General features: G+C 28.8%; 47 protein-coding genes and 1 riboswitch (1 of these 48 running past the window's edge). Of the genes, 19 read left to right on the top strand and 28 right to left on the bottom strand.

All coding sequences use genetic code 11. The features are described 5' to 3' along the window. The 9 genes from pflB to ACQZHJ_RS08790 form a co-directional block, all read left to right on the top strand. Positions 1–1,458: the 3' portion of a formate C-acetyltransferase gene (pflB, locus tag ACQZHJ_RS08830; RefSeq protein WP_430485187.1), read on the top strand. Its footprint begins 777 nt before the window's first position; the window shows 1,458 of its 2,235 coding nt (coding positions 778–2,235); its start codon lies off the left edge, out of view; it ends in the stop codon at positions 1,456–1,458. A 351-nt stretch (positions 1,459–1,809) separates the two neighbouring features. Further along, complete coding sequence (pflA, locus tag ACQZHJ_RS08825; protein ID WP_430485186.1) at positions 1,810–2,517, top strand: pyruvate formate-lyase-activating protein; 708 nt, start codon at positions 1,810–1,812, stop codon at positions 2,515–2,517. Positions 2,518–3,003: 486 nt separating this feature from the next. Then, positions 3,004–5,742 carry a DNA mismatch repair protein MutS gene (gene mutS / locus ACQZHJ_RS08820; RefSeq protein WP_430486879.1) on the top strand — a complete coding sequence of 913 codons (2,739 nt, stop codon included), beginning with the start codon at positions 3,004–3,006 and terminating at the stop codon, positions 5,740–5,742. A gap of 362 nt (positions 5,743–6,104) precedes the next feature. Further along, the gene (mutL, locus tag ACQZHJ_RS08815) at positions 6,105–8,276 is read left to right on the top strand and encodes a DNA mismatch repair endonuclease MutL (RefSeq protein ID WP_430485185.1); all 2,172 of its coding nucleotides are present in this window, start codon (positions 6,105–6,107) and stop codon (positions 8,274–8,276) included. A 15-nt stretch (positions 8,277–8,291) separates the two neighbouring features. Next, positions 8,292–9,224, top strand: a complete 933-nt coding sequence (miaA, locus tag ACQZHJ_RS08810) for a tRNA (adenosine(37)-N6)-dimethylallyltransferase MiaA (protein WP_430485184.1) — start codon at positions 8,292–8,294, stop codon at positions 9,222–9,224. A gap of 42 nt (positions 9,225–9,266) precedes the next feature. After that, positions 9,267–9,509: an RNA chaperone Hfq gene (gene hfq / locus ACQZHJ_RS08805; protein WP_430486878.1), complete on the top strand. Its 243-nt coding sequence runs from the start codon at positions 9,267–9,269 to the stop codon at positions 9,507–9,509. A gap of 102 nt (positions 9,510–9,611) precedes the next feature. Continuing rightward, a complete protein-coding gene (locus ACQZHJ_RS08800; protein WP_430485183.1) occupies positions 9,612–10,892 on the top strand; it encodes an aminotransferase class I/II-fold pyridoxal phosphate-dependent enzyme in 1,281 nt (426 codons plus the stop codon). A gap of 244 nt (positions 10,893–11,136) precedes the next feature. Further along, positions 11,137–12,042, top strand: a complete 906-nt coding sequence (locus ACQZHJ_RS08795; protein WP_430485181.1) for a hypothetical protein — start codon at positions 11,137–11,139, stop codon at positions 12,040–12,042. Positions 12,043–12,191: 149 nt separating this feature from the next. Further along, complete coding sequence (locus ACQZHJ_RS08790; RefSeq protein WP_430485180.1) at positions 12,192–12,380, top strand: hypothetical protein; 189 nt, start codon at positions 12,192–12,194, stop codon at positions 12,378–12,380. 75 nt (positions 12,381–12,455) lie between these two features. On the opposite strand, the gene lexA is transcribed toward ACQZHJ_RS08790, so the two are convergent. Further along, the gene (lexA, locus tag ACQZHJ_RS08785) at positions 12,456–13,064 is read right to left on the bottom strand and encodes a transcriptional repressor LexA (protein ID WP_430485179.1); all 609 of its coding nucleotides are present in this window, start codon (positions 13,062–13,064) and stop codon (positions 12,456–12,458) included. Between the two features lie 167 nt (positions 13,065–13,231). Here lexA and ACQZHJ_RS08780 point away from each other — a divergent pair, with 167 nt between their 5' ends. Continuing rightward, entirely contained in the window at positions 13,232–13,624 is a 393-nt protein-coding gene (locus ACQZHJ_RS08780) for a hypothetical protein (protein ID WP_430485178.1), read from the top strand. 83 nt (positions 13,625–13,707) lie between these two features. Here ACQZHJ_RS08780 and ACQZHJ_RS08775 read toward each other — a convergent pair whose 3' ends face one another. Beyond that, positions 13,708–14,652 (bottom strand): tyrosine recombinase XerC, encoded by a 945-nt coding sequence (locus ACQZHJ_RS08775; RefSeq protein ID WP_430486877.1) that lies wholly within the window; start codon positions 14,650–14,652, stop codon positions 13,708–13,710. A gap of 1,023 nt (positions 14,653–15,675) precedes the next feature. Then, positions 15,676–15,894 carry a DUF3892 domain-containing protein gene (locus ACQZHJ_RS08770; protein WP_430485177.1) on the bottom strand — a complete coding sequence of 73 codons (219 nt, stop codon included), beginning with the start codon at positions 15,892–15,894 and terminating at the stop codon, positions 15,676–15,678. A gap of 129 nt (positions 15,895–16,023) precedes the next feature. Between ACQZHJ_RS08770 and ilvA the strand changes: the two genes are divergently transcribed. Further along, positions 16,024–17,223: a threonine ammonia-lyase gene (ilvA, locus tag ACQZHJ_RS08765; RefSeq protein WP_430485176.1), complete on the top strand. Its 1,200-nt coding sequence runs from the start codon at positions 16,024–16,026 to the stop codon at positions 17,221–17,223. Positions 17,224–17,444: 221 nt separating this feature from the next. Further along, entirely contained in the window at positions 17,445–18,827 is a 1,383-nt protein-coding gene (locus ACQZHJ_RS08760; RefSeq protein ID WP_430485175.1) for a DUF4832 domain-containing protein, read from the top strand. Positions 18,828–18,857: 30 nt separating this feature from the next. On the opposite strand, the gene pelG is transcribed toward ACQZHJ_RS08760, so the two are convergent. From pelG to ACQZHJ_RS08730, 6 genes are all read right to left on the bottom strand, one after another. Then, the gene (gene pelG / locus ACQZHJ_RS08755; protein ID WP_430485174.1) at positions 18,858–20,318 is read right to left on the bottom strand and encodes an exopolysaccharide Pel transporter PelG; all 1,461 of its coding nucleotides are present in this window, start codon (positions 20,316–20,318) and stop codon (positions 18,858–18,860) included. A gap of 2 nt (positions 20,319–20,320) precedes the next feature. Next, positions 20,321–21,730, bottom strand: coding sequence for a GT4 family glycosyltransferase PelF (pelF, locus tag ACQZHJ_RS08750; RefSeq protein ID WP_430485173.1), 1,410 nt, complete (start codon positions 21,728–21,730; stop codon positions 20,321–20,323). A gap of 3 nt (positions 21,731–21,733) precedes the next feature. Further along, positions 21,734–23,557 (bottom strand): DUF2194 domain-containing protein, encoded by a 1,824-nt coding sequence (locus tag ACQZHJ_RS08745; RefSeq protein ID WP_430485172.1) that lies wholly within the window; start codon positions 23,555–23,557, stop codon positions 21,734–21,736. Then, on the bottom strand, positions 23,550–24,446 hold the full coding sequence (locus ACQZHJ_RS08740; protein WP_430485171.1) for a hypothetical protein: 897 nt from the start codon (positions 24,444–24,446) through the stop codon (positions 23,550–23,552). The genes ACQZHJ_RS08745 and ACQZHJ_RS08740 overlap by 8 nt, the downstream gene beginning before the upstream one ends. Further along, on the bottom strand, positions 24,439–26,478 hold the full coding sequence (locus ACQZHJ_RS08735; RefSeq protein WP_430485170.1) for an NAD(P)-dependent oxidoreductase: 2,040 nt from the start codon (positions 26,476–26,478) through the stop codon (positions 24,439–24,441). The genes ACQZHJ_RS08740 and ACQZHJ_RS08735 overlap by 8 nt, the downstream gene beginning before the upstream one ends. Positions 26,479–26,661: 183 nt before the next feature. Next, complete coding sequence (locus ACQZHJ_RS08730; protein ID WP_430485169.1) at positions 26,662–28,101, bottom strand: amino acid permease; 1,440 nt, start codon at positions 28,099–28,101, stop codon at positions 26,662–26,664. Between the two features lie 122 nt (positions 28,102–28,223). Further along, positions 28,224–28,400, bottom strand: a riboswitch (Lysine riboswitch). Positions 28,401–28,627: 227 nt separating this feature from the next. On the opposite strand from ACQZHJ_RS08730, the gene ACQZHJ_RS08725 reads away from it, so the two are divergent. Further along, positions 28,628–29,848, top strand: a complete 1,221-nt coding sequence (locus ACQZHJ_RS08725; RefSeq protein WP_430485168.1) for a dicarboxylate/amino acid:cation symporter — start codon at positions 28,628–28,630, stop codon at positions 29,846–29,848. 342 nt (positions 29,849–30,190) lie between these two features. Here the strand turns inward: ACQZHJ_RS08725 and ACQZHJ_RS08720 are convergent, their stop codons facing one another. After that, on the bottom strand, positions 30,191–30,526 hold the full coding sequence (locus ACQZHJ_RS08720) for a hypothetical protein (RefSeq protein ID WP_430485167.1): 336 nt from the start codon (positions 30,524–30,526) through the stop codon (positions 30,191–30,193). A gap of 276 nt (positions 30,527–30,802) precedes the next feature. Between ACQZHJ_RS08720 and ACQZHJ_RS08715 the strand changes: the two genes are divergently transcribed. Next, complete coding sequence (locus tag ACQZHJ_RS08715; protein ID WP_430485166.1) at positions 30,803–31,450, top strand: YczE/YyaS/YitT family protein; 648 nt, start codon at positions 30,803–30,805, stop codon at positions 31,448–31,450. Positions 31,451–31,495: 45 nt separating this feature from the next. Here ACQZHJ_RS08715 and ACQZHJ_RS08710 read toward each other — a convergent pair whose 3' ends face one another. From ACQZHJ_RS08710 to ACQZHJ_RS08700, 3 genes are all read right to left on the bottom strand, one after another. After that, positions 31,496–31,714 (bottom strand): hypothetical protein, encoded by a 219-nt coding sequence (locus ACQZHJ_RS08710; protein ID WP_430485165.1) that lies wholly within the window; start codon positions 31,712–31,714, stop codon positions 31,496–31,498. Between the two features lie 80 nt (positions 31,715–31,794). Further along, positions 31,795–32,181, bottom strand: a complete 387-nt coding sequence (locus ACQZHJ_RS08705) for an NUDIX domain-containing protein (protein WP_430485164.1) — start codon at positions 32,179–32,181, stop codon at positions 31,795–31,797. A gap of 458 nt (positions 32,182–32,639) precedes the next feature. Beyond that, positions 32,640–33,371, bottom strand: a complete 732-nt coding sequence (locus ACQZHJ_RS08700; RefSeq protein WP_430485163.1) for an HAD-IB family hydrolase — start codon at positions 33,369–33,371, stop codon at positions 32,640–32,642. A gap of 255 nt (positions 33,372–33,626) precedes the next feature. Between ACQZHJ_RS08700 and ACQZHJ_RS08695 the strand changes: the two genes are divergently transcribed. Continuing rightward, a complete protein-coding gene (locus tag ACQZHJ_RS08695; RefSeq protein WP_430485162.1) occupies positions 33,627–34,163 on the top strand; it encodes an ECF transporter S component in 537 nt (178 codons plus the stop codon). A 168-nt stretch (positions 34,164–34,331) separates the two neighbouring features. Here ACQZHJ_RS08695 and xth read toward each other — a convergent pair whose 3' ends face one another. From xth to ACQZHJ_RS08675, 4 genes are all read right to left on the bottom strand, one after another. After that, positions 34,332–35,084 (bottom strand): exodeoxyribonuclease III, encoded by a 753-nt coding sequence (gene xth, locus ACQZHJ_RS08690; RefSeq protein ID WP_430485161.1) that lies wholly within the window; start codon positions 35,082–35,084, stop codon positions 34,332–34,334. A 638-nt stretch (positions 35,085–35,722) separates the two neighbouring features. Next, entirely contained in the window at positions 35,723–36,358 is a 636-nt protein-coding gene (locus tag ACQZHJ_RS08685; protein WP_430485160.1) for an ABC transporter ATP-binding protein, read from the bottom strand. Further along, positions 36,358–38,520 (bottom strand): DUF1430 domain-containing protein, encoded by a 2,163-nt coding sequence (locus ACQZHJ_RS08680; RefSeq protein WP_430485159.1) that lies wholly within the window; start codon positions 38,518–38,520, stop codon positions 36,358–36,360. The genes ACQZHJ_RS08685 and ACQZHJ_RS08680 overlap by 1 nt, the downstream gene beginning before the upstream one ends. Positions 38,521–38,821: 301 nt before the next feature. Next, positions 38,822–39,943, bottom strand: coding sequence for a DEAD/DEAH box helicase (locus ACQZHJ_RS08675; protein WP_430485158.1), 1,122 nt, complete (start codon positions 39,941–39,943; stop codon positions 38,822–38,824). Between the two features lie 300 nt (positions 39,944–40,243). Here ACQZHJ_RS08675 and ACQZHJ_RS08670 point away from each other — a divergent pair, with 300 nt between their 5' ends. After that, the gene (locus ACQZHJ_RS08670) at positions 40,244–40,666 is read left to right on the top strand and encodes a GNAT family N-acetyltransferase (RefSeq protein ID WP_430485157.1); all 423 of its coding nucleotides are present in this window, start codon (positions 40,244–40,246) and stop codon (positions 40,664–40,666) included. A gap of 201 nt (positions 40,667–40,867) precedes the next feature. Beyond that, positions 40,868–41,278, top strand: coding sequence for a GNAT family N-acetyltransferase (locus ACQZHJ_RS08665; protein ID WP_430485156.1), 411 nt, complete (start codon positions 40,868–40,870; stop codon positions 41,276–41,278). A gap of 87 nt (positions 41,279–41,365) precedes the next feature. On the opposite strand, the gene ACQZHJ_RS08660 is transcribed toward ACQZHJ_RS08665, so the two are convergent. The 8 genes from ACQZHJ_RS08660 to ACQZHJ_RS08625 form a co-directional block, all read right to left on the bottom strand. Continuing rightward, positions 41,366–41,956: a YdcF family protein gene (locus tag ACQZHJ_RS08660; RefSeq protein ID WP_430485155.1), complete on the bottom strand. Its 591-nt coding sequence runs from the start codon at positions 41,954–41,956 to the stop codon at positions 41,366–41,368. A 79-nt stretch (positions 41,957–42,035) separates the two neighbouring features. Next, positions 42,036–42,458 (bottom strand): GNAT family N-acetyltransferase, encoded by a 423-nt coding sequence (locus ACQZHJ_RS08655; protein WP_430485154.1) that lies wholly within the window; start codon positions 42,456–42,458, stop codon positions 42,036–42,038. A gap of 18 nt (positions 42,459–42,476) precedes the next feature. Next, positions 42,477–43,268, bottom strand: coding sequence for a class I SAM-dependent methyltransferase (locus ACQZHJ_RS08650; RefSeq protein WP_430485153.1), 792 nt, complete (start codon positions 43,266–43,268; stop codon positions 42,477–42,479). A 149-nt stretch (positions 43,269–43,417) separates the two neighbouring features. Then, on the bottom strand, positions 43,418–43,768 hold the full coding sequence (locus ACQZHJ_RS08645; protein WP_430485152.1) for a glutaminase: 351 nt from the start codon (positions 43,766–43,768) through the stop codon (positions 43,418–43,420). Between the two features lie 402 nt (positions 43,769–44,170). Further along, a complete protein-coding gene (locus tag ACQZHJ_RS08640; RefSeq protein WP_430485151.1) occupies positions 44,171–44,902 on the bottom strand; it encodes a metalloregulator ArsR/SmtB family transcription factor in 732 nt (243 codons plus the stop codon). 678 nt (positions 44,903–45,580) lie between these two features. Then, a complete protein-coding gene (gene asrC / locus ACQZHJ_RS08635; protein ID WP_430485150.1) occupies positions 45,581–46,579 on the bottom strand; it encodes a sulfite reductase subunit C in 999 nt (332 codons plus the stop codon). Between the two features lie 24 nt (positions 46,580–46,603). Beyond that, positions 46,604–47,635: a 4Fe-4S dicluster domain-containing protein gene (locus tag ACQZHJ_RS08630; RefSeq protein WP_430485149.1), complete on the bottom strand. Its 1,032-nt coding sequence runs from the start codon at positions 47,633–47,635 to the stop codon at positions 46,604–46,606. Between the two features lie 15 nt (positions 47,636–47,650). Next, positions 47,651–49,378, bottom strand: a complete 1,728-nt coding sequence (locus ACQZHJ_RS08625; protein ID WP_430485148.1) for a ferredoxin hydrogenase — start codon at positions 49,376–49,378, stop codon at positions 47,651–47,653. 348 nt (positions 49,379–49,726) lie between these two features. Between ACQZHJ_RS08625 and ACQZHJ_RS08620 the strand changes: the two genes are divergently transcribed. Beyond that, complete coding sequence (locus ACQZHJ_RS08620; protein WP_430485147.1) at positions 49,727–52,564, top strand: SH3 domain-containing protein; 2,838 nt, start codon at positions 49,727–49,729, stop codon at positions 52,562–52,564. Between the two features lie 96 nt (positions 52,565–52,660). Here ACQZHJ_RS08620 and ACQZHJ_RS08615 read toward each other — a convergent pair whose 3' ends face one another. Next, on the bottom strand, positions 52,661–53,182 hold the full coding sequence (locus ACQZHJ_RS08615) for a hypothetical protein (RefSeq protein WP_430485146.1): 522 nt from the start codon (positions 53,180–53,182) through the stop codon (positions 52,661–52,663). A gap of 390 nt (positions 53,183–53,572) precedes the next feature. Between ACQZHJ_RS08615 and ACQZHJ_RS08610 the strand changes: the two genes are divergently transcribed. Continuing rightward, positions 53,573–54,520 carry a hypothetical protein gene (locus ACQZHJ_RS08610; RefSeq protein ID WP_430485145.1) on the top strand — a complete coding sequence of 316 codons (948 nt, stop codon included), beginning with the start codon at positions 53,573–53,575 and terminating at the stop codon, positions 54,518–54,520. A 1,174-nt stretch (positions 54,521–55,694) separates the two neighbouring features. Here the strand turns inward: ACQZHJ_RS08610 and ACQZHJ_RS08605 are convergent. Together ACQZHJ_RS08605 and ACQZHJ_RS08600 are read right to left on the bottom strand one after the other, a co-directional pair. Continuing rightward, a complete protein-coding gene (locus ACQZHJ_RS08605) occupies positions 55,695–56,222 on the bottom strand; it encodes a hypothetical protein (protein WP_430485144.1) in 528 nt (175 codons plus the stop codon). Beyond that, the gene (locus ACQZHJ_RS08600; protein ID WP_430485143.1) at positions 56,213–57,058 is read right to left on the bottom strand and encodes a ParA family protein; all 846 of its coding nucleotides are present in this window, start codon (positions 57,056–57,058) and stop codon (positions 56,213–56,215) included. Before ACQZHJ_RS08600 ends, ACQZHJ_RS08605 begins: the two co-directional genes overlap by 10 nt. Between the last annotated feature and the right edge of the window lie 613 nt (positions 57,059–57,671).

Below are 57,671 nucleotides of genomic sequence, written 5' to 3'. Positions count from 1 at the left end.
AATAACGGAGCTGCAATGTCATTAGGAAGAACTTCAACTTTCTTAGATATCTTCATAGAAAGAGATCTTCAAGCTGGAGTTATAACTGAATTAGAAGCGCAAGAGTTAATAGATCAATTCATAATCAAATTAAGATTAGTAAGACATTTAAGAACTCCTGAGTACAATGATTTATTTGCTGGAGACCCAACTTGGGTAACTGAAGGTATTGGTGGTATGGGTGTTAATGGTAAGCCATTAGTAACTAAAAACTCATTCAGATATCTTCAAACTTTAATTAATTTAGGACCTGCTCCAGAGCCAAACATGACTGTATTATGGTCAGATAGATTACCAGAAGGATTCAAAAAGTTCTGTGCTGAAGTATCAATCAAAACTGACTCAATCCAATACGAGAATGATGAGTTAATGAGACCAATGTACGGAGATGATTACTCAATAGCTTGTTGTGTATCAGCAATGCAAATTGGTAAGCAAATGCAATTCTTCGGAGCTAGAACTAACTTAGCTAAAGCTTTACTTTACACTATAAACGGTGGAGTAGATGAGAAATCAGGAAAAGTTGTAATTCAAGGATTAGAGCCAATAACTGATGAAGTTTTAGATTATGAAAAGTTAAGAGCTAACTACGATAAAGTTTTAGAATATATTGCAGACCTTTATGTAGATACAATGAACGTTATCCACTACATGCATGATAAATATGCTTATGAAGCTGGACAAATGGCTTTACATGATACTCATGTAGGTAGATTAATGGCATTCGGTATCGCTGGTTTATCAGTTGTAGCTGACTCATTAAGTGCCGTTAAATTTGCTAAAGTTAAGCCAATAAGAGAAAATGGAATAGCTGTAGATTTCGAAATCGAAGGTGACTTCCCTAAATACGGAAATGATGATGATAGAGTTGATGACTTAGCTGTTGAAATAGTTAAGAAATTCTCAGATGAGCTTAAAAAGCACCCATTATATAGAGGAGCTAAGCACACATTATCAATTTTAACAATAACTTCAAACGTAGTTTACGGTAAGAAGACTGGTTCAACTCCAGATGGAAGAAAAGCTGGTGAAGCATTTGCTCCAGGAGCTAACCCAATGCACGGAAGAGATAATAGCGGAGCTTTAGCTAGCTTAAACTCTGTTGCTAAAATCCCTTACTGTGAAGTTTGTGAGGATGGAGTTTCAAATACATTCTCAATCGTTCCAGATGCTTTAGGTAAAGAAGAAAATTCAAGAATAGACAACTTAGTTGCTATTATGGATGGTTACTTCAAGCAAGGAGCTCATCACTTAAATGTTAATGTATTTAACAGAGAAACTTTAGTTGATGCTATGGATCACCCAGAAAAGTATCCAACATTAACAATCAGAGTTTCAGGTTATGCAGTTAACTTCAACAGATTAACTAGAAAACAACAATTAGAGGTTATAAGCAGAACATTCCACGAGTCTCTATAATCTTATATAATAAGAGTGTATAAGGTTGCTTAAAACCTATAAATATATTCCGAAAATTACTAGATTTCACTAAAAATTTATAGTTATTACTCCGGATATATTTCTAAAGCTTCGAAACTTAAGTGAAAGCCCAAATTTTAATTTGGATGCTTGAACTTATGCAATCGAACAGAGTGAGAGTGTATTCATTAGAAGAATTACAGTCTCAGCTTCTTAACGAAATATATCCTACGTAATAACTTAAATTCTAAAGTTCATCTAGATATTTTCTTCATTATATTTATAAGGTTTAATTAAGCAAACACTTTATACACTCTTTTTTAGAATATTTGAAATTAGGAGGAACAGCAAATGGTTAAAGGAAGAATACACTCATTAGAATCAATGGGATTAGTTGATGGACCTGGTATTAGATTTATAGTATTTATGCAAGGGTGTGGTATTAGATGTGCATATTGTCATAACCCAGATACTTGGTGCAAAGATGGTGGTACTGAATATACTCCAGAAGAACTTGTTGCTAAGATAAAAAGATATAGAACATATTTTGAATCTTCAGGCGGTGGAGTTACTTTTTCAGGTGGAGAGCCTCTTCTTCAACCAGAGTTTTTATTAGAATGTTTAAAGCTTTGCAAAGCTGAGGGAATACATACTACTATAGATACTGCTGGTGTTGGATTAGGAGATTATGAAGAGATATTAAAATATGTGGATCTTATATTATTTGATGTAAAAGAAACTGATCCTGAAAAGTATAAAAAATTAGTTGGAGTTCCCATTGATAAATCTTTAGAATTTTTAGAGGTAGCTCAATCTATGAATAAGAAAATGTGGATAAGACATGTTGTTGTTCCAGGATATACTGATAATAAGGAAGATTTAACAAGAATTAAAAACTTTATAGATAGACTACATAACGTAGAAAAGGTAGAACTTTTACCTTATCATGTTTTAGGAGTAAATAAATATGAGGTTTTAAATATTCCGTACAGATTAGACGGCGTTGAGCCTTTAGATAAGAATTGGCTAAAAGAAATGGAAAAAGAACTTTTTAATTAATGTAGAATATAAAGTTTTGTTTTAAACTAGTGGCGTTTTCTAGCTATATCTTCAGATCTAACTTAATTTCACAAAGAGTTTCTATTGTTTATTTCAGAGTAATAGCTAAAGCTTTTAAACTCACTGCGTTCGAACAGAAAAAGCTTCTTAACGCTATTACTCTTCCATAAACAATGAAACTCTAATTGCTCATTAAGATGGTCTTTCATCTATATCTAGAAAACACCACACTCTTTAAAACAAAATTAGATTTAAAAAGTTATTTTGGTAAAAATGTATTGAATTAAAATATAATAAATAATTAAGGGGAGTATTCAGTCTTTCTAATAGTAGGTGTAGATAATAAGTTGGTTAATATTATTTATAGCTTGGGTTAGAAAGTTATTTAATGCATCCCCTTTTTTATTATCTTAAAAATATGTTAAAATGATTAGTATGACATAAGATAATATTCATAAATTTACAGATTAAATGGAGGTACTTAGAATGGCTTTAACGCCCATGATGAGACAATATTTTGAAATAAAAGAAAACTACAAAGACTGTATACTATTTTTTAGACTTGGAGACTTCTATGAGATGTTCTTTGAGGATGCAGAAACTGCTGCTAGAGAGCTTGAGTTAGTTCTTACTGGTAGAGATTGTGGTTTAGAGAAAAGAGCACCTATGTGTGGTATTCCATTCCATGCATCTAATTCATATATAGGAAGATTAGTATCTAAAGGATATAAGGTTGCTATCTGTGAGCAAGTTGAGGATCCTAAGGTTGCTAAAGGAATTGTTAAAAGAGATGTTATAAAGGTTATAACTCCTGGAACATATACAGATTCTTCATTTGTTGAGGAAACTAAGAATAACTACATAATGACTATTTTCGTTGATGAAGCTAGGAATAAGTGTTCTTTAGGAATTACAGATATATCTACTGGGGATTTCTTAGCTACAGAGGGCGAATTAGAAAAAGGAGTAATTTTAGATGAGATATCTAAGTTTAACCCTAAGGAGATAATTCTTTTAGACTCTATAAATCCAGAGCTTATAAGAGAAATTACATTAACTACTCCTGCATTAATAAGTAGAAAACCACTTTCATATTTTGAAGAAGAGGTTGAAAGCACATTAGAAGAGCAATTTGGAGATAAGACTAATACTTTAAGCTTAATGGTTAAAAAAGCAAGTAATGCCTTAGTTAAATATATATTAGATACTCAAAAAATAAGCTTAACTAATATAAATGATATAGAAGTTTATAGCTTAGTTGACTTTATGACAATAGATTTAAGTTCAAGAAGAAACTTAGAGCTTACTGAAAACTTAAGAGAAAAAAGCAAGAAAGGTTCTCTTTTATGGGTTTTAGATAAAACTGAAACTTCAATGGGAAGCAGAATGCTTAGAAGATGGATAGAAGAACCTTTAGTTAATAAAGAGAAGATAAATTTAAGACTTAATGCAGTAGAAGAACTATTCTCTGATATATCTTTAAATGATTCTTTAAAGGAAGCTTTACATGATATATATGACATAGAGAGAATACTAGGTAAGATTTCTAATAAAAATGCTAATGCTAAGGATTTAATGGCCTTAAAAACTTCTATAGGAAAAATACCTAATGTTAAATCAGTTATAGAAAACTGTAGTTCTAATCTTTTAAAGGATTATCATAATAACTTAGATGATTTAAAAGATATATATGACCTTTTAGATAGGGCTATAAAAGAAGATCCATCATTAACTATAAAAGATGGAGATTTGATAAAAGATGGATTTAATGGGGAAATAGATGAATTAAGACTTGCTAAGACTAACGGTAAGGATTGGATATCTAACTTAGAAAATAGAGAAAGAGAATTTACTGGAATTAAATCTTTAAAAGTTGGATTTAATAAGGTTTTTGGATATTATATAGAAATTTCAAAGGCTAACTATTCTTCTATTCCAGAAGGAAGATATATAAGAAAGCAAACCCTAGCTAATGCTGAAAGATTTATAACTCCTGAGCTTAAGGAAATAGAGGAGAAACTTTTAGGTGCTAGTGAAAAACTTTGTGCCTTAGAGTATGAGATTTTCATAGAAATAAGAAATGAAGTTGAGAAGCATATAGATAGATTAAAAACTACTGCTAAAATAATTGCAGAGTTAGACTGTGTAAGTAACTTAGCTTTTGTGGCTTTAGAAAATGACTTTATAAAACCAGAGATAACAGAAGGTGGAGATACTAATATAGAGGATGGAAGACACCCTGTTGTTGAAAAAGTTATACCTAAAGGAGAATTCATTCCAAATGATACTCTTATAAATAAAGAGGATAACCAACTTCTTATAATAACAGGACCTAACATGGCAGGTAAATCTACTTACATGAGACAGGTTGCCATAATCACTTTAATGTGTCAAATAGGTTCATTTGTTCCAGCTAGTAAGGCTAAAATAAGTATTGTTGATAAAATCTTTACTAGAATAGGAGCTTCTGATGACTTAGCTGGTGGTAAAAGTACATTTATGGTTGAGATGTGGGAAGTTTCAAATATTCTTAAAAATGCTACAGAGAACAGCTTAGTTCTTTTAGATGAAGTTGGAAGAGGAACTAGTACTTATGATGGATTAAGTATAGCTTGGTCTGTTATAGAGTATATATGCAAAAATAGGGATTTAAGATGTAAAACATTATTTGCAACTCACTATCATGAGTTAACTAAGTTAGAAGGAGAAATTCCTGGAGTTAAGAATTACTCAGTAGCAGTTAAGGAAGTTGATAATAACATAATATTCTTAAGAAAGATTGTTGAAGGGGGAGCTGACCAGTCTTATGGTATAGAGGTTGCTAAACTTGCTGGAATTCCAGAGGATGTTATCTCTAGAGCTAAAGAGATACTAGCTACTTTAGAAGGTGAATCATCTCAAAACGAACTAGAAACAATCATAAAAGAAAGTAAAACTTCTTATGAAGAGGTTAAAACTATAGAAGAAAATTCTATAAAAGAAGAAATAGTAGAAGATGTTGCTATTGAAACTACTATAGAAGAAACTCTAGAACTAGATAAAGCAGTTTCTAAAAAAGCTAATAAAAATAAAAATCAAGACGACCAAATGCAATTAGATTTCACAAGCTTAGAAAAGGATAATCTAATCAAAGAACTATCAGAGGTTGATATAATGTCATTAAATCCTATGGATGCTATGAACAAGTTATATAACCTAGTAAGAGAAGCTAAGAATTTATTGTAGTTTATTTTTAAATTTTAAATATATTTAACTCAACTTTAAATTAGTTTTGATTTTAGATAGAACCGTAAGACTATTTTAATGAGTAATTAGAGTTTCATTATATATGGAAAAATAATAGCGTTAAGAGACTTTTTAATATGAAGCACATTTTCTCTACGTTCAAATGTGTAAGTTCAAGATACCAAATTGAAAATTTGGACTTTCACTTAACCGTAGCGAGTTTAAAAGTCTTAGCTATTATTTTGGAATATATAATAGAAACTCTTTGCGAAATTAAATAAGTCTGAGGGGCTAGCTAAAATCAAAATTTCTTAAAAAGAGTCAAAAAGCTAATTTTGTTTAGAAGGGAGTTGAGAGGATTTTTGAATAGAATAAATATTTTGAATATAGATACTGCTAATAAGATAGCAGCTGGGGAAGTTGTTGAGAGACCCTCTTCTGTTGTTAAGGAATTAGTTGAAAACTCCTTAGATGCAGGAGCTAAGAATGTAACCATAGAAATACAAAATGGTGGAGAAACACTTATTAAGATAATAGACGATGGAAATGGAGTTCATCCTGATGATGTAGAAAAAGCATTTAATCCTCACGCTACAAGTAAGATAAAAGATTCTTATGATATTTTTAGTATAAACACCTTAGGTTTTAGAGGAGAAGCATTACCTAGTATAGCCTCCATATCTAAGATTAACTTTAAAAGTAAAATTGAAGAGGAAGCCTTAGGGAAAGAGCTTATCATTTCTGGTGGAGAAAAAGAATCTTTAATGGATTGTCCATTAAACAAGGGAACTCAAATAGAAGTTAGAGATTTGTTCTTTAATGTACCAGCTAGAAAGAAGTTCTTAAAAACTACTGCTAGAGAAAGCGCCATAATTAGTGATTTGGTTAATAGACTATCTTTGGCTAATCCAGATGTAGCCTTTAAGCTATTTAATAATAACAAGAAAGTATTACAAACTTACGGAAATGGAAAGCTTATAGATGTTATAAGAACAATCTATGGAAAAGCTACTGCTGAGAATGTAATATACTTTGAAGATCATAAGGATACAGCTTCTGTATATGGCTTTATAGGAAACGATACTTTAGCTAGAGCTTCTAGAAATAATCAAAGTCTTTTTGTTAATAAAAGATATGTTAAAAATAGAAGTTTAACTGTAGCTGTTGAAAATGCCTTTAGATCATTTAACGTAACAGGGAAGTTTCCTTTCTTTGTATTATTCATAGATACTTATCCAGAGCTTATAGATGTAAATATACATCCTACTAAATCAGAAATTAAGTTTAAGGATGAAAGATTTATCTTTAAAACAGTATTTGATGCTGTTCACTCTGCTATGAGGGAATATGTTAAGGATACATTTACTCTGCCAGAAGAGGAAGAGAAGAAATTTGAAGAACTAAAGGTAGAAGTAATACAGGAAAGTTTAGATAAAGAGATAAGTACTTTAGAAAAACTAAAGGAAAATGTCTATCCTAGAATTACTGAGGAAAGAAAGGTTGAAAAATCATATTCATATAATGATCCATTTTCAAAACCTGCTTCTGAAAGTAAAACTGAGGTTTCAATACCTGTTGATTTAAAAAGCGGACTTTCAAACACCTCTTCAGAAAAGGATACTATAGAAACTTCAAAGATTAAATCAGAGTATAAAGAATTTACTTATGAGCCTGTGTTGATTAAAAATGAGATTAAACCAGAAGTTAGGGAAGATTTTTCACATATTTCTAATAAAGGATTTAGTGATGAAAAGCCTTATTCTTCACCAGCTTCACTTCAACCTCAAGAAAGAAATGCTTTAGTAAATAACAAAGAGGTTTTGAGTGATAATTATAAAGCGAATGCTTTTAATACTAATGAGAGTGTTTTAAACAAAGTAGACTGTGATGAAGTGGAAATTAAGAGTGAAGAAAGGGAGCCTTCTATCAATACTCCTGTATATAGAGAAGCTAAGTTTCCTAAGCTTAAGGTTATAGGACAGTTTAATAAGACTTATATATTAGCAGAGCATGATTCTATACTATACTTAATAGACCAACATGCAGCACATGAGAAGATACTTTTTGAAAAGTATTCTAACTCTATAGCTAATAAGCAAGTTGAAATTCAACCTTTAATGGTTCCTTTGGTTGTTACATTACCTATGGAAGAATATCTTTATTATGATGAGAATAAAGAGATATTCGAAAAGGCAGGATTTAAGATAAGTGATTTTGGAGATACTTCTATAAGAATTGAAGAGGTACCATACTTTTTAGATAAGTTAAACCCAACTGACCTTATAACTTCTATGATAAATAACCTTAAGAAAATGGGTAGTGGAGAAACTGTAGAGGTTAAATACAATAAGATAGCATCAATGTCATGTAGAGCGGCAGTTAAGGCTAATGATGTTTTAAGCATATTAGAAATGGATAACTTAATAGAGGACTTAAGATATATTCATGATCCATTCCATTGTCCACATGGAAGACCAACTATAATAAAATTCACTAGCTATGAATTAGATAAGAAATTTAAAAGAATAACTTAAGGAGAAACAGTTTAAATGAATAATGATTTACTTATTATAGCAGGACCAACAGCGGTAGGGAAAAGTGACCTTTCTGTTGATCTTGCTAAGAAGTTAAACGGGGAGATAATCTCTGTTGACTCTATGCAGATTTATAAATACATGGATATAGGTTCAGCTAAAATATCAGAAGAGGAAATGAATGGTGTTCCTCATTATTTAATAGATTTTGTTGAACCAGAGAAGGAGTTTAGTGTAGCTGAGTTTAAAGAGCTTGCTACTGAAAAAATTAAAGATATTCAAAGTAGAGGAAAGCTTCCTATATTAGTTGGAGGTACTGGCCTTTATATAAACTCAATAATCTGTGATATGAACTTTGCAGAAAGTGATAAGGATGAAGAGTATAGAGAAGAGCTTGAAAAGATAGCTGAAGAACATGGGAATGAATATTTACATGAAATGCTTAAAGAGATAGATCCTGAAAGTTATGAAACAATACATTTTAATAATAGAAAAAGGGTTATAAGAGCTTTAGAAACTTATAAGTTAACAGGAAAGCCTTTCTCATCTTTCAAAGCTAAGAATAGTATTTATAAAACTTCATATAATATATATTATTATGTACTTAATATGGATAGAGCTAAGCTTTATGAGAGAATAAATAAGAGGGTTGATATCATGTTCCAAAAAGGCCTTCTAGAAGAGGTTAAGAAATTAAAAGAAATGGGACTTACAGATGATATGCAATCTATGAAGGGGATAGGATATAAAGAGGTATTATACTATTTAGATAATAAGATATCCTTAGAACAGTGTGAAGAGATGATAAAGCAAGGTAGTAGAAATTATGCTAAGCGTCAACTTACATGGTTTAGAAAGGATCCTAGAGCCATATTTATAGATAAAGACCAATTCTCTTCTGAAAAAGAGATTTCTGCCAAAATTATTAATGACATAATAAAATCTTAGGTTTATAATTAAACTATACTATAATTTATGGAGGGCAATATGATGAATAAGTCAATCAATAACCTACAAGATATATTTTTAAACAATGCAAGAAAAGAAAGAATACCAGTAACAGTTTTCTTAGTAAATGGTGTTCAATTAAAGGGTATAGTTAAAGGGTTCGATAGTTTTACAGTAGTTTTAGATAGTGATGGAAAGCAACAGCTTGTTTACAAACATGCTATGAGTACAGTATCACCAGCTAGACCTATTTTATTTAATAATACACAGGTTTCAGATAATTAAAAATATATTTGAAAATAGGTAAGCCTTATTGGTTTGCCTATTTTTTTTGTATATGTTAAGATTTATAAATGTACGAATATTTAATAATGCGGGGGTATAATAATGCTTAATGCAACTATAGAATTACTAAAAGAAAAATACGGTTTCACTGATGAAACTTTAAAACTTTACAATCAAGCTATAAATGATGTAGAAGAAGAGTTTAAGATATATGACGAAATAAGAGAGTTTAACCAATTAAAAGTTCTTAAAGCTTTCCAAGAAGAAAGAATTTCAGATAATCATTTCACTAACTCAACTGGATATGGTTATGGAGATGTTGGAAGAGATACTTTAGACTTGGTTTATGCAAGAATATTTAATGCAGAGAAGGCTTTAGTTAGACCTCACTTTGTAAATGGAACTCATGCTTTAGGTACTGCTTTATTTGGTAACTTAAGACCAGGAGACACAATACTAGCTGTTACTGGAAGTCCATATGATACATTACATAGTGTAATAGGTATAAGTGGAGAGGAAAACATAGGGTCATTAAAAGAGTATGGAGTTAACTATAAGCAAGTAGATTTAGTCAATGGAAAGATAAACATAGAAAAAGCTTTAGAGATGATTAAAGAAGATGATTCAATAAAACTTATACATATGCAAAGATCAACTGGTTATGGATGGAGAAACGCATTCCAAGTTAAAGAGTTAGGAGAAGCTATAAAGGCTATAAAAGAATTAAGAGAAGACTTAATAGTATTTGTGGATAACTGTTATGGTGAATTTATAGATGTTATAGAACCTACAGATGTTGGTGCAGACTTAATAGCTGGTTCATTAATAAAAAATATCGGTGGAGGAATTGCTCCAACTGGTGGATACATAGTAGGTAAAGAGAAATATGTAGAACAAGCTTCTTATAGATTAACAGTACCTGGTATAGGGGCTGAGTGTGGATGTACATTTGGAGTTATGAAAGATTTCTACCAAGGATTATTCTTAGCACCACATATAGCTATGGAAGCTTTAAAAGGAGCTATCTTCTGTGCTAGAATCATGGAACTTGCTGGATTTGAAGTGTTACCTAAATACAATGATAAGAGAAGTGACATAATTCAAGCTATAAAATTCAATGATAAAGAAAAACTTATAAAATTCTGTAAGGGTGTTCAATATGCATCACCAATAGATTCATTTGTTGAGTGTGAACCATGGGCTATGCCAGGATATTCTGATGAAGTAATCATGGCAGCTGGAGCATTTATTCAAGGTTCATCAATAGAACTTTCAGCAGATGCACCTATAAGAGAGCCATACATAGCTTACTTACAGGGTGGTTTAACATTTGACCATGCTAAAATTGGAGTTTTAATAGCTTTAAACAACGTAGTTAAGTAATAAACTACTATCTTATTTTAAGTAAGTGTTACTATGTTCTAATGGTTAACTTAATTTTATATAGCATATAGAAAGTGATACTAATTAAAAAAAATACTTTATTTAAGACACTTTAGCTTTTTTAGTCTAAGGTGTCTTTTTATTATGGATAAAAATCCTTTTGTGTTATATAATTTAATTGTAAATATTACGTATTACAATTTTAAAATACATAAAGTATTACAAATAGAAAGAGGTTTTAAAAATGGAAGAGAGCAAGAATAAAGAATTAAAGGTAAAAAGCTTCAGAGTTACTGAAGAAACTTTCGATAAATTTAAAAAGATAGCATCAGACGAGTTTGGAAATCAAGGACAATGCTTAGATGCTTTGATATCACTTTATGAAATGGAGAACTCTAAATCCACCTTAATAGAGAGAAAATTAGAGATAGAATCATTCCAAGACTATTTAAATAAGATAAACCAGCTATTTTTAACGTCATTACAAATGAGTGAGGATGCAGGCAAAAGAGCAGAAGAGGCCTTTGTAAAGAAGATGTCTATTAAAGACACTACTATAGAGAGATTACAAAGAAGAGAAGAGGAGTTCATAGAAAAAGAAAAGAAACTAAAAGAGGAGACTAAAGCTTATAAAAAAGAAACAGAAGAGTTAAGAGAATCTGTAGTAACCTTAGAGAAGGATAAGAGCACTTTATCTCAACTAGTTTCAAGAAACTATGACCTATTAGAGAAAAACAAGGAAGAAATTGCTTCTTTGAAATCTTTAGAACATTTAAAAGAAGATAATTTAAAGTTAAAAGAGGCTTTAGAAGAGGAAAAAGAAAGCAGAAGAGAGTGTGAAACAATTTTAAAAACCAAAGAATTAGAGAAAAACTCTCTTGAGGATAAGATGAATTTCTATATAGAAAAAGAAAATTCTTATAAAGAAGAGGTGGAATCATACAAAAAGCTTATAGAAGCTATGAGAAAGGATCACAAGAAGGAATTAGAGCTTTTAGAGGATAAATACTCTAAGATGATAGAAAAAGAGTCTGAGAAGCTTAGGAAAGCATTTGAGGATAGATTGGAATTAGAGAAGAGAAGTCTTGAGCTTGATATAAAGACATTAAAACATGAGAAAGAGGTTCTTGAGAGCCGAATGAAAGCTTAACTTAGTAAGAGATTTCATTCTAAAATAGTTATTTATTTGAATAGAGTCTAATTAAGAAAAATGTTATGAAATATAGTATAATTAACTTAAGAAATATAGTATAATTAACTTAAAAAGAGATGGTAAACGAGGAATTTAGGAGGGGTAAAATGGTTAAGAGTGAAAAAGTTTTAGAGCGCATAATAATGACAGTGTTGTTGATTTGTACAGTTATTATATTATATTCACTTATTTCAAATCCTTTTGGAGACCATAGCGTAATATTTCCATTAGTTGTTTCAGCGGGGTTTGTTACAATTGGAAATAAAGAAAAGTTCAAGAAAAAATCTTTCGAATAGAGTTTTAAACAAAGAAGAAAAGTTGTAGAAATCAGTTTAATTTCTACAACTTTTCTTTGATTGAATAATTAACTTTTAATAAGCTCTATAAATACCTACTAACTTTCCTAAAATAGAACAATCCGGAACTATTATAGGCTCATAATTTTTGTTTTCTGGTTGTAATCTTACATATCCATCTTCTTTAAAGAATCTTTTAATAGTAGCTTCATTTTCTATTAAAGCAACTATTATATCACCGTTAGAAGCTACATTTTTTTGTTCTATTATAGCTAAATCGCCATCTAAAATACCAGCTTCAATCATACTATCACCAGTTACTCTTAATATGAATAACTCATTGTTATGTTTTACGTAATTAAGTGGTATTTGGAACATATCTTCTATATTCTCAGTAGCTAATATAGGCATTCCAGCTGTGACTTTTCCAATTATAGGAATATCGATTAATTCCTTTTCTTCAGTAGATAATTCTACGATTTCTAAAGCTCTAGGCTTAGTTGGATCTCTATATATTAACCCCTTCTTTTCAAGTCTTTTTAAGTGACCATGAACAGTTGAAGTGGATTTTAAACTAACCGCTTGACAAATTTCTCTAACTGAAGGTGGATATCCTTTTGATTTTGTGAATTCAAGTAGAAAATTATATATTTGACTTTGTTTATCTGAACCTTCTTTAATCATAGTAATTGCACCTCACAATTCTTTGGTAATATTATAACATATGAACAAAAACATAGCAAACTTATGTTCTCATATTATTGAAAATTTTTAAAATTTCTCTTTGATTTGATAAAAATCTTCTTATTTGTTATAATGAAGGAATGATTTTGAACTTAAGAGGTGACTTTATGGATAAAAAAGTATTAAACAATGATGATTACTGTGATGTTTACAATGGTAAGATTTGTGATAACTGCGGTGATTGTTTAGAAATGCAAGGGATTGATACAAAAGCTATCAAAATAGCTGATATAGCTAAAGAGGTAGAAGAGAATAAGAAGATAGAGGAAGCTCTAAAGAAACTTACTGAAGAAGAAAATAAAGAACAAGAAGATGATGATGTAGAAGAAGAATTAACTACAGAAACTTGGGAAGAATATCTAGCTAAGCAAGATGATTATGAAGACGCTTTTGATCATATAGAATACCTTGAAGATATTGATTTAAATGACGATTTAACAATGGAAGAGATGACAGAGGAGTTATTCCCTGGAGTTAGAAAACTTAAGATAAAAGAGTAGTTGAAACTCTTAAAATGCTAAAAATACGAGTATAGAACATATGTTCTATACTCGTATTTTTAGCATTTTTTGAATAGGTTTTGTTATTTTAAATTGGCTAGAGGGTTGGTATTTACTGCTTTTCTAAGAGTTTCATCATCTACGTGAGTATATATCTGAGTAGTAGATATATTTTCGTGGCCTAATATATTTTGAAGACTTCTTATATCTACATTGCCGTATTTATACATGAGAGTAGCAGCTGTATGTCTTAACTTGTGAGGAGTATATTTTTGATCTTTAAAACCTGCATTTTCTATATGTTTTTTCACTAAAATTTCAACGCTTCTTTTATTTATTGGTCTATATTTGCTTGATAAGAATAAATATTTTTTAGCTTCTTCTGTAGCTTTTGAATCATTTCTATTTCTTAAATAATTATTTATAGCAGATAGAGAGGCTTCGTTTAAATAAACAGTTCTTTCTTTATTACCTTTTCCTATAATAGTAAGTGTATCACCTTTAATTTTTTCTATTTCTATATTACAAAGTTCTGATAATCTCATTCCACAGTTTAAGAATAAGGTTAATATACAATAATCTCTAAGATAGTTTTTATTGCTTTGATCCATAGAATTTAAAACGGTTATGCTTTGTTCCAATGTCAAATAAACAGGGTGTCTTTTGTTTATTTTTGGAGACTCCAATTCTACAGTCGGATTATCGTCAATAAGTTTAAGTTTTGAGTTTAGGAATTTAAAGAAAGATTTTAATGTTGCAACTTTTCTAGCTCTGGCATAAGCGCTATTGTTTCTAACTTTTTCTAAGAAAGCTAAAAAAGCATAAATATCTGAAAGTGTAATTTCTTTTATAAAAGTATCAGATATAGTATCAATCTCAACGTCTTCAATTTTTTCTATATTTCCATTTTTCTCTAAACCTTTATATACTTTTAGAAATTTAAAAAACAATCCTAAATCAACGGAATATCCTTTAATTGTATTTATAGATTTACCTTTTACATTTTCTAGGTAATTTAAGAACTCAATAACGCGTTTTGGATGCTTCGATTTCTCTAAAAAATCAAATTTTAATTTTTGTTCAGAGTGTAATTCGTCGTTTTGATTTGTTTTGAAATTTATTTTTTTATCAGAATCAATACTATTTTCTACTTCTAAGAGCTTGTCCATTCCGAGTTCTTTAAACCATCTTTTTATAATTCTTTGATTAACATTGTAGATTTCTGAAAGTTGTGTATTACTTAATCGTCTTTTAAAAACCAATATATATAAATCTTCGATTATTTCTTCGTAATCACGCTGGATATTTAATGAGTCGTAATAGTTATAAATGTGATCTAGGTTTGTTAGATCTTCATTACTCAAATTGAAATCTAGCAATTCTTTAACTTCTGATGGGTAATTGTAATTTTCAAAAATGTTTTCTTGTTTATTGTGTGTATTTTCCATAGTTAAATCCCTTTCAAAGCCTTGATATGACTATATTGTAGCATATTTTGCTTAAAATAGCAATAACTTCGCTAAATGTATATTTAGCGAAGTTATAAATTAGGATATTTTAGAGTGTTTTATATATGGCTTTTAATTTTGCATTTTAGAAGAATTTTCACGTTACCTAGTTTTAGTTTTACAAAAATCATTTAATCTTCAGTCGATTGATTCTAAACAAAATGCAAAACTGTTTATTTGTATTACATAACGTAAACATAAATTTGTAATACATAAATTATAAATCATATATCATTTTAATTATTGACCCAAAAATCTTCTTTTATACATATAAACAACAAAAAATATAAAATATATTTCGGAGGTTAGTTAATATATGTAATAACCTGGTTCTAATCCTTAAAATATAATATAAGACCTTGAATACTCTATATTTCACCAACTCTCATATCGAATTTGGATATTAGATAACAAAAGTTAAACACCAATACGTATATATTTAATATAAATACTGATGTTTAACTTTAATTTATATAATTCTATCTAAAACCAACATCTCTTTAGAGCTTACAATAAGCTATTTATAGAAATAATTAATTTCTTTTAAGACATTTCATCTAAGTTATTACTCTCTTTTCCATCTGGAATACTTCTTAAATAAGCTTCACCTTTTTTAGAATGAGAAATTATAACTCCATCAATCATACCTTCTTCAGCCATTCTAACACCTTCTGCTTTAGAAACTGTTTTTCCACTGCTTAAGATATAATCTGTTATTTCACCATTAGTATTCTTTTTAACTTTTACTATGCAATCCGACATAATAATCACCTCTTTTGTTTATTTATCATTATTTTATCCAGATTTTAAATAAAATATTCTCTATAAAAAATTACTACATTTTGTTATAATTAAAATATAAAAGGTTTACATAAATGAGAGGTGATTATTTTGTATTTAGAAAATATTATTAAAGCAAGAAAGAATATAGAAGATGTAGTTATTAAAACACCACTAATGTATAGTGAATTTTTCTCAAGAAAATCAGGGAATAATGTCTATATGAAGTGTGAAAACTTACAACTAACTGGAGCCTACAAAATAAGAGGTGCATTAAATAAAATAAGATCACTATCAGAAGAAGAAAAAGCTAAAGGGGTTGTTTGCTCTTCTGCTGGGAATCATGCTCAAGGTGTAGCTTTTGCTGCCTCTCAAGCTAACGTAAAATCTACAATAGTAATGCCTAAAACTACTCCCCTAATAAAAATCCAATCTACCAAGGACTTAGGAGGAAATGTAGTTTTATCTGGATATGTTTATGATGATGCTTATAATGAAGCTAAAAGAATAGAAAGCGAACAAGGCGCTCTATTCATACACCCTTTCAATGATATAGATATAATATCTGGTCAAGGAACTGTAGCTTTAGAAATTTTAGAAGATCTAAAAGATGTTGATATAATACTTTGCCCTATTGGCGGTGGTGGTCTTATAAGTGGTGTTTCTATTGCTGCTAAAGAAATCAATCCTAACATAAAGGTAATAGGAGTTCAAGCGGAAGGTGCAAATGCCATGGTACAAAGCTTTAGATGTGGAGAAATAGTAAATTTAGAATCTGTAGATACTATAGCTGATGGAATTGCAGTAAAAAGACCTGGTGATTTAACATTTGAATTTATTAAAGAATATGTTGATGATGTTATAACTGTTTCTGACCACGAAATAGTAGAAGCCTTCTTTATATTAAGTGAAAAACATAAGCTTTTAGCAGAAGCTTCAGGGGCGGTATCTCTAGCTGCTTCCTATAAATTAAAATGTAGAGATAAAAATGTAGTTTCTATTATAAGTGGTGGAAATATAGATATGGTAACCATAACCTCCCTTATAAATAGTGCCTTGGTTACAAAAGGAAGATTATTTGGTTTTAGCTTGGAAGTCCCTCATAAACCTGGTCAAATTTTAAGAATTTCTAAAATACTAGCTGATGTAAATGCAAATATAGTTAAATTAGAACATGATCACTTCAAAGCAACAGATGCTCTTAAAAATATGGTTATAGAGATAACATTAGAAACCAACGGCCAAGCTCATATAGATGAAATTAAAAAAGCTTTAACAGATGAGAATTATGTAATAAAACAAATATATTAATAAAATATACTTGCCAATAATATATGAAAGCTTACAAATATTGCGAAGAGAATAAATATTAGCTACCAAAAAAGTTATTTTCTTTAGATGTTTGTAAGTTTTTTGCGTAGTTTACCCTCTTCTCCTTTAGCAAACTTCAGTTTATTGCTTTACTAACTTTTTAGTGTTATCATCTTAATGCACTAATCTATTCATAAAGATTTAAGGGGTGATTTAAATAAATGAATATTAAGATGAAATCTTCTATAGGTCTTATAATAGCTTTAATAATGCTATTAATTATTTTTTGTATTTACAAGATTACAGATAAAAAGGTTACGTATAACCCAAAAGAATCTCAAGAGGTTTTAATTAACCCTCTCATGGGCTGGGCACCTGAAGCTCAATATACTGATTATACACAACCACATTCTTTAGTGTATGCTAACTTATATTGGAGCGATTTAGAGCCTAATAAAGGTGAATATGCCTTTGATGAAATTGAGAAGAAGTTTAATTTTGATTATTGGAAGTCTAAAAATGTAAAGCTCATAATTAGAATTGTTCTAGACTACCCTAACCAAGAAAACTCTATGCAAATTCCTAAATGGCTTTATGATGAAATTAATGGAGATGGCACTTGGTATAGCACACCTTATGGCAAAGGCTTTAGTCCTAATTATGAAAATAAAACTTTAATATCATATCATAATAAGCTTATTAAGGCTTTAGGTGAAAGATACGACTCCTCTTCTGAGATAGCATTTATAGAGTTAGGTAGTATTGGTCACTGGGGTGAATGGCATACTTACCAAGAAGATGATAAAAAGATTGACTTTCCTAGTGAAGAAGTCGCTAATGAGTATGTTAAACCTTATTTATTGTATTTTCCTAACAAACTTATGCTTATGAGACGTCCTTTTAAAATCGCTAAAGAAAATAACTTTGGATTATTTAATGATATGATAGGTGATAAAGACTCTACAGATGAATTTATATCTTGGTTTAGCAATGGCTACTATAATGAATTGCTTAAAACTCAAGAACCATCTATGAAAGAGTTTTGGAAAAAGGCTCCTTCAGGTGGAGAATTTGCAAGTGGAGAGCAAAGTGTAAATTACTTTAAAAAATTTTCTATATACTCTACTCTAAATCAAATAAAAGAATCACATACTACCTTTATAGGACCTAATTGTCCTGCTGACAAGGATAATACATATAAAGAAAGTTATGATAAGATTTTAAATACCTTAGGATATAAATTTGTTATTAAAGAATCTACTTATAATTATAAACCCTCATTTTCTAACAAGATTAATATATCTTTAAAAATTGAGAATAAGGGAGTTGCACCATTTTATTTTAAATGGCCTGTAAGTTTAGTTCTTATAGACAATACTGGCTCTATAGCTTATGAGACTACTTTGAATACAGATATAAGAACTTGGTTACCTGGAGAGAATACTTTGAAAGAAGATGTGCATATTGATAAAAATCTAAAAGAGGGTGACTATACTTTAGCCATAGGAGTTTTAGATCCTTCTAATAATAAGCCATCAATAAAATTTGGTAACGAAGAAGAGGTTTCCCCTTATTACTATAAGATAGGAACACTTCATATATAATAATAAAAGAAGCTTAATGTAGAAAATACATTAAGCTTCTTTTTTATCTCTTCTATTAAATAAAGCATAAACTTTACCAAAGAACCTTTTCTCATCACTATGAAATACTGGTTGAGAAGCAAAAGTTCTATACTCTATTTCTTTGAAGAACTTATTTACTCTATAAAAGGCGAAGGCTACAGAAATTAAGCTTCCAAAGAAAAATCCATAACCATAGTATTGAGGACCTATAATAACAGTTACTATAGAAAGTACTACAGTGCTTATGAAAAAGACTAAGGATATATACATAGCATCTTTTCTTGAATCAAAATATAATAGCATAAGTATTAGAAAACTCATAGATATATATGATATGGCCCCTAAGGTTAAAATACCAAATATCTCTATGGAATCACTTGCAAATCCCATGGTAGGTAGTAATTTAAATCCAAAAACTACACAGGCAAAACTTGCAATAAACTGAACTTCCATCATATGAGTCATATGAAGAACTATACTATCTATTAACATATCTCTTGTACGTCTTATTTCATTTATACTTCCACTCTCTCTTACAAAGTTATAAAATTCTTTGTATTTAGGATATATAGATGTTTCTACCTTAACTGTGAACATCACCACAGAAGGAATAATACTTAAGAATGCATAAAAGCTAGGAACATCATAAAATGGTGCAATTCTAAAAGTACTTGCTACCTCCTCAGCATTTGGAGTTAACCATACTATAATATTAGGGAAGTATGCACCAAATGAAAGTAATATACCTACAAAAAATAGTTCGTAATATTTATCTATACTTTCTACAAATCTAAAACAGTTTGATAAACTTAAATCCTGTATACCAAAGACTCTATATATCAACACAATAAAAGATAATGCTATAAATAAATAGCCAATCAATGAAAATAATAATGCGCTATATATATTGGGTATTCCTAAGAATTTAATACCAAACAAAGTTCCTAGTATAACAACAGCAACTCCTATTAAGAAAAATACTACTATATGAAGGTATTCTTTTATAGCTGATAAATATATAATCTCTAACCATATTAGGGATAGGATTATTGTAATCATAAAACAAATACCTTTTAAAAATAGATTAAGTGGAGAATTTATTAAAAATATTCCTATTGCTAGGGAACTTATAACACTACAAATAATGCTTACACCTATAAAGGATTCAAAGATGCTTCCACTTTTTTTGCCATATATACAATCTGATATATATCTAGACATAAACATACTTATACCATTTGAACTTATATAGGATACTAAGAAAGAATAAATTATTATAGCATTAAAAATTTGAATATCTACATAACTCTCCCCTAAGGTTTTTAAAAGTTTTTGCATAACTAGGAAGAGGGTTATACAAACAATCATAGGACCCACTGTTATTAATGCTGACATGAAGTACGCTCTTGTTCTAGCAAAAATATTATCTTTATCAATTATTTTCTTTAATTCAAAACCAACTCCAGCCATAACTATCCCAACTCTCTATATATCTTTTTATAACTTTCAATGAATTGCTCTTGAGTATAAAATTTAGAAGCTCTCTCAAATCCTATCTCGCCCATTTCACTTCTTAAATTTTTATTTGTAGCAAGCTTTATTATACACTGAGCCATCTGATAATATCCCATTACAGGAACAACTATACCACACTTTCCTAGACCATCATCATTTCCATAAAGTAGCTCTTTGCATGCTCCAACATTAGTAGTAATGTAAGGTTTCTTGGCTGCCATTCCTTCTAAAACAGAAAGTGGTTGCCCTTCACTTATACTTCCTAATATAAGCATATCCATTTTGCCTATGTAATCAGTTATATTAACCCTACCAGTAAAAACAATATTCTGATTACCGGAACTATCCATGAAATTTATACATTCTTTAGTATAGTCTTCATCCTCATCCATAGGACCTATTATATATAACTTCATATTAGGTATGTTTTCATTAGCCATAACAAAAGCCTGAATTATGGTCTTAATATCTTTTATAGGCACAACCCTAACTATGGCTCCTACATTTATTATTGAGTCATTTTCTTTTGAATCATCTAAATTCTCAAATCTTTCAATCTTAACTCCATTTGGAACTATTTCTATCTTATCCTCTTCACAGCCAAGCTCAATTTGTAGTTCTTTATTTTTTTGAAATAGAGTAAATATTTTATCTGTATAGGTATAAGCTGCTCTAGACAAATTATAAAAATACTTAATCCAACTATCTTTAAAATATCCTTGAACCCAATCTGCTTTTATAATCTCCTCTTCCCTCTCTCTTGTATATATACCATGCTCTGTAAGTATAAATTTAGAATTATCATAATAATACTTTCCAAGAGATCCTACAAGGCCAGCATATCCTGTAGATACACTATGATATATATCAGCTTCTGGAATATCACTTTTTAAAACTTCTAGAACAGTCATCATCATTGAACGTATAGTCCAGAAAAAATGATTAAATACTATATAGGGATAATATTTTGTAGCTACTTCACTAACAACATCAAAAAAATCTTCACTCATTATAATGTCTACGGTATTAACATCTTTAAGCCTCTTCATGCAATCAAAAAACTCATACCAATCAAAATATTCACCAACTATAAACTTTAATAAAAGCTCTTTTTCCTTTTCATCTAAAGTTACATGGACTTTACTTTTCTTTTGTTTACTCTTTTCTATATTTAGATAAATATCCTTAATCTCTATTACGTTATCAGGTATTTCGTATTTATATGTATGATGATCCTCTTTATTAGCACTTATAGCAAATATTATAAACTCATGCTCTGGCATATTACTAACAAGCATTTGAATCCAACTAGATACACCACCAGTTACATAAGGATAACTTCCCTCTGCAATCAAACAAATCCTCACTCTCTAATCCCCTCCTAATATTATTTCAAAATCAGTTTCATTAGAATGAATAAGATACAATTCATTGTCTATCTTTTCATAAGAACATCCCTTACTATTTTTTATAGGTTTAGTTGTTCTTAATACAAAATAATCATTTTTACCTGAAGTTTTCAAAGCACCTTTTATTACATTATCATTATATGTAAAGGCACTTTTAGTAGTTAAATACTCATCTAAAGCACCAACACCTTGAGAAATAGTATCTGCTTTCAACCATTTAAACTTAGTAAATATATCACTCATCATTTCACTAAATTGCTTCTTTAATTGTTCCCAAGTAAATCCCTTATTTCTTTCAGGGTCTAATATATCATCTGGGTGATTAAAATGAGCAAATACACCGTTTATAGTTATACCATTATACATTATCCATTTCTGAAACTCATCATGATCATAACCAGAGCTGTATCTTGGGAAATTATATATTCCATCCTTACCTTTTGAAAATTCCTGTTCATATGCAAGCTCACCTTTTCCTACTATATATAATGAAGAGATAACATCTACACTAGGAATACCTTCCTTTAAAGCTTTAATACCTTCTTCTCCTATTATATTAGAAGGAGGAACATATCCTTTAACATCATAATTAGGATAAACTGTATGAATGAACTTATTTAAAGCTATCTGAGCCTGAACCATTGAATTATAATCTCTCCATTTTTTATATCCTAGATCATCATTAGGATAGTCTTTTAATCTTAAAGGCTGATGGTTGAAACCATGTATTCCTAATTCTCCACCAACTTTAAACAAGTTTCTTCCTTGAGTTATTAAGCTTTGAAAATATGCATTACCTTTAAAATTTTCAATATCCTCTGTAACATCTTGATAATTGTATATTAAATACCCAGTAGGCTTCATATTATATTTACTACAAAGTTCAACAGTATCTGGCCACCATATATCTGAAAAAAATCTTTGGTCATTCATATGATACTCATTATATATGCTTGGGGAACTTCCTTCAGGTATTGGTGCTGGAAAATCATCTATAAAAAACACTTTAGAATTTATTATAGGATATATAAATTCATTTCCAGTTCTATATAATATACCAGTTAAAATACCTCTGTTGCTTTTCTCACCTAAAAACTGTCCATTGGCTACAAAAACTTTACCACCACCTAAGTTTTCTTCCCATAATATAGGAATATCATCATTAGCGGTTATATGAACAAAGCATTTTTTATTTAGTGTTACATCTAATGAGCTATTTTCAGTTTCTTCTGTACGCTTTAACCCATAACCTTGAATTAATATATTAGAATTAACATACATAGATTCTGAATCAATAGGATCTGTATCATTTATATTTTCTATTCCTAAATCACTTAAAACAGATTGAATTTTATCACTTGCTAAAGGTCTTTGAGCAAATATTAAGTTTCCACCTTTTTTTGCATAGTCAATAAGCTTAGGTAAATAATCGAAATTAGCTAAGTCTTCACTATTTATTATAATTGCCCTAAAGCCATCCACATCTCCATTAAAACTTTTTATAGGAAGTGTAGTGATGTCTTTATCCATAGCTTCAATGACCCTTTTAAAATTACTATAAACCTTCTTATCCTCAACTCCATCACCGTTCAAAATCAAAAAAATATCTGGTGATGTGTTTTTAAGTGTTTCATATTCTGAAGAGGAATATCTTGGCTTATTTAAATTTGGTATATGAGTATTTTCTATTTTATCAAAGACATAGTTTAGCTTCATAAAAGAAAGCAAAAATCCTAAAAATAAACTTAAAGTAATAAAAGAAAAAATAAATTTTTTACTAAACATCCTTATTCCCCTCCATCCAAAATCTTAATAACTCTAGTGAATCCCTAGTTAACTTAATGTTTGATTTTCTTATATCTAGAATAGTATTATCAAAACTTTCTTTATCATTTAAATAATAATAAACTTCAAGGAGTAATAAATAAGGGGTATCCTCTTCTGGAAATAAAGTCCTATATTCAGTACTATATTCTATGGCTCTTTTAAACTCTTTAAGATCTATACAAGTTTTTATTAGCTCATTAAAATGATAACTTGAAAATTCAAAGTTCCTTTTATATTCTTTAAGAGTATTTTTATATAGATACTTAAGCTTAAGAACATCCTTAGAATCAATTATGTTGCTTTCTATCCCATCCTTTATAGCTTGAAGAAACATATCTGCAGTTTTCTTATTTTTAGGATTCCTATAATATTCAGCTTCAAACTCCTGCATAATAATCGTTAGCTTACTCTTCATTTGAGTTATAGCTGTAGCTGCATAGTGAGAAGTTTCTGTATCTTCATCCACTAAAGCCTCTAATAAGATTTTTCTGTATTTGTAGGTATCTTTCTTTAAAACATCTTTTACAAGCTCTCTCTTAACATGATTATCATTAAGTATCAAAGCCTCTTCCACAGATATTAAGTCCTTTCTATTTTCTAGTTCAGCAGATCTTATAAGCAAGCTTATACTCTTGTCGTATTTATCTTCTCTCTTTAAAACCTCATCACCATGATCAGTTTTTATAAGAAAATTACATATAAATAGAACTAGTAGTATCAAGAAGCCTATGTATGGGATTGCTAATGATAATAAAAAAGCTGTACCAGCAACTTTTCTTCTTGAAACTTTTAATACTAAGAATAAAATAAAGCTTAAAACGAAATTAATTAATATCAGTTTAATCATAGTTAATTACCTCTTCTACAACTTCAGAATGAACACCTCTAGATTTTAACCTGTTTATAGGTGTCAAACTTTCCTCTTTTGTTGTATTAAGTAAAAGTATATAAACATCTCCATTCATCATTCCAACTCGATCTGTCTCCCTTGTAGATCTTTTAATAATTTCTGATAAGTCATGTAGTGGTAAAATATTATTGCTTATTTTAAGAAGTGTATAATCTAACTTTTTCTCAAATTTAGCTACTTGTTTAATTTTCAATAAATTTACGAACCACTTTTCTTTAAGGAATATAGTATTTTTTATATATCTTTCTTTTAAAGTAAGTTCTTCATAGTCATAAGCCTTAATTATAGAAGTTTCTATTAAGTTAGAAATAACTTTAAATAAGTTTTCATAATACAAACTCATTTTAGAAAACTCAAGTTCTTCTATCATAATGATTGCTATAACTTTGTCTTCTTTTTTTATAGGAGCAACCATCATAGGAACACCTAAGTCTAAACTTTTATTTACAAAAACTTCTCCATATTGAATGTTTTTTTTCATCATATTTAATTTATCAAAATTAATGCTATTTGAAGGTTTAAATTCAGCATCATTTGATTTAACATTAAGCCTTAAAAAATTATTTTTTAGTGTGTATATAGCAATACGTTTACTATTTAAGAACTTCTCTAATATATCAATAGAAGATTTCAAAATGTATTGAGGTTCTAAGCTATCTAACTCCCTAACTACAGAATATATTTTTCCAAAGCTATCATTAGAAGCTATTACCTTTTCCTCTAACTCTTTTTTCTCATCGTAGGTTTTAGTATATAAATCCTCTAAAAATTCATACTCCTCTTCTTGTTTTTTCTTTTCTTTTTTTAAATTGTTTATAGATACATTTTTAAAGTCACTAGCATATCCAACATAAACTCCCACTAAAATATATGTAAGAAGTTGTACCAAGGACTCGTTTAATACAAGAATTGAGACTAAGGATATTCCCATTGATAGCTGTTCTCCAACTAACAATAAGCAAGATAATAAAGTTGCTAATAGTGACTGTTTTGAACCATAAACTATACCTATGACTATTATATAAATAAGCTTAATATCTATTGTTGAAAATATGGAGTCCGTTGGAGAAATAATATTTGAAAGAAAACAAACCAATATAAATAGAACTATATTCTCTATATAAGGTTTAGAGACCTTTAAGAAGTTCTTTATTTTTTTATATTTAGATGATTTTAAACTGCGTTCCTTTTTAAGAGCTATTAAATCCTTATAATTTTCAAAAATAATAGGCAGTTCTTTTGATAAAGAGTATTTTTCTTTGAAACCAGTAGCTATACTAAAGGATGAATTTTTAAAAATAAAATCTTCATCACCGATTTCTCTACTAAAACTTCCTGTTAGAATTTCATTTAACTCATTTAAAGTAAACTCCCCATTACTAGGAATAGTATATAATCCATTTAAAGAATTTTTGACAGATAGGTATATAGACTCTGATGCATCATTTACATTAAGATAACTCCTTCTAACAGTACTATCATAAGCAATGTTCTTTCCTTTAATTAAATTGTTCATAATAGTAAATATCTTCTTATCCATAAAATCCTTAGGGAATCCATTTCCATAAAGTATAGGGATTTTTAATGTTACAATATTTGTATTTGAAATCTCTTTAAAGGCTAAACATATATTATTGATTAATGAACCATCTAAAGCTTCATCATTTTCTTTTATTAAATCTGCTGTCCTTATAAAATTTCTAACATTGTATTTAGAAGCAAGCTTAAGTAACTTTGTAAGTTTATTTACATCCTCAAAATAATCTAAGTAGATTACTACTTTAAAAAGGTTTCTTTTAAAAATAAGCTCTAATTGTTTATCGTCTAAATTATCTTTAAAGGTTCTATATTTTTTAGAATTTGTAAAGTTATTTGACATGACTACAACTCCGAAACCTTCCTTTGAAAATCTGTGACATAGTGATTCTATAAGGGCATTCTGATTTCCTATAATAAATATCTTATTCATAATAACCTCCTTTCTTTTTTTATCTTACTCTTTATTGATAAATTGTCAATAATTTGTTAATGATTCACATTTACTTATTTAAGTATGGAGATTTTCTTTTTTAGTTTTTGGCAATATAGAACAATATATTCAAACAAAAAAAAGAAGAGGCTATAAATAACCTCTTCTTTTTATTTAAATATTCTATTGATATTTGACTTCATCTCTAGTTAAATCAACATCTTCTAATTTTATAAACTTAGTTTTATATCTAATTTTATAGTATAAATATAATCCTACAAATAGTGGAATTCCAATATATGATGAAATTAATCCACCCCAATCTACTCCATTTGTAACATCTAAGTATGCGTATCCTTGTCCTAAAACAACTACGCCACATAATAGTAATGCAATTATAGGTCCAAATGGGAATAACTTAGCTTTATAAACTAACTTATTTAAATCTTTTCCTTGAGCTACATAAGCTTTTCTAAATCTATAATGACAAAGGGCTATTCCAAGCCATGCTATAAATCCTGAAAGTCCTGAAGCTGCTACAAGCCATACGTAAACAACATTTTCTGCATAGATACCTGTTAAAAAACATAAACTTGCAATTATTGTAGTTAATATGATTGCGTTAACTGGAACACCATTTTTGCTTGTCTTTTCAAACATCTTTGGTGCCATTCCACTTTTAGCCATAGAATGAAGCATTCTACTTGATGCATACATACCTGAGTTACCAGCTGATAAAACTGATGTAAGTATTATAGCATTCATTACTGAAGCTGCTCCTGCTAAGCCTAACTTTTGGAACACTATAGTAAATGCACTTGTTTCAACACCTGCTTGTGCATTTGGAACTAAAGCTCCAATTACTAAGATTGTTCCTAAGTAGAATAATAATATTCTCCAGAAAATAGTGTTAACTGCTTTTGGTACATTTTTCTCAGGGTCTTCACTTTCACCAGCTGCAACTCCAACTAGCTCTGTACCTTGAAATGAGAAACCAGCTATTAAGAATATCATGAATATTGATTTTGTTCCTCCAATGAATGGTTCACCATTAGCATAGAAGTTTTTGAAACCAACTTTTTCTCCGCCTAGTATTCCAAATATCATAAGTACACCTACAATAAGGAATATAATAACTGTAGCAACTTTGATTGCTGCAAACCAGAATTCAGATTCACCATATGCTTTTGCTGATAATAAATTAAGACCTAATATAATTACTAAGAATAAAGCACTCCAAACTATTGATGAAACATTAGGAAACCAGAACTTCATTAATAAAGATCCTGCAACCATTTCTGTAGCTATTGTTATAGCCCAGTTGTACCAGTAGTTCCATCCTAAGGCAAATCCTAAGGCTGGATCAATAAATTTGGTAGCATATGTACCGAAAGATCCTGTTTCAGGCATGTAAGTTGCCATTTCTCCTAAGCTTGTACAAAGGAAATAAACCATTACCCCTATTACTCCGTAAGCTACAAAGGCTCCTCCAACACCTGCTTGATGCAAAGTATCTCCCATTGCTAGGAATATACCTGTTCCTATGGCTCCACCCATAGCAATCATGCTAAGATGTCTTGATTTAAGCCCTCTTTTCAAATTAGTATTTTGTTCTTGACTCATTTTTTAGTCCTCCTTATGGTTTTTTTAGTAAGCCATAAGTGATAACTAAGTCCGCTAACAAAAGAAACCCTTAAGCGTGGTTTCATGCTTAAGGGTTTGTAAAGTCTATATACAATACTCTCTTTCATGATAGCACACCACAAATTAATTGTGACAGTGTTAAGCATATTATACTTAACCCCAACCTAATAGAAATTAAAGCTTTTTCTATTGATTTCGGCAAATCATCCTTTCACTTTACTTCAACGTTGCTTACACTCAGTAAGGTTACTTTTAATCATTGCGCCTCTATCTCAGTTATTCACTTTTCATTAACAATTATGAACTCCTATTAATAAATTGTCAAGGAAAAATTCATTTTAACCTTAATGAATTTTAAACCTACATTATATAAGTTAACCTACTTTCAAATATGTAGAAATAAAAAATACTTATATTATATAGCTTGACTTTATATATTAATTATAGTAATATGTATTCATATCGAGAACATATGTATTTAGTAAAAATACAGAAGGGGGCAATTATGAAAAAATTATCTTTAGTAAGCAAAATTTTCTTCGCAATAATTTTAGGAATATTCATTGGGCTAGGATCTTCCTATATAAATACAGAAATACCGGTTAAGATATTAGTAACCTTCAATAGTTTATTTGGAAGCTTACTTAGCTTCTTAATACCACTTATAATAATTGGATTTATATTTCCTGGGATAGCATCCTTAGGAAATAAATCAGGAAAAGGACTTTTAGTAACTACTTTAGTTTCATATATATCAACATTTTCAATTGGATTAATAACTTTCTTTGTAGGAAGCTACATACTTCCTAAATTTATAGTTAGTGCTACTTTAGCTAATAGTGCAGTAAATGTTGAACCATACTTTTCAATAGATATACCTCCAATGGTAAGTGTTATGTCTGCTTTAGCTTTTTCATTCTTATTAGGAATAGGAATTTCTAAAATAAAGAATAGTTACCTATTAAGAGTATCTGAAGAATTTAATCATGTAGTTACATTAACAATAAAGAATATACTAATTCCTTTAGTTCCAGTATATATACTTTCTATATTCGCTAAGTTAAGCTTTAGTGGAGAGATATTTACAACTTTAAAATCTTTTGGAATTGTATATGCCGTATTATTCTCAATACAAGGATTATACTTATTAGTCCAGTATGTAATAGCAGGTTCTATAAAGAAAAAAAATCCTATAAAACTTATAAAGAATATGATTCCAGCTTATATGACAGCTTTAGGAACTCAATCATCAGCAGCTACTATTCCAGTAACTTTAAACTGTGCTAAGGAAAATGGTGTTGAAGAAGATGTATGTGACTTTGTAATTCCTTTAGGAGCTACAATAAACCTAGCTGGTGATACAATAACTTTAGTTCTTGCTTCTATGGCAGTAATGTATATGAGGGGACAAGTTCCTACTATAGGATTAATGCTACCATTTATATTAATGCTTGGAGTAACAATGGTTGCAGCACCTGGTGTACCTGGGGGTGGAGTTATGGCGGCTTTAGGATTACTTGAAGGTATGCTTGGATTTGGTAATGTAGAAAAGTCTTTAATGATAGCATTACATGCAGCACAAGATAGCTTTGGTACTGCTACTAACGTAACTGGTGATGGAGCTATTGCTATAATAGTAGAAGCTATTTTAAAGAGAAAATCTAAAAAGACTGAAGAAAACTTAGATGGTGAAGAGGAATTTATCCCAGAGATAAGTTATAACTAAATATTTTAAGAGCTATATCAAAACATACTACTGTTTGATATAGCTCTTTTGTTGTAAGCTCTACTTTGAATTCAGTGTTAATTTCTAGACATATCACAACTTAATAATAAAACGATACATTTTAAGACGGGTGATTTCTAGATATAGATGAAAGACCATCTTAATAAGTAATTAGAGTTTCATTGGTTATGGAAGAATAATAGCGTTAAGAAGCTTTTTCTGTTTGAACGCAGTGAGTTTAAAAGCTTTAGCTATTATTCTGGAATGACCAATAGAAACTCTTTACGAAATTAAGTTAGGTCTAAAGATATAGCTAGAAATCACCCTATTAAACATATCGTTTTATTTAATAACTATATTGCTGCTTTTAGGGAATAGTTGGTCATATAAAGCATCAAAATTTTCGTCTTCTAAAGTTACTTCTGTATCATCATTTACGTAAAATTGATGCATTGTGTTCATTATTAACTCATATTTCTTTAAGTTTCCTTCTTCAAGTAAAACTTCATAAAGATATGCTAAATGATTTTGTAAATACTCTTGCATATTTTTCATATCTTCATCTGAAATCTTGTTTTCTTTGTGAAGTTTATTAACTGGACCATTTTTAAATATAAAGTATGCTGATCCTTTAGCTATTCTTGCTATGTGTTCTTTAGTTATTTTATCATTATTCATATAATTCCACCTCTCTAATCTAACGTAATAATTATAAAATAAAATTAAATACATTTCAATTTTATCATTTATCATGGTAATCTAGATTTTTTACCCAATTTTACATTAAATTATGAATAAACTTTGTTAAATTATTAATATATTTGACATATTGATGAACAACTTGTATAATCATTTTGTTTGGTGTTCCTTTAAGTTTTTTTAAATACGCTTAAATATTAAATTCACATTCAATAATACGATTCACAAAACTCAAAAACAAGGAGTGTATTAAAAATGAAAAAAGGAAATATTATTCCTAAACTGATATTTTTCTTATTAGGAATGGCAATCATACAATTAGGAGTTGTAATATTCTTATTAACTAACGCTGGGTCTGACCCATTTACTGTATTTACTCAAGGTCTTTCTGATGCTTTAGGTGTTTCAACTGGAAGCGCCAACATGATTATACTTGTTACTTTAGTTATAGGTATCTTCTTAATAGACAGAAAGAGACTTCAAGTTGGTACTTTTGTTCTAGTTTTAGTAATAGGTCCTACTATAGACTTTATTATGAAAACTTTACAAAAATTCGGATTAGACACTATGCTTAATGATGTTAACTTATTTACTAAAGCTATAATCGTAGCTTTAAGCTGTATAATTATAGCTATAGGATTCTCATTTTTAGTTAGTACTGAATTAGGGGTTGCACCAAACGACCTAGTACCTCTTATAATAAGAGATAAAACTAACTTCCAATATCGTTGGATACGTATCTGCTTAGACTTAACATTCTTAGCTATAGGATACGCTTTAGATGGTGTTGTAGGTGTTGGTACAATTATAGCAGTTCTTTTCACTGGTCCAGCTATTCAATTCTTTATGCCACCATGTGAGAAGATTGTACATAAGTTTATAGGAAAAACTGCTACAAAATAATACATAAAAAACCAGTCCTTTTTTGGGACTGGCTTTTTTTATGTATTATAATTCCTGATATTTAGCTATCAATTCTACTAATTCATCGCAGAATGCATCATATCTTTTAGTTGGATGTTTAACTGTTATTTTAATTTCCTCTCCTATTTCCACCCTCTTCTGATCTGGTGAAAATGTAAAGGCCAAGGTATCCTCTCTATTATATATTGGTTTTATAGTAACATGAAAATCTTCTCCTAAAATTTTCTTTCTTAATAATGTCATAATAAATCACCTCTCATTTTTATTATAACAACAAAAGAAAAACATGCCAACTTTGACATGTTTTTGTATTTCTTAAATAATTAGATTGTACTTTCAAAAAAAGCATTTATCTTCTTCATTTCGCTCTCTGGGAAAGTATATTCGCCTAAATCATCTTTATTTATCCATTTATAAGCAGTTATATTAGCTCCACAAGTTACTTTTTCTTTTAATGAACCTGTAAATACCCTTAAATCCTCTTCTTCATTAATATTAAAATCGCATAATTCTTTTAAATCAAAAACTATAGTTTTTAAATCCTCTTTTATAGCTCTGTTTGCACACTTTTCAGGAGTCTCTCTTCCTTTGATTTTTCTCTCAAAGATATACCATAAATGTTCTTCACTCTTTTTTCCTTTTCTTTTTGAAATTAATATGTTATTAAAATCATCCTTTATAATAACAGAACAAAGTTTTATGTTGCTCATATCTTTCTCCCCTTTTACACAATTCGTTTTATATATACATATTATAGCAAATTATAGTATGTTGTTGTATTAATTTATTATAAGTTTAAATAATGTTTTCAATCTTATTTAATTTGAAAACATTATCAATAATCTTTGGATTATATATTAATAAACTTGAAAGGGATTTAATGTAAAACACTTTCTTTTATCCTTTAAAGATTTATATAGCTATCAAGAATTTATACGAATTATATTTTTATAAAAGTTATAATGATTCGGTATATTCAGTATAATTTCAACCACTCTAATTTTATAGCCCCGGGGATTTTTTATAAAAACACGAATATTAAAAAGAAGAGGTTGATTTTAACCACCCTCTTCTTTGTCTTTAATTCATTAACTCAAGAATCTATATTCACTTATAAATAAGGTTCAATTTCAAACTCTAATTAATTTAAATAGTTAATTTTTATTGATTAAATAAGTTGTAAATTATTTATATCAAGTCCATAAGTAACATCTTTTCTTTCAACTATAACCTTAATCTTCTCTTTTATTTCATCATTTTCTAGAACCTTAGTTAATAACTCTCTAGTTGGATTTATGGCATACGGTATCCCTACATTTTTAAACATAGTGAAATCTCCAGAAGTATCACCATATGCATAACTATTTTCTAAGTCTATATTATATTTTTCTTTAAGATCTAGAATAGCATTTTCTTTGCTTTCTGAATCCCACATAGGAATTATGTCACCATTATATGTATTATCTTCTCCAAGTTTATAAATTGTTCCCTTAAAGTCATTCATATTATATTTAGCTGACATTTCCTTTACAAGTTCATAAGGGGAACCAGATATAGCTATTACTATGTGTCCTTGTTCTTGGTGCCATTTAATTCTTTCTCTAGTAAAAGTATAAACTCTATCACCTTTTTGCTCTATAACTTTTTTAGCTATGTATTCTATATGATAGTTGCTTATTCCTTTTATAGCTTCTGTATATATATCAACCATTTTTAAAAGGTATTCATCATAATCGCCTTGTCTTTTATCCCATTTTAAGAAGGCTGGTCTTACATCTTTATACCACTTAGTTTCATCAACTAGTTCATATTTTATGATTTTTTTAAAAACCTCTGTTATTAGTCCTTCTCTATATATTGTTCCATCAATATCAAAAAATGCTGCTATGTTTTTCTTCATATCAATCACTCCTCTTCTGTAAAAATTCCATTTATGTATTTTTAAACAGTATAACATAAATAAATATTTTTTAAAGTAATTACTTAAAATATGGTTAGATTTAGTTGGTGTTTTTTAGTTAATTTCTAGTTATATATATCAAAAAAAGTGATACAATACATTAAAATTAATCAAAACAAAATTGTACCCATACATTTGATAATAATCTTATAATAATTTACTATATTAATATAGTAAAGTTTAGGAGGGTTCTTTATGGATATAAATTCAAAAGATAGTTTTCAAAAGACTGTTTTTACGGCCTTAATGATTGCAATAATATTTATTTCAGGTAATTTAATAAAAATCCCAACAGTAGGTGGATTTGTTCATCTTGGAGATTGTATGGTTCTTCTTGCAGCTGCTTTATTAGGAAAGAAAAGAGGAGCAATTGCAAGTGGAGTTGGAATGGCTTTAGTTGATTTATATGGTGGGTATATAATATGGGCACCATTTACTTTTATAATAAAAGCATTAATGGCATATATAGCAGGATATGTTTTAGAAGTGAATCATAGAAAAAGCTATCTAGTAGCATTTTTAGCAGCTGGAGTATTTATGGTAGTAGGATACTTCTTTGCTGGAGCTATAATAGCCTTCTTATTTACAGGAAGTTCTAACACTTTTATAGGAGCTTTAGCATACTCTGCAAAAGACATAGTAGGAAATATACTTCAAGTAGGTGTAGGTATAGTAATTGCCTTACCACTTTCAAGAGTATTATATAAACAAGAAAAAAGAGCTTTTAACTAAAAGCTCTTTTTTAAGTGAGTGTTGATTTCTAGCTATATCTTCAGACCCAACTTAATTTCATCATATACCTAGAATTTAGATTTTGTTTTAAGATAATGTTGATTTTAGATAGAACTGTAAGACCATCTTAATGGCTAGCTAAAATCAACATTTATTTAAAGCTAAATATTACTCCATTATTAGTTTAACAGGACAGTGGTCTGATCCTAAAATCTCTGTATCTATTGAAGCCTCTTTTATTCTTGATTCTAAGCTATTTGAAACTAGGAAGTAGTCAATTCTCCATCCAGCATTATTCTTTCTTGCACTAAATCTATATGACCACCAAGAATAAACTCCTTCTAAATCTGGATTAAAGTAACGGAATGTATCTATAAATCCACTATCTAAAAGATTTGTGAATTTATCTCTCTCTTCATCTGTAAATCCAGCATTTTTTCTGTTAGATTTAGGATTCTTTAAGTCTATTTCCTTATGTGCTACATTTAAGTCACCACATACAACTACCCCTTTAGTTTTTGAAAGTTCTAAAAGATAGTTTTTGAAATCATCTTCCCACTGCATTCTGTAGTCTAATCTAGCTAAAGCAGTTTGTGAATTTGGAGTATATACAGTTACCATGAAGAAGTCTTCGAATTCTAGAGTTATAACTCTTCCTTCCTTATCATGATGCTCCATGTTTATTCCATAATAAACATTTAAAGGCTCCTTTTTAGTAAATATAGCAGTACCAGAGTATCCTTTTTTCTCAGCATAGTTCCAGTATTGATGATATCCTTCTAAATCTAACTCTATTTGTCCTTCTTGTAATTTAGTTTCTTGTAAACAAAATATATCAGCATCTTCAGATTTGAAGTAATCTAAAAATCCTTTTTTAACGCATGCTCTTATACCATTAACATTCCATGATATTAATTTCATATTAAATTTCCTCCTGTGTTTATCTTAAGAAGAGGTTCTTCTACGATAATATTTAAATATTTTATATCTATTATTATATTGTAATAACCACTATAAAACAAATCATAAGAACCAATAAATAAAAATCTTTGAAAATTAAAAAGGTGTTAGCCAAATTAATTTCTGGATAACACCTTTTTGATATTAATTTAATGGTATATAATGTAACTCCTATAAGTGTTGCACTAACCAAAGCAATTGCAGATATTTTTTAGAATTCATTTTTTTATCTCCCTTTTAAAAAGTAATATTATATTATTTATAATTAGGGTTATAGAAAAAACTATAAGTAATAATATACCTAAAGATGAAATATGAACAAGCATATTACAAAAGATGTAACCATTTGGCAATCTAATTAATACATCATTTATAAATGCTGTACCAAAAAAAACTAAAATAAGACTTCCTAAAATACAATACAATATATTTTTGTTGTTCAAAAAATCAACTCCTTATTTCAATACAACTTCTTTACATTATATATACTCAAAAAAAATAATATTTGTACACAAAAGTTTATTTGTATACATCCTTTTTGTATACATTAAAAATCCCCTAATTCATTAGCAATACTGCTCTATTATTTTATCTTTTTATTATAAAAATAGTATCCTATCTGCTTGTTTTGCAACATAATTATCATGAGTCACGATAATTATTGTTTTTCCACTTTCATTAAGCTCTTTTAATAAAGATATTATAATATCTCTATTTTCTTCATCTAATGAGCCTGTTGGCTCATCTGCTAAAATAATTTCACTTGGTTTTAACATTAATCTAGCGATAGCAACTCTCTGTTGCTCACCACCACTTAACTCATATATATAGTTTTTTTGACATCCCTCTAGCCCAACAAATTTTAAACATCTTATTATTTCTTCTTCAATCTTTTTCTTATTTTTAATTGTGTGCTTAATCGCAAGTCTTAAATTCTCCTCTACAGTTTCTTCATCTACCAAGGCAAAATTTTGAAATAAGTAACTTATCTTTTCCCTTAAAAACTTATTTGCTAATTTACTATTTATTTTTATATTTTTTACACCGTCAATAATTATTTCTCCTGAATCAAATTTTTCTATCAAGCCTATCATATTTAAAAGGGTACTCTTTCCACAACCACTTCTTCCACTAATAGCAATCATCTCACCTTTTTTTACACTCAAAGAAAAATCCTTAAATATTACCTTATCAAAATACTTTTTATTTAAATTTGAAATTTCTATAATATTCATTAATATTCTCCCTTTATAACTTTAATAAGATTCTTTTTCTCTAATAAATTAATATTAAATATAATAAAAACTAACTCTATTGCTACTAATATTAGAGTGAAGTATATTATACTAATATCCTTAGTAATTAAACTTGCTATAGCCAGTGGACATGTCCAAGTTATTAAAACCATTATAAAGTAATTCATGTACCTAGAAATCAATCTATATCCATGAAGTTTTTTCACAATTATTTTATTCTTATTTTGATTAAAATATAAAGATGTATTCTGTAAAATAATGATGCTAATTACAGCGAGTAGTATTACTATAGCAAATATAATAACTTTCACTTTTGCTTGTATATTAATTATTGTACTTGCTACATTATCATATAGATTATAAGGATCTATTAAATAAACACTCATATCATAATATTTTTCAAGTCCACTAATAACTTCCTCTTCTGAATTAGCTCTAATCTTAAATGGACTATTATTGTACCCAATTATCTTATAGTAACCTACCAACTTGTCATTACTCTCTGTTAAAACACTGACAATTGGATCAGTTACACAATTCCCCTCTTCAGGATTCACATCTAATAAATATGAAAAATATTTTTGATTTGATTTCATCCAAATAATTTTCTGCTTTTGTTCTACTAAATTAAGTTTTCCATCTGCTGTTTTATGTGAACAAGTGGTACTTGAACAAGGTTCTTGTGAATTATAATCATAATACTCCAAAATCTCTTTTTCAAAATTCCTATATTTTTCAGGAACTAACAAAATTCTATCTTTTTCATCTTCACTTATATTAACTATATTACCATCTACATCGTATACTTTATGTTTTAATAAATAATTAGGATTTACAATTATATTCTCTCTCATATATTCTTCTGGCAACATTTGCTTTGCTTCTTCTATTGATGCTGGCTCATACATATTGAAATCTGCCAATATAGCTCCTTGCTTATTAAAGTGTAAATATACTGCTCTTTCTTTTTCCATCTCCTCAATTGAAAATGATTGTATACTCTCATCGTTAAATCCTAGCTCTGGTAGAATATAATATTCTTTTGTTTCTTCCCATACTTTATAATTTTCTTCATATCCCTTTCCTATGCTCGATAAATTATCCAATGCATTACTAAAAAAAATCAAAACTATACTAGCTAATATAACTTTCACAATGTTATTTAATATAATTATACTTTTTACAGGTCTTTTATTTTTTATAATGTTAGATACCGTTATTTTACTTACATAGATATATGGAAGTATCACACTTACAGTAGTAAAAATTAACATTATACTATATATACATATAAGTTCTATTATAAATTCCCAAAATAAAATATTAAATGTATTGAAATTTAAAAAAACTAGCAATACTGTTACTACTAACATCACACTTACTTCTATCCATAGTACCTCTAATAATCTTTCTTTTAACATTAAAAATGTACTATGTCCTAATAACTTTTGTATACCTATTTTCTTATATGATCCAAGTATTTGATAAAAGATCATAAAAATTAACCCAATAAAACAAACTACTAAAATAATTTTTAAAGTTTCAGTGTTATATTGATTTGAACTTCCCATTACCCTTTTTTGTACAATAATCGATTCTACTTCTAAATCTTCTATTAGCTTGTCTAAAATTTGTTCATTCTCTATCTGTACTATAAATAAATTTTCAAATGTATTTATATCTAACTTACTTTTTATTGTGCGAATTTCATGGATATTCTTCCCACTAAAATCATTAATAACTCCTATTTGTTGTATATTTTCTGAATCAATTGTTGATAAATATGAATCTATATTATCTTTTTCATCAAAAAATCTTCCTGATGCTATTGGAATATGGTTCTCAGTTTCTTCATTTGAAAAATAACCATAATTTATATACTTTTTCAAATCTTCCTTTATATCAACTTCTGAAAAGAAAATATTTCCATTATATTTATCTAAACTTTTTATTATACTTTCATAGGCGGTATCATAGTTTTCTCTATCTGGTATAGAAATTGTTACTTCAAAATTTTCTAAATCTCCTTGTAAATTTTTTAGTTTCATAAACTCAGTATGATTTCTTACTGAATATACTCCTTCAAAAGATAAGATAGTAATAATAATAAATAAAATAATTAAAGCTACTTTTTTTTTCAAAATACTCTCCTTTTCATATTAATATAAAAATTTTTATCACTCCATTTACTTCTATATTGTAACAAAATATACAATTTATGTAAATAAAGCACGCACTATAATATATTCATTAAGACATAACTTTAATATATATTTACTTTGTAATATAGCAATCTTCTCAAAAAGTGGATACTATAAATGGCGTATTAAAAAAAACAAGATATTCTAAATATAATGATAGAATATCTTGTTTTTTATATTGTATATTATTTTAATCCTCCAGTTTCACCTCTATGACCTAAAACTTTAGAGCCTAAAATTATTATTTAGTTTTCTTTATATCAACGTCTCTTCTATCTATGCTTATTTGAAGTGCCTCTTCAATTTGTTTTACCATTGGTAAGTTCTTTGGATCTGTGAACATACAAGTATATCCTTCATCTCCAGCTCTACCTGTTCTACCTATTCTATGAACATAGCTTTCAACAGTTTCTGGCACATCATAGTTATATATATGAGTTACCCCTGTTATATCTATTCCTCTTGAAGCAACATCTGTAGCTATAAGATATTGAATATTACATCTTCTAAATTGGTTCATAATCTTTTCTCTTTTAGCTTGAGAAACATCACTATGTATTTTCTCACATGCTATTCCTCTTTTAGAGAAGCCAGCTTCAAGTTCATCAGCTCTTCTCTTTGTTCTACAGAAGATTATAGCCATAAATGGATTATCCTCTTCTAATACTGTGCAAAGAGCATCTTGCTTCCATCTATCTGTTGTTTCAACAATTTCTTGTCTTATTTTATCAACTACTAATGTTTCCTCTTCAACTTTAACTGATACAGGATCATTCATATATCTATATGCAAGCTTTTTAACTGCTGAATCCATAGTTGCAGAGAAACAAAGAGTTTGTGCCTTTTTAGGAATATGCTTCATTATCTCTGTTATTTCATTTCTAAATCCCATAAGAAGCATTTGGTCAGCTTCATCAATTATAACAGTTCTTATTTTGCTTAAGTTTATAGTCTTTCTTTCTATATGATCTAGTAATCTTCCTGGAGTTGCTATTACCATATGTATAGAATGTCTTAACTTATTAACCTGTGATGATACATCTTTTCCACCATAAGCTGCTAAAACTTTTATGTATGTTGCTTTAGTTAAGTTTTTAGCTTCCTCAGTTATTTGAAGAGCAAGTTCTCTTGTTGGTGATATAACAAGAACTTGAGTATCCTTTGAGTTTTCATCAATATTCTGTATTGTAGGTAAAAGGAATGCTAATGTCTTTCCAGTACCGGTTTTTGCTTCACCAATTAAATCTGATCCATTTAATATATGAGGTATGCTGTCCTCTTGTATTTTAGTTGGAGTTTTAATCCCACTTTTTAATAGTCTTTTTGTTAATCTTTCATTTATTCCAAGTTCTAAAAAATTCAATTTCTTATCCCTATCCTTTCAGTATTGTTATTTTAAAATTCAATTATATTTCTCTATTTTAAAAATCCCTAATTTAAAACAAAGCTTATTATCTTAATTTAATGTAATATATATCCTTTTCTATATTGTTAAAAATAGAATAATACTCTAAAATTGTATTAAGATAAAAAAATAAGACATGGTTCCCGCGAAAGACCCATGCCTTACTTTTTATAGCACTTTACGTACCAACTGCTATATAAGAGTATCACAATACTCTTAATAAGTCAAATAAATATAAGGGATAGGGAGAGATTTTTTATGAATTTAAATGTAAGATTTGCAAATCAAAATGATTTAGAAGCTGCTATGGAGTTTGATTTACATAGAAATGAAAAGGTAGTTTCTAATAAAATTGAAATGAAAGAAGTTATTGTGGCAGAATCAGAAGGTGAGATAGTTGGATGCCTAAAGCTTGAATATCTTTGGACACATATGCCTTTTATAAGTTATATAGTTGTTAAGGATGGATTAAGACATGGCGGAATTGGAGCTAGTCTTTTAGGATTTTTAGAGAATTATTTAAGAGATGAAAAAGAGGCTGAGTTCTTATTAAGTTCATCAATGACAGATGCAACTAAGGCTCAAAAATGGCATATGAGAAGAGGGTTCAAAGAATGTGGCTTTATTTCTGGAATAAATGAAGAGGGAGTTGGGGAAGTATTCTTCAGAAAAGACCTTTAATATGCTTTTAATTTAAGTAAATATTGATTTATAGCTATACCTTCAGTCCTAATTTAATTTTGCAAAGAGTTTCTATTGTTTATTAAAATGTCCTTTCAGTTATATCTATAAATCAATATAAGTTTCAATTAAAAAGCATCTTGTAAATTACTAAGTTTAAAATTTCACAGCCTATTATCTTAAATTGTTTTAGGAGGAGTTATGAGTTTAGAAATAGTTGAACTTAATGAGAGTCAAGTAAATTATATAGAAAGTCAATTAGATGACTACGATAAAAAATATATAAGATATAGAATTACTGGCAATATAAATATAGGTGTACTTAAAGATAACTCAATAATAGCCGGTGTAGATGCTTCTATGACAGCTTTTAAAATATTATATGTATCTACTCTATTTGTAGATGAAAACTATAGAAGAAATAATATTGGTACAATGCTAATGGCTGAAGTTGAAAAAAGAGCAAGACAATTAGGGGCTAATATGATTAGGTTAGATACATTTAACTGGCAAGGAAAAGATTTTTATTCTTCATTAGGATATGAAGAAGTTGGATTCTATGAAAATAAAGAAGATGGCTTTTCAGAACATTTCTTCTTAAAAAGGTTATAAACATCTTATAAGTATTAAATTTAAGTTATAAGAAAAGGTGACTGTACCAAAACAAGTTTTTAATAAAATTTGATACAGTCACCTTTTTTATATTAGTTTATTGAAATAGTCTTGAAAATATGTTCCGCATCTTTTTACTTCACCAAGAACTCTTTTTATACCGTATTCTGATTTGTGCCAATTGTCCTTAGATATTCCCTGAGTTTCAACTGGTACAATATAAAATTTAGTGTTTGGATAGGCCCATGAATATGTCATAAGCACTCTTCTAGCGTGAAAGGCTTGGCAACAAATTATGGCTTTTTTAACCTCTAGTCCAAGTTCATCAGTAAGCTTCTTAGAATAAAATGCATTTTCATAGGTGTTTGTAGAGTTGTTTTCACATAAAATATATTCTTTATTTATTCCATTCTTAATAAGCACATTATATGAAAACTCCCAATCAGATTTGTAAGTTCCAACATACCTTTTATTAGTTATCTTTTCATTAGGAAAGCATTCTAATTTACAAGAGAACTTTCCAGATGGCAAAATATATTTAGCAAAATCTCTGTTGTATAAGTAACTTGCCATTTCACTTGGTTCATGCTTTGATGATCCTGGTATAAAGATTATATCTGAAACTTCAGGTTCATCTTCAATAAATATAAATTTTGTTATATCCTCTATTGTTCTCATAAATTATCATCCTTTAATACAAATATAGCTAGAAATTAACCTCAACTTAATATAGTAATAAGCTTAATATTAATTATAGTTACTCAATATAATTTACAAAGGCTACACCATCATAATTTTCAATTGATTTAAAGCCTAAGTTTTTATAAAACTCAAGTGAGACCTCTTCATTATCACTTATTAAAACCTTTTGAGGAACTAATACAAATTCATCTAAAATAGACTTAATAAGCCCTTTACCTATACCATTGCCTTGATATTCAGGAAGTACAAGTAAATCTTGTATATAAATTATACTTACGCCATCACCAACAACTCTAATAAGTCCAACTAGCTTATCATCATGCCAAGCTGATATAACTTTTAATGAGTTTATAAAAGCTTTCTCTAACAACTTGATATTATCAGTATAAGTGTTCCACCCTACACTTTCATATAGTGATGCAATTTTTTCAACATCTTTGATTAAATCCTTTTTTAAAATTACTTTATCTAATTCCATAAGTCCCTCTTCATTCTCTTATTTTTTAGCTACAAATAATAAATGATTACTATATCCTAATAACTCTGGTTTTTCAGAACAATAATAATGATATTCTAACCATTTATTATAGTCATAATCATCCATTGCATTTATTTTATCAGCTAAGAGTTCACAAAGTCCATCAGCAGCTACTTCTGCTTTTATATTAAGAGATGAATTTCTTAAAAGATTTCTACACTGCTCTACTGTATGAAAAACAAATGGGAAATTATGAATTTTAAATGTATCATGATTATAGGCATCTTCTTTTAAGAAGTTTGGGTTATAACACATAGTTTCTGTTACAATTACCATATCATTAGAAATAAAAGCAAAGAACATCTCCCCATACTTTTTACAAACTCTTTTCACTTCATTGACACATTTTATTCTGTCTTCCATATTGCTTAAGTGGTAAAGAGGGCCAAAGCATAAAACAACATCGTAGCTTTCATCCTCAATATTAGATAAATTCAAAGCATTTCCTTGTATTACTGTTAGCTTCATATCTTCAGTAGATTTACTTTTAATTTCATTAACATGCTTTTCTACTAATTCAACAGCTGTTACCTCAAAACCTTTACTTGCAAAATAAAGACTATACTCTCCAGTACCAGCCCCTAAATCAAGAATTCTCATTCCTGGTTTCAAAAACTTTTCTATATTTCTAACAGTTGTTAAAAATTCAACCCTAGTTGCTTTAGATGATAGCCTGTTACTTTCATTAAAAATATCGTAAAGTGCTGATACTCTTTCTTCTTCATTTTTTAATTTTAAAACTTCCTCCATAATATCTCATCTCCCCTGTTACCCAATTTATACTATTTTTAATTTTAGCTCTGTTTTAAACCAGTGTTGATTTTAGATAGAACTGTAAGTAGGTCTGAAGGGCTAGTTAAAATCAACACCCACTTAAAACAGAGCCTAATATTTTAATCTTATTTAATAATAACTTTGAATATTTCAGCATTTGAATGTGTTTCATCATAGAATCCACTTACTTCAATATAATAAGTTCCCTTTTCCTCAGGTAACTTAAATGAAATCTCTTTTTCTGAATCACCAGTTGAATATTCAAGCTTTTTATAGGGTATGTCTGAAACCTCATTAATACTTATATTTTTTGGAGCTTTTTCAAACTTTATATTTATAGTTTCTCCACTTTTAGTATTTAATGGCTCTTTTAAATCCTCTAAGGGTTCAGCTAAATTGCTATTTCCACCTGAGTTTTTATTAAACCAGTTAAACTCACCATTTATAGTGGAAACTTCTTTATTATTGTGAACCACCTTGATGTCTGGCTTTTTAAAAGGAATATTATCTTTTGGAATTTTAGAGATTATAATAATACAACTTATTATTCCTAATGTAAAAAATACTGTACGGGTATTAAAAATCTTATTAATCTTTATTAAATTCACCCCTCTATTTTTAAATTATTAAGTATTTATATTGTAAGTTAAATTTTTACATAATCCAATGTATAAAGTTATTATTTTACAAATTTATAAAAAATGAAGCTATATTTAAAACTAAGATTGATTTTATATAAGTTTAAAAAGATGTTTATTTACCATTTAGTTAAAACAAAAACAAAAAAAGAGACAATCTAAAAATAGACTGCCTCTTTTATAATTCTGAAAATAAACTTTAAAATTGCGGTTAAAAAGTTAAATTTCTATCTATACAAATTAATGGTTACATCCATCGTGACTACAAGTATGTGTTCTTGAGAATTCTTTTAATTCTCCTTTTTTGAAAGCTTCTAAGTTAGCTTCTATAGTTCCTTCTAAAGCTTTATAAACTTTAATTCCCATAGAATTTAATTTATTTATAGCGCCAGCACCAATTCCGCCAACTACTACAGCATCAACTACTTCTCCTGATAAAGCTTTTATAGGTTGACATTTTCCATGCTCATGTCCTAAATCACCATTACCAACTGTAGTTATTTCATTTTTTTCTAAATCACATATTACAAAAGTTGGAGCTGTACCAAAGTGACCATATGGTATGCTTTTAACTCCTTCATTACTTTTAACTGGGAAACAAATTCTCATTACTTTCTCCTCCTCTAATTTTTTATTATTCATGCATTTTATATGTTTACATCCCTTTACGCATTTCTCGTATGGGGTTATATTTTTGTTTATATTATCATCATTTACGATGTAATCAATTAAGGTATTTACGCTTAAAAGATTCTCAATATTAAGATCATAAACGATGTGATAACCTATTTTATATCCAATAACTAAATTAGCTTCTTTAAGTATTTTTATTTGTTGAGAAACTGCTGACTCTGATATTTCAAGTTCTCTGGCAATTCCTTTTGCACACATGCTTTTATCTCTTATAAGGTGTAAAATGTTTATTCTTGTTTCATCACCTAAGGCTTTAAAGATTTTTATTCTTTCTTCCATATATACTCCTTCTTTTTAAAAGATTTTAGTTAAGCATTTCCTTAATTAAAATTCTACTCCTATTATATTATAATTGCAATAGTTATTTTAAATTTAATTAAGTATATTCTTAATTAAATAATCAACGGTATTCCTTTAGCATTAAAACTTACTATTCTTATATATAAAGTACTTGAAAACATTTTTTATTTATAGGAATCATTTACGAGTATTTTATTTAAATCATTCTCTGTTTAAAAGATGCTGAAAATAAAATAGCTACTATGTTTTTGTATGATGATGGTACTTTTTTGAATTTTTCACCTATGTCTTTACCAGATGAAATTAGAAAACTCTTAACTGAAAGAAAGTAATGAAAATAGGCTGTATCAAAACTTAAAAAGTTATTTTGATACAACCCATTTTTTCAGGCTTATTATTTTTTTGTTATTGTAAGAAACTAATTAAACTTGTGTGTTTAATTTATATTTTATTAAAAACTCTAAAATTTTATTGTACTACATATTTATTTTAGGTTAAATTTGTAATTGCTTTTATAAAGGTTATTTTTAATTTTTTTGAAGTGAAAATTAAATACTTATACTTATTAATATTATTGTAGAAAAGCCAATAATAAGTTAAATATGTTTTATGTTAAGTTAAATATGTATTCATAAAATTTTAGAGTTTATAAGCAATTTATTTTAAATTTATATTAGCTTTGTATTCACGCTCTTTCCAGTTAAGTCTTGTAGCAACTTTAGCTTCTTTGTTTAACTTAACTCCATCTAGCATGATCTCTTTGAACTTAGCATATCCTGCCATATCCATTAAGTGACCACCATGAAGATATCTTGGTGAACCCTTTAATACATATTTAGAGAATTTCTCCCAATTCTTAATTACTTCATATAATACGTCTTCTGTTATATAATCTAAGAAAACCTCTCCTAATCTAGGAGTTTTTTTACTTGTTCTTCCACCTATTAATACTCTGTAATAAGTTTCTTTTGAACGAGTAAAAGCTCTTGTTGGACAAGCTTCCACACATTCTCCACATCCTATACAAAGTTCTTCATTTCTTATTACTTTTCCATTTACTTCTTGAATTGCTGAAGTTGAATGAGCAGCACAAGCTCTTGCACAAGCTCCACAACCTACACATCTATCATAATCATATTGTGGAATAGTAACCCCTAATATTCCAAAGTCTGTCATATGAGCCTTTATGCAATCATTTGGACATCCTGCTACACATATTTTTATGTGATAGTTACTTGGGAATATTATTTTTTCTAAATTTCTTGCTAAAGCTGGTGTTTTAGCGTTAGCTTTTATACAATGGTCTGCTCCAACACAAGCTGATATATTTCTTGCTCCTAAAGTTGGATAACCATAATCATCAACATCTAAACCAACATTACAAAGTTCATTTTCAACTTCTTCTATGTAATCTTTGGCTAATTTATTTACATTTTCTATATCATCGTACTTTATTCCTGGTATATTGAAAGTTTGTCTAGTTCCAAAGTGAAAACTTCCATTACCATACTTTTCAGCAATCTCTTGAACTAGGCTTAAATGCTTAGCATCTATAGTTCCTCCAGGAACTCTCATTTGAAACATGAATTCTCCTGGTACCTTTGATTCACGGAAACAATTGGTACGTAATTTATCTATATCAATATCTCTATTCATAGTTATACTCTTCTCCCTTTAACATTATCTTCCTAACTCTTCATAAATCTTATCTAATTCATCACTTAACTTGTTTACTGTTGTAGCAAAATTTATATATCTTGGGCAGATATCTGTACATCTTCCACATCCAACACAAATTTGCTCCTTAGAAATCTCAAGCTTTGGTCTATAAAATTTATCTAAAACTCTTTGTCTTATTCTTGTAGGAACTATTTCACTCATGCTCTTATTTTTTAAAGCAGAAGATTTAACTAATTGACATCCATTCCAAGTTCTTCTTACTTCTTTTAGCTTAGAATTATCCCTATGAGTAACTTCCTTAGTTATCATACAAGAACAAGTTATGCAACTCATATTACAGCTTCCGCATCCTATACAACGGTTTTTGTATGAATTCCACATATCAAGTTCTTTAACTTTATCTAAAACTACCTTGTCCCAAGTTTCTATTTCAGGTCTTCTAACCTTTATTTCATTTTCTTTTGCAAATTCCATTTCAAAGTTTTCTTCTTTAGAATTCTCAAAGTATTTATTAAATTCTTCATCTTTAACCTTTATTGAGATTTCTCCATCCTCATGGAATTTAATGCCTAAGGAATAATCCTCTGATTCATTTGTTCCCATTGAAACACAAAAACAAGTATCAAAAGATTTTGGACATCCCATAAGCATGAATTTAACTCTATCTCTTCTATTTCTATAGAAAGAATCATGCTTTAATGAATTATCTATTCTCTTTATTCCATGCAAGTCACAAGAACGTAAAATGATTATTATGTCCTTGTCCTCTTCTAAATCATCAGTTTTTAAAGATTTACCTTCAAATTGAAGTGATAATGTATGATTTATTGGAATTAAAAGTTCTTTTGGTGAATATTGAGATTTTTCTTTATACACAACATCATTAAAAGAATCTATTTCTCCATATCTAATATTATTTGTATAACTATGTCTTCCTTCCCCTTGAAAGTTTATTGGGGCATATATTTTATATTGTTTTTTTAACTCATTTATTAATTTATCGCTTTCGCTTTTTGATAATCTGTAATCCATAAAAACTCCTCCACATTACTTTTTGTATTTAAGATGAAATAACTCATGTGCTCTACCCTTAGTTGGTTCACCTATATATGAATCATACATTTTTAATACAGAGTTATTTTTATGAGATTTTCTCTTTGGTAAATTCTTATCTTGGTTATATAAAACAGAAGCTCTAAGCTCTTTAATATTGAATAACTCTCTATTTTTAGAGCTTACAAAAGGTTGTCCACCACCATTTACACATCCACCAGGACAAGCCATAACTTCTATGAAATGATAATTACCTTTTTCCATCATTCCACTTTCTATAAAGTTAAATAAGTTTTTACCACCATGAACAACAGCTATCTTATAATCATTTCCAGCTATTTTTATAGTAGTTTCTTTAATACCTTCTAATCCCCTTACATCTTTGTAGTCAATATCTTCTAAAGATACTCCTTCTAAGATGTCTGTAGCAGTTCTTAAGGCAGCTTCCATAACACCACCTGTAGCACCAAATAGTGTACCTGCCCCTGTATATTCTCCCATAGCTGGATCTGCATCTTCATCTTCTAAATTAAGAAAATCTATGTTGTTTTCTTTTATTAATTTAGCAAGTTCTCTAGTAGTTAGTACAGCATCTACATTTTTAATATCATCATTCCACATTTCATCTCTATCTGCCTCAAATTTCTTAGCAGTACAAGGCATTACTGAAACTGTAAACACATCTTTAGGATCTATACCCTCTGTGTATGGATAATATGTTTTACTTGCTGCTCCAAAAATTTGTTGAGGAGACTTTGCTGATGAAAGATTATCAAGTAAATTTGGATAGTAGTTTTCTACTAATCTAATCCAACCAGGACAACAAGAAGTAAACATTGGGAAAGGACCACCATTTTGTATTCTTCCTATTAGCTCTGTTCCTTCTTCTAATATAGTAACATCAGCTGCAAAGTTCACATCAAAGACCTTTGTAAAACCTAATTTTCTTAGGGCGGCATATAATTTACCAGTTACATCAGTACCATAGTCCATTCCAAAAGCTTCTCCAATAGCTGTTCTTACTGAAGGAGCTATTCCTATAACTACATGCTTATCTTTCTCTTTAAGAGCATCTAAAACTCTATCCATATGAGATTTTTCACTTAAAGCTCCAACAGGACAAGCAACTACGCATTGACCACATAATAAACACTTTGTTTCATCAAAACAAGCTAAATTTTCAGGACCCATAGAAGTCTTACCATCTTCTAATCTAAATCCCATAATTTCAGTTCCACTATTTTCTCTACATGCAGCTACACATCTACCACATTTTATGCACTTACTTCTATCTATAACAATAGATTTACTTCTATTATCTATGTAAATTTCATTATCTGAATCTTTGATAAAGTTTTCTGATTTTTTTCCATTAACCTTTTTAACAAGAGCTAAAAGCTCACAATTTTCAAGTCTACTACATTTTCCACATTTATAGTTATGATCATTAAGTATTTCTGAGACTCTTGCTTTTACAGCTTTTTGAACTCTCTCATTTGCTGTATTTATTATGTCACCTTCTCTTACTTTATAAGAACAAGCTCTCACTAAATCCTTTTCAGAATTTACTTCAACAAGACAAACACCACAATTCCCCAAATTATTACAATCTTTTAAAAAACATAAAGTAGGAATATCTATATTTTCTCTTTTTGCTAAACTTAATATAGTTTCTTCACTTTTAGCAATAACTTTTTTACCATTTATGACAACTTGGCACATAATATCTCCTTTTTGAATAATTATTTAAATCAACAAATTTATGGTAACACTGAGTTTGTAATTTGTTAAATACTTATATTTTTTAAAAATCATAAGTATTTACTTATATGCAATTTCAACTTCTATTAAATTAGTTTATTTAGATGCTTTTTTATTAATAATAAATACTCATTTACGATATACTTTAATTCATATAAATTCCATTATTTATTAATATTTGTAAACATGCTATAATTATCATGAGAAATATTAATAAGATGATTATATTTAATTAGTTTAAAAGTATAATTTATTTTTATACTTTTAAAAACTTAATACAAGTTTTAGATAAATAGGAGATGATTTTAAATGGCTGCAGTAGTAGTTCAGCAACCTCAACAACCAAATGATAAGGTAACTGTTGATTTAGCTAATTCTAAAGTTATTGTAAAGCAAGATAATAAAGAAACTAAGAACCCTTCTGACAACCCTTCTGAAAAAGAAGAAAAAAAACAAGAAGTAACACAGAATACTAAGAATGATAAAGTTGAAAATAAAGAACAAAGGAATGAAAAAGAAAAACAAGAGGCACCTAAGGGTGAACAGAAAGAACAACATAAATCTGAAGAAAATCAAAAAGATAATAAGGATAAAACTAAGACTGAAATCAAAAAAGAAGTTGAAGCTCAACAACCAGTTTTAGAAACAATTCAATTGCCTGTACCAAAGCCATCTAGATATAGATGTTTTATAGCTTTACCTTATGCAAATGGTTATGCATCAGAGGTAAATAAAAGATTATATGAATATGAAAAGGTTAAAAGTAATCAAGCAGCTGCTATGCAAGAAGCTATTAGATTACATAATGGAGATCCAAGCAACACTTGTGTTTTCTTCCAATCAGCTTGTTTAAGAGCAATTGGAGTTCCTGTTCCAAACCATATTGGATATACTTCTGTGCTTTGGAATTGGTTAGAAGATAATAACTGGGAAATGCATAGAGACTTTGGAAATATACAAAAAGGCGATATCATCTTTGCTGGTGAATATCATACAATGTGTTTTATGGGATGGAAGGATAAAGCTCGTGGAATTGCCTATGTAATGGGAAATGAAGCTTATAGTGTAGGAGATGCCTATTCAAACCGTAATCTGAATGGACAAAAAGCAGCTGAAGAAAATGGGTGGAATAATCAATATAGAGCAACAAGATACTATAAATATAAAGGAACTCCAATTAAAGGTGATTCAAATTCAGATACTAAAGATATGAGTAATGTTATTTATGATTCAGAGTATCATAAGTTCACTGTTACTCCTTTAAAAGGTACTGTAACTGCTAAGCAAGATGTCTATGCAAATGAAAAACCATTTCCTACAACTGAAGGAATAACTCCAGTAGGACTTGCCCATGGTGGAGATAAATTCAAGGTTACAGGAAAGGCATCAAATGGTTGGTATGAAATTCTTTATAATGGCAAAAAAGCTTACATAAGTAATAAGTATACTAACTTCTTAGAGGAAAAAGATTCTTCATCAGATAAGGATGTTAAGCCAGTTAAACCAACTACTCCTACTCAACCTACCAAACCTGATAAACCAAATAATACTACTGATGAAAAAAATAAACCTGAAAAAACACCAGTAGATCAAACTAAGCCAACAGAGCCTAGTAAACCAAGTGAAACTTCAAAATCAGATGGTAAGGATGCAACTAAGCCTACAAAGACAGATCAATCTAATGATCAAGCTAATCAAACAGATAAAAATAAACCAAGTAAACCAGTTGAAACTAATAAACCTGAAAAACCAAATAAACCAGTAGAACCTGCAAAGCCAGTTAAGCCAAGTAAACCTGCTGAGAAACCAACTCAACCAAAGCCTGTTGAGACAGTTATAAAAACAGCATATATAAAAGCTAATGGGGGTTTATGGTTACACTCTACTCCAAGTACATCCTCTTCTTCTAGAATGAGTTTAATGAATAATGGAGTAAAAGTTACTATTTTAGATGACAATGGTTCTTGGTATAAAGTTGATTATAATGGTAATACAGGTTGGTGTTCAAAGGATTATTTAACTAATCCTGTAGAAACTAAAGTTCAAACTACAAAACCTTCTGATCCTATAGAGCCAGTAGCAAAGCCAAGTAAACCTACTGAATCTGTTGTGAAAATATCATATGTAAAGGCTAATGGTGGCCTATGGTTACATTCAAGCAAGGATTCATATGTTTCTTCTAGAGTGACTATTATGGATAAAGATTCAAAAGTTACTATATTAGAAGAAAGTGGTTCATGGTACAAGGTTAATTACAATGGACAAACAGGATGGTGCTCAGGTAAGTACTTAACTGAACCAAAAGCTTTAGTTAATCAAGATACAAAGCCTTCTGAAGTAAGTAAACCAGTGACACCTACAAAGCCTACTGAACCTATTAAGCCAGTAGAACCAGCTAAACCTGTTAAGCCTAATAAACCTGTTGAATCTACAATAAAAACAGCCCATATCAGAGCTAACGGAGGTCTATGGTTACACTCTAGCAAAGACTCATATGTTTCTTCTAGACTAACTATTATGGACAACGGAGAAAATGTTCAGATTTTAGATGAAGATGGTTCATGGTATAAGGTTAACTATAATGGAAAGATGGGTTGGTGCTCAAGTAAGTTCTTAAGTGATCCTACAACAATAACAACATCAAAACCTAGTGATACAATTAAAGAAGTTAACCATGTTGAACCTAGTAAACCAGTAGAAAAGGCAGTTGTTGAATCAACTGTAAAAACAGCATATGTAAAAGCTAATGGTGGACTTTGGTTACATTCTAGTATGGATTCTTCATCATCTTCTAGAATGTCAATAATGGGTAATGGTAAAAAAGTAACTATTTTAGATGAAAGTGGATCTTGGTATAAAGTTGACTATAATGGACAAATAGGATGGTGTTCAAGCCAATTCTTAACTTCACCTAAATCTTCAAGTGTTATAACAACACCTACTTCTACTAAGCCAAGTTCAAAGACAGCATATGTACAAGCTAACGGAGGCTTATGGTTACATTCAAGCCAAAGTACTTCAGCCTCATCTAGATTAACAATAATGAGTAACGGAGAAAAAGTTAAAGTTTTAGATGAGAACGGAAGCTGGTACAAAGTTGATTACAAAGGAAATATAGGATGGTGCTCTAGTCAATTTATTGATTAAACTTTAAAATAGAGTATGTTTTAAACATACTCTATAATTTTTATATAAGCATACATTTTTAACAACAACTCAAAAGCATATAGAGAATTTTATTGATTATTCTTCAAAGTAAATATTTAAAACCTCTCTAGTTACAAGAGTATCCCTTTCTATATGAACCTCTTTTAATAAAGATCCATCATCTACATATGGGTTCAACTGTTCTAAATTGTTTTCATAATTATCAATAGGTTCTTGAAGTAGCATATAGCCACCTATTTTCAAAATTTCTTTTGCATACCATTTACCATTTTCTAATTCAGAAACACCATCCCATATTTCAAAACCTTCTATTTTTCCATTTTCATCAGTTATCCCCCAAGCTTTAACTTCGTCATTATAACCATTTAAAGAGGATTCATCTAAATAATCAGAATATTTTTCAGTTTTTTCTTTCTCTGGGTCATCCTCAAATAATATTCTTCCAAGGATAAATTTAACTCCTGATTTATCAATTCTATCCCCACCTACAAATTCATTGGTTACTATGATTTCACCTGTTGGAACTGGCTTTTCAACTTTAAAGTTTGTTTTAAAGGTTTTTTCATCATCTTTTGGGTAATAAGCATAGGTGCTCATAAATACAAAGTACTCATTGCTATTTTTATCAGTTAACTTAAAATTAGTTATATCAAACAGATTAAATAGAGCATCTCCTTCTTCATTTATAAGAGAAGAATCAACTTTTCCACTTCCAAGAAGAAAATTTCTACCTGTTCCTTGAACTTTTATATAATGGGTTGCTTGTTTTAAATTATTCCCTAGTATAAATACATCCTCTCTAGTTTTAAACTCCTCACACTATATAAATATGTATTTTTAGACACTTCAGTTCTTGAAATATTTACTATTAAAAAGCTTTATAAAGTTTTTTAATTTATATTTTGCCATTTTAACATTTACTTAATTATGTAACTGAGAAAATAAACCTAACATATAATAAAGTATAAAAGTATAGAGGTGACTAGTATGAATCCTTTGAAATGCAAGGATATTATTGATACAAGCCCATTAAAGTACGATATGGAAGCTATCTGTGAAAAGGAATATGGATACTTTCTCTGTAAGGAAAATGTCTTAGGGGTTTCAATAGGTAGTAAAATCTCTAATGGAGAAGATACATTTAAAGATTGTTTAACAGTATTAGTTAGCAAAAAGCTTCCTGAATGTGAACTTTCTCCTGAAGATATGATTCCTGAAAAATATAAGGGGATCTTAACTGATGTTATTGAAACTGGAGAAATTATGGCTACCAGTTTAACTGATAAAGTAAGACCAATAATATTTGGTTACAGCATAGGCCCTGATAATAGCCCTTGGGCAGGTACAGCTGGTTATTTAACAAAAGATTATTTAAGTAATCTATATATTCTGAGTAATAACCATGTTTTAGCTGGTGAAAATAAGCTTCCAATCAATACTCCAATACTTCAGCCTAGTCTAATAGATGGAGGAACAAGTTTAACAGATAAAATAGCTACTCTTTCAAAATTTGTTCCAATCAAATTTGAAACTCAAAATGAATCACCAGAAAATTTTGTTGATGCTGCTATATCAAAATTCATAAATCCTATTTCAGATGCTAATGATATAATTTATTTAAATGGCAGAGTTTCTGGATTAAACTTAAGACCAAGAGTAAGATTAAGAGTGAAAAAGGTTGGTAGAACAACTGAGGAAACTACTGGAGAAATAAGAAATACCAATGCTACTGTTAGAGTAACTTACTCAGATGGAAATACTGCTATATTCCTAAGACAAATCATAACAACTTCCATGAGTAAACCAGGTGATTCTGGCAGTTTACTTTTAGATAGGAAAAATAACGCTCTAGGATTACTATTTGCAGGCTCTGATTCTGCCACAATTTACAATCCAATAAATTTAGTATTAAGGGAATTAAGTATTTCAATATAGTATAAGACTAATGTATATCAGAATAAAATTTAAAGAATAATGTCATATTAAATCAAGCACTATTTTAAATTTGTATTATTTTTAAAATAGTGCTTGATTCTTGATAAATTTAATTCTTTTCTTAGTCATATCAACACTTTAAAGCATGCCAGACTTTTTAAAAAGTCTGGCAAAGAACAAAAAGTCCGCCAAAAGTTATAAATTTAATTATGTGAGGTGACAGCTTGATGACAGCTTGGTGACAGGTTAAAAGTACTGAAAACTTAGTTATATCAAGCAGGTGACAGAGGTGACAGCTTTTTTCTATTTATATGTATAAGGAAAAATAAATAATTACATATAATTTTAATTAATATATTAATACTATGACTACTGAAAATAGCTTTTTTTCTGTCACTCCTGTCACCTATATAAGCAAAGCTAGTTATAGCAAGTATTTTAAGAGTGACAAGTCTAAAATTTAAAATATAAATTTCTGTCACCACTTTCTTTTTTATATTTATATATGCTTAAAACACAACCTAATTTAATAATAACTTAAAATAACAATATAATTTTATAAAAAAATTAATTCTGCCAGCTTTGTGCCAAGTATATTGCCAGCAAAAATCAAGTCATAGCAAGGGCTTGCCAACTATGCCAGCTTTTTTTTACTTATACACGTAAGGAAAAATATAAATACTGTATTTATAAAAATTATTTATATTTTTCCTATATATAAGAAAGTGAAAATTAGTTGGCATCTCTGGCAGAGTCTGGCTTAGGCTAGTGGTATCAAGCCTTTACTATTTTAAAACTCTGGCATGATACTGGCATAAACCTGGCATTATTTATTTAGATGATATGTTATTTATAGATTTTAAGTATTTATGGGCGGACTTTGGATAGAATTTTGGCGGACTTTGGGCGGAGTTGAAAACGGACTTTTTTTAGTGATTTCAATGCTTTGGGCGTACTGGACGTACTTTTCTTATTTATATAGTATAGAGAAAATAATTAAATATAAAATAAATATTTAATATACATATATACGTATATATACATAAAATAGAAAAAAGTCAGTCCTTTTTGGGCAAACTCTGTCCAAAGCTAGTTATATCAATGCATTTCAATGTGGCCCAAATTTAAAAAGTCTGCCTATAAAATTAAAAGTCCGCCAAAAGTTATTTTTATATTACTTAAAGCAATCTCCTTTTTTCACAACCTTATTTATTTCAATATTTATATAATTGGCAAGCTCTTCTTCTGAATAAGCAGAAACTTTTTTATTCCATGTGAAATATTCTTTAATTGTATTTATAAGAATATTTTTATCTTTTTTACTTAAATATGTTATAAACTCCTTATCACTTAAGATTTCATATAAGTCAAATATATCTAAATTAATAACATTAACTTTTCTTTTATTAGTCTTAATATCTTTTTTATCAGTACAATCTTTCACTTTAATCTCTAGCTTATATTCTTTATTTTTTCCTACTAATTCAAGGATTTCCTTTAACAAATTTGATATTAACTTCTCATTATTTTTTTCTAGTTTGCATTCTTCTTTAATCTTTCCAGCCTTAATTAACTTGTTATATACTCTAGTTACTGTTCCTTTAAAATATTTTTTGTTTAATTCTTCTCTCGTAACCCCTTCTAACAAAAGCTTCTCTATTTCAAAACTTTTATTATCTTCTTTTTTATTATTTATTGGCATCTTTCCATTATCTCCTTAACAAAATTATTAACTAAATCATAATCTTTCCCATATTTCTTTTTTATTGTTGATTCCTTCATTTCATAATCAGAAATTTTAGAAATATTAGATCTATTAGGGATTATAGTGTTGAATAATTTAGGAATCTCATTATTATTACTTTGCAGTTCTAATGCTCTTCTTATTGCTTTATATGGTTTATTATCCTTATATCTATTTATAATAACTCCCATTGTAGCTAATGAGTAATCTGTATCTATTCTCTTAATTTCTCTTACTTTTTTATCTATTTTATTTACAACCTGCTTTAACCCATATGTTGATAATGTATCAGCAATAACTGGTATAATATAATATTGGCTTATATATATTCCAGACATAGTTATTGCACCTAAATTAGGAGGGCAATCAATTAGGATATAATCATAATTACACTCTACTTTTTTTAACTGATCTTTCAAAATAAAATTAGAATTCTTTATGCTAGGGATAACATCATACATATCCACTAAATCTATACTTGATGGCAATAAATCTAATCCTTTTATACCACCAGCTATATTTCCAACTTTTTTAATTATAGATTTATCAATATTAAAAGCACTTGTTTTATCAACTTTATCTAAAAAGAGTTGATGTATAGTCTTATTATTATCATTAGCATCTTTCCATTTTTCTTGAGAAATTAAGGATACAGTTGCATTAGTTTGTGGATCTAAATCTACAACTAAAACTCTCTTTTTATAAGCATACGCCAAAATTTCTGCTGCAGTCACAACTAATGTTGTTTTTCCTACTCCACCCTTTAAATTTATAAAACTTATTATTTTTGCCATAAACTACTCCTAAAAAATACTCCACTAAAATTTATATTTTAATAATTAAGTTTATATTCTTATAAGAAACTTATTAATTAGGCTATGTTTTAAACCAATACTTACTAAAAACATAACCTTTAATTAATCAAATATGAAGCTCATCAATTTATCTATTATTTTCCATTTTAAGAGGTTTTATTTTCAAACATATATTTACATTGAAGACAATAAAAAACCACTCTAAAAGGCGTGTGAAGTCTTTTATAGTGGTTTTGTTAATTTATAAATTTAAAACTAAATTTCATGATAATATAACTAGTGAAAATACATATTTATTTAACATAATAGTTTGTTACTAGAATTATTATAATAATAAACTATTTAATTATTTAATGACTACTTTTATGACTGGTTAGTGTCTATTTGAAACCAGAGAAAATTTAGTGATATCAATGGGTGTGCTGGGTATGACGGCTTTTTCTTATTTATATAGTATGGGAAAAATAAATAATTACATATAAATTAATATAAAAATATTAAATACCTATATATAAGGGGTAGAAAATCCTGTCATTCCGTCATAAGTCGTCACAAGCTAGTTATACCAACACTTTAAGCTGTGACATTCTTA

This window comes from Clostridium sp. B9 (genome assembly GCF_050509515.1).
Lineage (GTDB): Bacteria > Bacillota > Clostridia > Clostridiales > Clostridiaceae > Sarcina.
Note: the sequence above shows the minus strand (reverse complement) of the source record. Positions and strands in the feature narration are given on the sequence as shown.

Bases quoted from the DNA above. Each gene is read 5' to 3' on its own strand.
- ACQZHJ_RS08800 (WP_430485183.1), top strand. From the start codon at position 9,612: ATGCTTAATGCAACTATAGAATTACTAAAAGAAAAATACGGTTTCACT.
- ACQZHJ_RS08700 (WP_430485163.1), bottom strand. From the start codon at position 33,371: ATGAAGAAAAACATAGCAGCATTTTTTGATATTGATGGAACAATATAT.
- ACQZHJ_RS08715 (WP_430485166.1), top strand. From the start codon at position 30,803: ATGAAAAAAGGAAATATTATTCCTAAACTGATATTTTTCTTATTAGGA.
- xth (WP_430485161.1), bottom strand. From the start codon at position 35,084: ATGAAATTAATATCATGGAATGTTAATGGTATAAGAGCATGCGTTAAA.
- ACQZHJ_RS08670 (WP_430485157.1), top strand. From the start codon at position 40,244: ATGAATTTAAATGTAAGATTTGCAAATCAAAATGATTTAGAAGCTGCT.
- ACQZHJ_RS08640 (WP_430485151.1), bottom strand. From the start codon at position 44,902: ATGGAAGAAAGAATAAAAATCTTTAAAGCCTTAGGTGATGAAACAAGA.
- ACQZHJ_RS08605 (WP_430485144.1), bottom strand. From the start codon at position 56,222: ATGCCAATAAATAATAAAAAAGAAGATAATAAAAGTTTTGAAATAGAG.
- ACQZHJ_RS08620 (WP_430485147.1), top strand. From the start codon at position 49,727: ATGGCTGCAGTAGTAGTTCAGCAACCTCAACAACCAAATGATAAGGTA.
- ACQZHJ_RS08615 (WP_430485146.1), bottom strand. From the start codon at position 53,182: ATGAGCACCTATGCTTATTACCCAAAAGATGATGAAAAAACCTTTAAA.
- pelG (WP_430485174.1), bottom strand. From the start codon at position 20,318: ATGGCTGGAGTTGGTTTTGAATTAAAGAAAATAATTGATAAAGATAAT.
- pflA (WP_430485186.1), top strand. From the start codon at position 1,810: ATGGTTAAAGGAAGAATACACTCATTAGAATCAATGGGATTAGTTGAT.
- ACQZHJ_RS08650 (WP_430485153.1), bottom strand. From the start codon at position 43,268: ATGGAGGAAGTTTTAAAATTAAAAAATGAAGAAGAAAGAGTATCAGCA.
- ACQZHJ_RS08725 (WP_430485168.1), top strand. From the start codon at position 28,628: ATGAAAAAATTATCTTTAGTAAGCAAAATTTTCTTCGCAATAATTTTA.
- ACQZHJ_RS08730 (WP_430485169.1), bottom strand. From the start codon at position 28,101: ATGAGTCAAGAACAAAATACTAATTTGAAAAGAGGGCTTAAATCAAGA.
- ACQZHJ_RS08695 (WP_430485162.1), top strand. From the start codon at position 33,627: ATGGATATAAATTCAAAAGATAGTTTTCAAAAGACTGTTTTTACGGCC.
- lexA (WP_430485179.1), bottom strand. From the start codon at position 13,064: ATGATTAAAGAAGGTTCAGATAAACAAAGTCAAATATATAATTTTCTA.
- ACQZHJ_RS08790 (WP_430485180.1), top strand. From the start codon at position 12,192: ATGGTTAAGAGTGAAAAAGTTTTAGAGCGCATAATAATGACAGTGTTG.
- ACQZHJ_RS08665 (WP_430485156.1), top strand. From the start codon at position 40,868: ATGAGTTTAGAAATAGTTGAACTTAATGAGAGTCAAGTAAATTATATA.
- miaA (WP_430485184.1), top strand. From the start codon at position 8,292: ATGAATAATGATTTACTTATTATAGCAGGACCAACAGCGGTAGGGAAA.
- ACQZHJ_RS08600 (WP_430485143.1), bottom strand. From the start codon at position 57,058: ATGGCAAAAATAATAAGTTTTATAAATTTAAAGGGTGGAGTAGGAAAA.
- ACQZHJ_RS08745 (WP_430485172.1), bottom strand. From the start codon at position 23,557: ATGTTTAGTAAAAAATTTATTTTTTCTTTTATTACTTTAAGTTTATTT.
- mutS (WP_430486879.1), top strand. From the start codon at position 3,004: ATGGCTTTAACGCCCATGATGAGACAATATTTTGAAATAAAAGAAAAC.
- hfq (WP_430486878.1), top strand. From the start codon at position 9,267: ATGAATAAGTCAATCAATAACCTACAAGATATATTTTTAAACAATGCA.
- ACQZHJ_RS08660 (WP_430485155.1), bottom strand. From the start codon at position 41,956: ATGAGAACAATAGAGGATATAACAAAATTTATATTTATTGAAGATGAA.
- ACQZHJ_RS08760 (WP_430485175.1), top strand. From the start codon at position 17,445: ATGAATATTAAGATGAAATCTTCTATAGGTCTTATAATAGCTTTAATA.
- ACQZHJ_RS08740 (WP_430485171.1), bottom strand. From the start codon at position 24,446: ATGATTAAACTGATATTAATTAATTTCGTTTTAAGCTTTATTTTATTC.
- ACQZHJ_RS08685 (WP_430485160.1), bottom strand. From the start codon at position 36,358: ATGAATATTATAGAAATTTCAAATTTAAATAAAAAGTATTTTGATAAG.
- ACQZHJ_RS08720 (WP_430485167.1), bottom strand. From the start codon at position 30,526: ATGAATAATGATAAAATAACTAAAGAACACATAGCAAGAATAGCTAAA.
- ACQZHJ_RS08770 (WP_430485177.1), bottom strand. From the start codon at position 15,894: ATGTCGGATTGCATAGTAAAAGTTAAAAAGAATACTAATGGTGAAATA.
- ACQZHJ_RS08795 (WP_430485181.1), top strand. From the start codon at position 11,137: ATGGAAGAGAGCAAGAATAAAGAATTAAAGGTAAAAAGCTTCAGAGTT.
- ACQZHJ_RS08705 (WP_430485164.1), bottom strand. From the start codon at position 32,181: ATGAGCAACATAAAACTTTGTTCTGTTATTATAAAGGATGATTTTAAT.
- ACQZHJ_RS08710 (WP_430485165.1), bottom strand. From the start codon at position 31,714: ATGACATTATTAAGAAAGAAAATTTTAGGAGAAGATTTTCATGTTACT.
- ACQZHJ_RS08610 (WP_430485145.1), top strand. From the start codon at position 53,573: ATGAATCCTTTGAAATGCAAGGATATTATTGATACAAGCCCATTAAAG.
- ACQZHJ_RS08735 (WP_430485170.1), bottom strand. From the start codon at position 26,478: ATGAATAAGATATTTATTATAGGAAATCAGAATGCCCTTATAGAATCA.
- ACQZHJ_RS08655 (WP_430485154.1), bottom strand. From the start codon at position 42,458: ATGGAATTAGATAAAGTAATTTTAAAAAAGGATTTAATCAAAGATGTT.
- asrC (WP_430485150.1), bottom strand. From the start codon at position 46,579: ATGAATAGAGATATTGATATAGATAAATTACGTACCAATTGTTTCCGT.
- ACQZHJ_RS08625 (WP_430485148.1), bottom strand. From the start codon at position 49,378: ATGTGCCAAGTTGTCATAAATGGTAAAAAAGTTATTGCTAAAAGTGAA.
- ACQZHJ_RS08630 (WP_430485149.1), bottom strand. From the start codon at position 47,635: ATGGATTACAGATTATCAAAAAGCGAAAGCGATAAATTAATAAATGAG.
- ACQZHJ_RS08780 (WP_430485178.1), top strand. From the start codon at position 13,232: ATGGATAAAAAAGTATTAAACAATGATGATTACTGTGATGTTTACAAT.